The following is a 57,671-nucleotide window of genomic DNA, read 5'->3' on the forward strand; positions in this document are numbered from 1 at the left end:
GGAGAGGGAAAGATTTTAGCGCCGATTCAAGCGAGGGTGAGGTTTTGAACGAGATATGTGTACACCGTAGCCTTGATAAGGGGGACGGCGTTAGCGGGGGGGTAAAATATATTGCAGCTATCGCTATACCACGCAAGCTATCACAAAGAAACGGTGTCAATATTGCTCTCTATTATACCTCAAATATGTGAGCGTAGGCTCATCTGGCTGGGTGAAACAGTTTCACCCACTTGGATCGCCTAAGTGCGTGAGGTTAAATTTTGTTAAAAAAGGGATTCTAGTACTAGAAAGCATTGATTGCACTAATTCACTCTAGTTAAGAGAAACCTATGAAACTTACAAAATTACTCGCTTCTACAATTGCTGTTGCTTCCGTTGTTCTTTCTGCAGGTATTGCTTCAGCTCAAAACGTTCCAACTCAAGAAACTGCAGCACGTGGTATGAACGGTAGCTACGTTGGTGCTGGTGTTTCTGCTGGCGTCACCAATGGCGGAAGACAAAATGATGCAGCTACATTAGGTGGAAACGTTCAAGGACGGTACGCTGTTCCTAATGCGCCTGTTTCTGTTCGCGGTTCTGTTTTGTTTGGTGGTGATTCAACCGCAATTATCCCAACATTAACATACGATGCCCCCATCGCGAAAAACACTAACGTTTACATCGGTGGTGGTTACGCTTTTCAGACTAATGAAGGTTATGCAAGCCAATTGGGAAATAAAAATGCACCTGTATTAACCCTTGGTGCAGAAACACAAGTTGCGAAAAACACCGTCATCTATGGTGATGCTAAGTGGGGTATTGACGCTTATAGGGGCAGTGATTCTGACGCCCTTAGCTTACAAGCCGGGGTTGGTTACCGCTTCTAATCCTTCATAGTCAGTAAAGAAGGATTCTGATGCGAAATCACAAAATGTATAGGAGTAGTGAAGCTTTTCCTCTGATTTCAGGAGCTTCACTGCTCCTTCGCTATTTTTGCAGTCATGAATACAAGTATCGGATTGAGCAACAAAATTGTATAACATGAAAAAGCATTCTATGATTCTGAATGTATTACCATGCTGCAAAATCCTGTCATTCGCGCCGCTGTTGCAATCAGTCTTGGCGCAATTGGTGGAGCGCTTTCGCGCTATTATCTCGGTTTATGGTTCAATCAGCTTCTTGGTACAGGATTTCCCTACAGCACACTGATAATTAACATCAGTGGTTGTTTTGTGATGGGTTTGTTTACCACATTATTAATAGGAGCATTAAGAACGATTTCTCTTGATACCCGACTGTTAGTCACCACCGGCTTTTTAGGGTCTTATACCACGTTTTCAACTTATGAGTTAGATACAGCCAAGCTGCTTCAACAAGGTAGCTTAGAAATTAGTTTGTTCTACTGGTTTTGTAGTGCTGTCTTAGGAATGGTATGTTTTCAGTTAGGAGTCATCTGCGCTAAATTTTTCCAGATTAGAAACGAATGATAATTCATCAGGATATCTGCAAATAGACTTGTGAAAAAATGACATCCAAATCTAAAACGAATCAAAATTTATATTAGTCTTCCTAACAAAATTCCCAGTTCTATACTAATCAACCCTAATAACGGACTACCCAACCAATAAAGTAAAGCAGTTTTATAGCCTCTAGCTTGTAACACATTTGAGGTATCTAGGGCATAAGTAGAAAAAGTAGTGTATGATCCTAAAAATCCTACAGTAACTAATAATTGCACAACCTGAGAAATCCCAAACTTGGATGTAAGGGTAGTAAAAAAACCCATCAAAAAAGCTCCAGTTATATTAATAAAAAAGGTTCCATAAGGAAATGCTGTCCCGAAGCGAGACGTAAAAAATAAAGTAAGATAATAACGACTTAGGGCACCTGGAATTGCTCCTAAGCTAATGGCAAGAATAGTAGAAATAGCAGAATTCATATAAGTCACTAACTGGTTGTTTTATATTTTTTTTAGTGCATTTAAGTCAAGTTATTCGTTTTCACACTTGAAGTTAGTGAGTTATAATATACAACTAATCTGGCAATATGTGAATGCTTTTATAAGATGCCCCTGTTCTAGCTATTTTTATCAGTTATCAGTTACCAGTTATCAGGCAGGAAACGGACTCGTCCACCCCTTGTTCACTGTTTACTGTTCACTGTGCACTGATTTAATGTTTAATATTCAAATTTAGAACATAACTTCCCACTAGGAGATCTCCCACCCACAATTCATATTCGATAGATAAATTCTCTGGCAAAGGGTGTCCGCTCACTGTTAGATGACGCGTAAAATTCCGCAAGCGAATAGGTTTATTTGGTTGTTGTGAATTTTGTTGTTCTAAATCATTTGGTAACCAATAGTAAGTGGTGCCAGAAACGCCCTGTTGCCAAATGTGACGGTAACTCATTTGAGCGTTACCTTGCATAGTCATGACGACTCGTTTTGGAGAAATCTCAAACCACAAGATTCGGCGACTGGTGTTGACATCAGCATTACTTTGCTCTTGGCTACCTATACTCTCTGGACTGAAAAAGTTTGTCATTTCACAATCTGTGACAGGTGGTGCAGTCAGTACTATATGGAATCGATTACGATCCTTCTGATGCAGTGTCACCGGAGTTTCCACAACAGACCAAATTGGTAGGTCTGCGGACATAAGTGATACAGATACTGACTTGCAATGATGAGTTATCATGGGAGTGATCAGGGGTAAAACAATATTAAAAAGATTTTCTTAATACACCTCTACTTATCTCATAGCTGAAAGCAAGAGTGACTTATGCACTAAATTCATTCTGATAAGTAAAGCCACATTGAAAAGCGTAAAATAGAGTCTTTGCGATTACTTAGCTCGACTCGAAACGTGGAGCGAATTAATGACATTTTACGTTTAATTAGGTTAAGCTACTTAACATCTGCTTCATCATGTTTGCAAAATGTCAAATATAGTAATCCGGTTTGGTTTATAAACGAACTCGTTAAGGTAGGGAACAGGGAACGCTTAACAGGGAATAGGGAACAGGGAACGCTTAACATAAACTGTACCTAGCTGAGCAAAAATCAAATAGGGATCTTATATATAGAATGTTAGGATATAACACACTTTTGTAAATGCTATGTCAAATCCATGACTGAGGTGTGACGATTTTGATGACAAGCGATCGCCCCTATATGGCACGGCTGAGGTTGGTACCACTGAGGTTGACATTGGCTTGGGAGATACCAAGGCTTACGATTTTTTGAAGTGCTTGAATTCTTGCCGGACTATTGGGCTTTCCCTCAGCAGCATCGATGGTTGCCCGAAGTTGGTTTATTTCTTCTATTTCTCTTGCAATAACAACTCTCACGAAAAGAGCTAAACTCAACAGAACAATCAAACCCAGTCCAATGAACTTGATTCGATGATTCCGTCTGTGTTTCAAGCTTCCTCCCTTAGCGTCTCGGCTCATAAAATAACTTTTCCTCAATTGTGATACTAAGTTGCCTATGTCCCAAGGGGACACGCTGAGTCGCAAGGCGACACGCTGCGCGAACGCGAACAGGGGGAAAAAAAACCGCAGAGAAACAGACAAAGAGATAGGGAGAGAGAAAATTCTCTGTATAAATGCAACGCGCGTATGACATAGCTATTTTGGCATCGCTTCTGTGTTCTTTGTCCCTACTTCTGCGGTGGCAAACCCAGCTTGGTACGAAACTCATCATCGTATTTCGGCTTTTCCCAATTCTTGGCAAGTTTAACTTGTTCAGGAGTCAGGTTTTTGGCACTGAGGTTGGCATCGTTGAGGTTGGCATCGTTGAGGTCGGCACCCCTGAGGTCGGCACGGATGAGGTTGGCAACGCTGAGGTTGGCATCGTTGAGGTTGGCAACGCTGAGGTTGGCACCCCTGAGGTCGGCACCCCTGAGGTCGGCACCCCTGAGGTCGGCAACGCTGAGGTTGGCACCGATGAGGTTGGCAACGCTGAGATCGGCACCGATGAGGTTGGCAACGATGAGGTTGGCACCCCCGAGATCGGCACCGATGAGGTTGGCACCGATGAGGTTGGCACTGCTGAGGCTGGCACCCCTGAGGTCGGCACGGCTGAGGTTGGCACCAATGAGGTTGGCACCAATGAGGTTGGCATTGATGAGGTTGACATCGCTGAGGTTGGCATTGATGAGGTTGGCATCGCTGAGGTTGGCATTGATGAGGTTGGCACGGCTGAGGTCGGCACGGTTGAGGTTGGCACCGCTGAGGTTGGCACCGCTGAGGTTGATATTGGCTAGGGAGACACCAAGGTTTACCATTTCTTGAAGTGCCTGGATTCTTGCCGGACTATTGGGGCGTCCCTCAGCAGCATCGATGGTTGCCCGAAGTTGGTTTATCTTTATCTCTCTTGCAATCACAACTCCCAGGTAAATAGCTAAACTCAGGGGAATAATCAAACCCAGTCCAACAAACTTGAATCGATTATTCCGTTTATGTCTCAAGCTTCGCTGAATAAAATCTTGAGCTAAATCCGATAACGTCAAGTTTCCAACTTGCTCTTGCTGAAATGCCCTTGCCTCCTTCAATGGTTTTCCCTGCAGTAAATAATCCTTCGCCTTTCCCCTCTCTCGCCACTCAATAGCCGCCGTCTCAATTTTGCGTTTTTGTCTGAGTTTGTCTCGGTTCTCATCGAGCCATGCTCGTAACAGCGACCAATGGCGAATCAGTGCTTCATGGGCAACATCAACCACCGCAACCTTACCGGAGTTCGCCCCTTTCTCAATTAAGGTGCTGGTGACAACTAACTTTGCATCAGCTAACTTTTGAATCACCTCCTCCACTAAAGTCGGCGATCGCTGCGATGTGACTAAATCTCGTTGTAAAACCCGCCTGCGAGTATCTTCTGTTCCTTCTCCTAGCTGTGTCAGTTCCAGAAAAATCTGCTTTGCTGTCACTTGCTCCTCAGTTGATAAAGACTCATAAACCTGATTCGCACGTTTTTGCAGCGTTCCCTTGACTCCACCTAGCCGCGTATATGTGGAGAGCGTTAATTTTTCGTCTTCTCGTTGTTGACAAATTTCTTTGAGTGTGTATTGCAACAACGGCAAGCTTCCTGGTGAACCTTCCACATCAGCAAGAATTTGGTTAACGAGTTCTGGCTCAACTTCCAAACTTACCTGTTTTGCAGGTTCGACAATCGCCTGTCTCAACTCTTCTGAGTTCATGGGCGTAACAGTCACCAAATTTTGCTGAATCTGCTGTGCCAGTCCGCTATACTCTTGCTCTGCGCACTTGCCAAAAAAATCCGCCCGCATCGTCAGCACCAAACAGAATTTATCGCCTGTCTTCTCCAAAGCACCCAACAGGCACTCAAAAAACTGCTGTCGTTCTGTGATGTCTTTGCACAGGGTAAAAACTTCCTCAAATTGATCCGCCACCAGCAGCACTCGCTTGCTGTCCGCAGTGTCAATCAAATATCTTAACCCCTCAGCTTTCTTGGCAATCAATTCCTCTGTTTTTGCTAACTGGGATGCCCGATCAATCCCTGATAACTCCGAATCCACAAACGCAAGTGCTAAACTTTGCAGTGGATGCTCACCGGGTTGAAAAATCTTGATTTGCCAAGTCTCACTACCGGACAACCGCCGCCCCAGCTTCAGCTGATATAGTAATCCTGCCCTAACGACACTCGACTTACCACTCCCAGATGCTCCCAGCACCGCTAGGAAATTCCCTGCTCGCACTTTTTCCAAGAGTTGATCTGTGAATGCTTGTCTACCGTAAAAATACTGAGCATCTTCTGGAGTGCAATCAAAGTATTGCAACCCCCGATAAGGACAAATGCTCGTGACAACTGAATGACTAGACTCAATATTTGGCGCTTTCCAAATGCGTGTTAGGTTAATTGCACCACCGGAATTAGCAAACAAGGGACGCTGGGGGAATGCTTGTAAACGTTGATTGAGAATAGAAATGAGAGTGTAATTTGTCACCCATGTGCCGGAATTGCGTTTGGGATCAAGTGCTTGCAATAAGGCGTCCGTCAGTACACTATGATTGCTACTAATCGTCTCATAAGCAACCTCAAACTCTCTTGATGCAGCGATAAAACACCTATCTCTTCCTTTTCCCCTATCCCCCGGATCGGCTTCGGCAAAATTCAGCAACTCACCACTGTAACAGCAATCCAACCAGATAATCTGCTGTTTGATTGGACTTTCTTGCAGTAGTTCGCGCAGCCATTTCAAGCGAATTCCCCAGTTTCCCAAATCTGGGTTGACATCGCTGGTAGCGAGAAAGCCTTCCTGAATTCCTTTATTTTTACGCAATCCATGACCAGAAAAATATAGCAGCGCAGTATCTGGAATATTTTTGCCTTCTGGCTTAAATAGTTGGACGATCGCTTCTTCGAGTTGAGTTAATGTAACTTGGGTTTTCTGACCAACGCGAATTGTGTTATTCTGCTTATCCTTAACACCAGGTAGGCGTTTGACGTTAAATTCGCCGTAATCTTGTAAGAGAGTGGCAATCGCCTCCGCATCTTGTGCAGGTGCTGTCAAAGCAGTTAAACGCTCATAACTATAAGTATTAATTGCAACTACCAAAGCGTCTCGGCTCATAGAAGACAGCTTCGCTCCAGTTTTATAGAGTTATTAAACAGATACAGCAATCCTAGATAGATCATGAACAAAAAATAGAAAAACGAACCGCAAAGACGCCAAGGACGCCAAGAAAAGAAAGAGAAGAGGAAGAAGGTGTTTACATCCTATTCAGGAAGGCTGTACGATATCGAGTCAATCTTTTCAGTATAAATACAGTAGTATTATGATAATTTATTTTATTCTTTGAAATTAGCAATTCTTGCTATGACTAAACTTACACCCATCCAGTTAGATGACAACACGATTATTTATATTGAAGCCACAGACGACGTGAACGTTCCCTTAGTTATCGCTGAAGAACCCGCAGAGGAAGAGGAAGAAGCACTGATTGACAAGGGAATCAGTCCGGAAGCTGTGCGCAAGCAAATTGTGCAAAATTTTCAGATCATTCATACCACGATTCGTGCTTACACGGTTTGTAGCCTGAATGCATTTAAGCAACTTCCCATCCCAGGAGTCAACAAAGTGACTTTAGAGTTTGGTATCGAATTGGGTGGAGAAGCAGGCATACCTTATGTGACAAAAGGGACTGCTAAAAGTAACTTGAAGGTTACCGTTGAGTGTTCATTTCCAAAGGAAATAACATAATCTTCTAACTCTGAGGTAATTCACCAAAGCGTTCGCGATAACGAGCTAACAACGCCTCCGCTTCTGCTGCAGCTTCCTCTGGCGTGGGGATAAGTTGTCCATCAACTGAGAAAAAACGCAATTGTTGCTGATGAATACGTGACATATGACTTGATACTTTTGACTTGTTTTGCCCTTACACCCTGCCCAGAGGGCATTGAAACTCTTACGAAATATTAAGGAACTTTGCATTTATGTCAAATCTGGAAACCATAGCGCGAAATTAGCCAAAAGAGCGTGATACCATTCTCTCGGTGAATGTCAAGATTGGGAGAAGACCTTTGACACTACGGGTTGCTGTTGTTGGGTCCGGTCCAGCTGGTTCGTCAGCTGCAGAAACGCTAGCCAAAGCCGGAATTGAAACCTACCTCTTTGAGCGCAAGCTAGACAATGCTAAGCCATGTGGAGGTGCAATTCCCCTGTGCATGGTGAGTGAATTTGACCTGCCGCCGAATATTATTGATCGTCAAGTGCGGAAGATGAAAATGATTTCACCCTCAAATCGTGAGGTTGATATCAATCTAGTAAATGAAGATGAATATATAGGAATGTGCCGCCGTGAGGTGCTGGATGGTTACCTGCGCGATCGTGCGGCAAAACTAGGGGCAAATCTCATTAATGCCACTGTTCATAAACTCGATTTTCCCACCAATAGTACAGACGCCTATACCATTCATTACCTAGATCATACAGAAGGTGGTGCTCTGGGTATTTCTAAAACTCTGAAAGTAGATGTGATTATTGGGGCAGATGGGGCGAATTCCCGCATTGCCAAGGAAATGGATGCTGGGGATTATAATTATGCGATCGCCTTCCAAGAACGCATTCGTCTACCCAAAGACAAAATGGTCTACTATGAAGACCTCGCAGAAATGTATGTCGGCGACGATGTGTCTCCTGACTTCTACGCTTGGGTGTTCCCCAAATACGACCACGTAGCAGTGGGTACTGGTACGATGCAGGTTAATAAAGCTCGCATCAAACAATTGCAAGCTGGTATCCGCGCCCGTGCTGCCCGTAAACTGGTTGGTGGTCAAATTATTAAAGTAGAAGCACACCCCATTCCTGAACATCCTCGTCCTCGTCGCGTTGTCGGAAGAATCGCTTTGATAGGTGATGCTGCTGGTTATGTGACCAAATCGTCTGGTGAAGGTATTTATTTTGCTGCTAAGTCCGGACGGATGTGTGCCGAAACTATCGTAGAGACGTCCAACGGTGGTAGCCGCATTCCTACAGAAGCGGATCTGAAGCTGTACTTGAAGCGCTGGGATCGCAAATACGGACTCACCTACAAGGTGCTGGATCTCCTACAAACCGTATTTTATCGTTCTGACGCCACCCGTGAAGCTTTTGTAGAAATGTGTGATGATCGCGATGTCCAACGTCTCACTTTTGACAGCTATCTTTATAAGACAGTTGTCCCGGCTAATCCCATCACTCAGATGAAAATTACTGCCAAGACAATTGGTAGCTTACTTCGCGGTAACGCCCTTGCTCCCTAAAAGGAACACGATAAAGTTGTGACAAAGATGACTGCGTCACTTTCACAATGAACAGTTATTTGTTATCAGCAAGTAGTTATCATGTCATCCTCTAAATGGATACAGGAAAATGCCAATCAGTGCTCACAAATTATTTTTTTATAAAAAAAACGCTGATTGAACTGATAACAGATGACTGTTCACTATTATCTGAGTATGAGTTTTAATTTTCTTTCATAAAAAAGTAATAAAATCGAAGCTGGATGATTTATTCTTAATACTAATTATTTTGTCAAACCCTTATCGATTGGTAATTCTAACCAAGACTCCAACAAAATTGCTTTGATAAGATTTTAAAAAGTTATGCAAAGATTTCACAAAAACTTTATTAATCTATTGGCAAAATTTCCACAAATTTATTAAGGTAGACTGGGTACTTATTTGAGAAAAGCTCCTGCATAGGAGTGAAAGCCTAGCCATGAAACTAAGTTCAGTTTTTGCTGCTGCTTTGTCTACTTTTGCTGTGACTTTGATCACAGCACTTGGTTTCTCCAATCAAGCTCAGGGTCTAACTATTTTAGGCAACTCGAGTGGTATCTGGGGAACACCTGATCCAGGGAGCAATACTGACCCGGTTTTTTCCGGTGTGGGAATGAACTCATTTACTTGGGGACGTCCTCATCCAGATGATTTTGAAAACAACTATGGAACTCCTGCAAATCAGCTAACCTTTACTGGAAATCCTTTTTGGGCAGACGATGTTGGTTCGCTGTTTAAGGTGGGCGATCTAGAGTACTACAATGGCAAGGTTGAGGAAAGCACGAGTGTTGATTCCGTGCCTTTAAATCTCACTCTATCATTCACTAATCCTGGTACTTTCAGGGAAGTTTTCAACTTCGGCTTTCAGCTAGTGAATACACCGAACTTAGGACAGAATCCTGAGGACGATGCAGATATTGTGTATATAAAGGACAACTTTAGTACTCGCAGTTTCAATTTTGAAGGAAACGAATATCAACTGAATTTAATTGGCTTTAGCCAAAACGGTGGAAATACACCTGTTAACAAATTTAGCGTTTTAGAAGGTGATAGAACTACAGCAGGCATTTATGCCAGAATGACTCGGATAACACCAGCAAAACAAACTCCTGAGCCAGCAGGTATTGTTGGATTATCAGTCTTAGGCATCTACCTTGTGACTCATAAGAAATCCTTGGGTGTAAAAAAAAGAATAGGCTAAGGTAAATTCACACGTAATTTACCTCATTTATAGCCAGGGCTTTACATCCCTGGCTATTGATTTTGGGAAAGTTAACAACAGGGCCAGGGCGTAGGTGAGACAGCGCTGCGGGAGGGTTTCCAACGCCAGATACCTCTGTCGGGAGACCCTCCTACAGTACTGGCTCCTCCGCAGGCGACTGCGTAAGCGTAAGCGCACGCCCAGAGGGCGAACGCGTAGCGTCTCCGCAGGAGATACCCGAAGGGGCGCAAGGGAGAGGAATACAGTCGGGGCTTGAACCTACGACTGATTAAAAGCGTCCAACTTTGGCGATATGGACGGGGCCTCAAACCCTTGCTCCACTTCGTTCCGCAGCAGGGGGGAAATAAGAGTTAATAGACGATCATTCTTTTTTCCCCATGCTCCGTTCGGCTGAGCGGAAGCCGAAGCCCTACTCCCTTCCCGCCTGCTTCTTTTGGTGAATAGTCCGTTCTCTGGAGTGCCTACAGCAGCGCCTTGCGGTGATTAAGCGTGCTGTGTGTCCGTTTGGGACTAACAAAGTAGCGTCTGTACAGGAGATACCCGCAGAATCAAACGAATTGGTTACACCACATACTATTGACACTCTCTCATTTTCCGTAGCGTAGAGTGTCAATTTTTTGAGTGAACAACTCAAGTGATAAGTCAATTGAGGCTAACAATCTATCTTGGGAGCGCAAGAATGAGTTTATCCTCTATCTACTGAAACCACGCCCCCTTTGGACTTGCTTCCAAACTGATATCTAAAGACACTTTTGGGCAAGTCAATCTATCAGCTTTGTGCAGAATCAGTATCTCGCTTATTTGGCTATTGTTACTGAACTCCTGATGTTGCAGAAGCACCTTCAGTTGACTGAGGTAAACTGGGCAACTCTAAGCAGTAACCTGCACCATAGACCGTTTTGATATAACGGGGATGGCGGGGATCAGGTTCTAGTTTGGTTCTCAGGTGGCGGATGTGTACGCGAATGGTTTCTATATCATCATCTGGATCATAACCCCAAACTTCCCTAAGAATTTCACTTGGAGAAACTGTCTGACCGTGGCGTTGTAGCAAGCAGTGTAGAAGTTCAAACTCCAAGTGAGTCAATTTTACGGTCTGAGTGAACCATATCGCCTCAAAGCGTTCTGGAACCAAGGTTAGCGGTCCATAGTTCAAAATCTCACTGTGCTTTGCAGCTTGAGGAATTCGATCCGTACGTCGCAAGAGTGCTCGCACCCGCGCCAACATTTCTTCAACCTCAAAGGGTTTTGTCAGATAATCATCTGCACCAGCGTTGAAGCCTTCGACTTTATCCTGAGTTTGGCTCAAAGCCGTTAACATCAACACGGGAATCTCGGCAGTACGCTCATCCCTCCGCAGGCGTTGGCAAACAGTAAATCCATTTACCCTAGGCAGCATTAAGTCGAGCATAATCAAATCTGGCTGTAGCTGGAGAGCAAGCGCCTGACCTTTGATGCCATCTTCAGCTTGGCTGACATCATAACCAGCCATTTCTAAGTTGACGGCAACGAGTTCTGAAATTGCGGCATCATCGTCTATGACAAGAATCCTCGGCATTATTAAAAATTTATTACTACTGATTAAGGATAATTAAGAACCTTTGGTAGATACAAAGATTGCTGTATTGATTATAAAAAATATTTTAAATCTAATATAAACATTAAAATTAAATGATTGTGGTGCTAAACCCAAACTATACTAAAAAACTGTCCTAATGTGTTACTGCTCTTACAGTCCACCGTGGTTTTTGCAAGACGGTACCGTCCAGACTGTCTACACCGCTTTGTGGGCTAGTCGTGATTGGGAACGTACAACACAAAATCCAGATCCGCCTTATGAAGAAAAAATATTTGTGGGTGCCAAAGGGGTTCCCATCTTTGGCTGGGTAGCCATCCCTGACAATGCTCATGGCACTATTGTCGGCACTTACGGCATAACAGGCGATTTGGATAACCAATGGTACCTCAAGCTATTGGGACGTAAAGCATATGATCAAGGGTATGCTGTAGTACTGTTTGATTGGCGTGCTCATGGTAAGACAGCTCTGTTGTCGCCAACGTTAACAAGTGACGGGTTGTACGAGGGAGAAGATTTTGTTCGGATCGCAGCAACTGCCAAAGCAATGGGATGCCCAGGAAAATTTTGGTTTATGGGGTATTCTCTGGGTGGACAATTGGCGCTATGGGCAGTTAAGGCTGCGGTGGAACTCCTCAAAGAAGATGCGGATTTAGGGCTAGAAGATAGCGAGATTGGAGGTGCTGCTGTTATTTGTCCAAGTTTGGATTCAAGGCGATCGCTTTCTTTTCTGGTCAAACATCCTGTGGGAAAATATTTAGAAAAATCGATCGCACGCCAGTTGAATAAACTCGCATGGCAAATTCACGACGCTCATCCTGGAACTATTGAGCCTGAAGCGATTCAAAGAGCTAACAGTATCTGGGGTTTTGACGACGAACTGGTGATTGGGCGGTTGGGTTTTCCCACAGTGGAAGCTTACTACGACGCAAGCAGTGCTTTACCACTTCTGCCACATCTGTCCAAACCGACTTTGATTATATACGCTGAAGACGACCCGTTCTTTGAACCAGCAATCATACCTGAGTTGCAAGCCGCTTGTGTTAGTAACTCCAAGATAGATTTGTTGCTGACTCGTTACGGTGGTCATGTAGGATATATCAGTAGTCAAAAGTGTCAGCGCCAAGCACAAGATCCCGATGCGTGGTGGGCGTGGAATCGGATTTTAGAGTGGATAAATCAGCACACAAAGAGTGTCAATCAGCCGATTTGAGAATGATGTACCCTCTCTAATATATGGTTTCCATCTAGGGTGTATCCAAAACAAGTCGTTTCCAATGAGTGACAACCTGAAAAACCAGGAGCACCGATATTGCAGCGCCCTAATAATATGTCGTCAATGAAAACTCCTATATATCTCAATGAAAACTCCTATAAATAAGACTGAAGTAATCGGTTTAGTTTAGATATGATATTATACTAAACGGTTTAGTTTGACAGGCAATGGAACCATAACTATGCTTGAACACTCGAACCTAGAGGGTTCATCTGAGCTAAAACCTACATTTCGTCTACCTTTTCTTTTAGTTATACTTGCAACTATAACATCAGGTGGTATCAGTGTTTATACAGTACAAAGATTTCAGAATGAGGCGAAAGCAGCAAAACAGCAAGCAGTACCTGTAGTACAAGTAACAACAGTAACAGCCCTAGGACGATTAGAGCCAAACGGAGAAATCATAAAACTTTCTGCACCAGCATCAGCAGAAGGAAGTCGGGTGGAACAGTTGCTTGTGCGGGAAGGAACTAAGGTGAAGCAAGGGCAGCTGGTTGCGATTTTGGATAGTCGCGATCGCCTGAGTGCAGCAGTAGCAGAAGCACAAGAACAAGTACGAGTCGCCCAAGCAAATCTTGCCCAAACCAAAGCGGGTGCCAAAAAGGGTGAAATAGACGCGCAAAAAGCAGCGATCGCTCGCCTGCAAGCACAACAAGACACAGAAGTTCTAGCACAACAAGCAACTATTGCCCGCTTAGAGGCAGAAAAGAACACGCAAATCGAGGCACAAAAAGCAACCATTGCTGAATTGCAGGCACAGCTAAACAATGCCTTGGCAGAATACCGACGCTATCAAACACTTTATCAACAAGGGGCGATTTCTACCTCGTTCCAGGATACCAAGCGCTTGACTCTGACTACAGCGCAGCAAAAAATAGTAGAAGCACAAGCAAACCTCAAGCGCATCGATTCATCCGGAGAACAACAACTGGCAGAAGCACGAGCAAACCTCAAACGGATTCAGACATCTCGCGATCAAGAACTCAACGAAGGTAGAGCAACCTTAGCTAAAATTGCAGAAGTCCGCTCTGTGGATGTTGCAGCAGCACAGGCACAAATAAATCAAGCCATAGCGGCTGTCAAAAAAGCAGAGGCAAATCTAAGACAGGCTTTTGTGCGATCGCCCCAAGAAGGAGAAGTCTTCAAAATTCATAGCCGTCCTGGAGAGTTAGTCTCTAGTGACGGTATTGTCGAGATGGGGCAAAACGCTCAGATGTACGCAGTTGCAGAAGTTTACCAAAGTGACATCAATAAAGTACGTTTGGGGCAACCAGTACGGCTACTCAGTGATTCTGTAGCGGGTGAATTGTCAGGGATTGTAGATCGGATTGATTCGCAAGTTCTACGGCAAAACGTGATCAACAGTGATCCCACAAGCAATATTGACTCCAGAATCGTGGAAGTGCACGTAAGACTTGATCAGCCATCCACCCTCAAAGCTGCTAAATTCTCGAATTTGCAAGTCAAGGCGGTGATTTCACTGTGATTGGACTGATAACCCAGCAAATTCAGCAACTAAGGGCGCGAACACCACTAGGATGGCTGCAACTGAGTCACGAAAAAGGGCGCTTTTTAGTAGCATTAGCAGGAATTGCCTTCGCTGATGTTCTCATGTTCATGCAACTGGGGTTTCAAAGTGCCCTGTTTAACAGTAACACCAGACTGCATACTGCCATGCAGGCAGACATTTTTTTAGTCAGTCCCCAAGGACGTAACCTGGCATATTTGACGACATTTCCTCGACGGCGATTATTCCAGGCGATGGATATACCAGGAGTAAAGTCAGCGGAGGGAATGTATCTTGGCTTTCTTGATTGGAAGAATCCGGAAACGCTTAAGAAAAGTGGAGTGCTTGTAATAGGAATTAATCCTAATAAGCCTACCTTTGATTTACCGGATGTTAACCGTCAATTAAATGTTCTCAAGCTACCAGATACAGTTTTATTTGACCGTGGTTCTCAAGGAGATTACGCCAAGATCATAGCCCAAATCGAGCAAGGGAAATCTGTTACGACCGAAATAGAACGGCGGACACTCAATGTTAGTGGCTTATTTAAAGTCGGGGCTTCCTTTATTGCTGATGGTAGTTTGATAACCAGCGACCAGAACTTTTTGCGACTCTTTCCTAGACAACAAGCAAACAGCGTGAATCTAGGTTTGATTCAGCTACAACCAGGTTCTGACCCACAGAAAGTATCAAATACCTTGAAATCTTATCTGGCGAGTAGTCAGGATGTCAAAGTCTTCACAAAAGAGGAATTTGTTCAATTTGAGAAAGACTACTGGCAAAAAAGTACTCCCATCGGCTTTATCTTTAGCTTGGGTGCAGCAATGGGGTTCACGGTAGGGGTGATTATCGTATATCAAGTCCTTTCTACCGATGTGAATGCACATATGAAAGAATACGCTACTTTCAAAGCAATGGGGTATCGCAACGCTTACTTGCTAGGAGTGGTGTTTGAAGAAGCAATCATTATGGCAGTATTAGGTTTTCTACCTGGCATCAGTGTATCCCTGGGACTATATGCTCTTACTCGCAACGCCACCAACTTACCAGTGTTGATGACAATAGCACGAGCACTTCAGGTACTGATGCTGACGATAATTATGTGTATGATATCTGGGGCGATCGCCACTCGTAAAGTCCAATCTGCGGATCCCGCTGATATGTTCTAAATTCGGCGTTGTACACAACCAGAGGACTCAAAGACGCACTGGACGCGGAGAATAACTAATGACTATGACGAATGAACCTGTTATCTCTATTCAAAATCTCAACCACTACTTTGGTAAAGGTCAACTCCGCAAACAAGTGCTATATGATATCAACTTAGAGATTAACGCTGGTGAAATTATCATTATGACAGGTCCGTCTGGTTCTGGGAAAACCACACTTCTGACCTTAGTAGGTGGGCTGCGTTCTGCCCAGTCCGGTCATTTGCGAGTGTTAGGACGAGAACTTTGTGGTGCGAATGCAGAACAACTCACACTGGCGCGACGCAATAACGGCTATATTTTCCAAGCACACAACCTGCACGGTAGCTTAAGCGCACTGCAAAATGTCAGGATGGGCTTGGAACTTCACAAGAGTATAACTCCAGCAGAAATGAAAAAACGCTCAGCCGAGATGCTAGAGTTGGTAGGATTAGGGGAGCGTCTCAATTACTACCCGGATGATTTGTCAGGAGGACAAAAACAACGGGTTGCGATCGCCCGTGCCCTGGTGAGTCGCCCCAAAATGGTTCTCGCAGACGAACCCACCGCCGCCCTTGATAGTAAGTCGGGTAGAGATGTGGTGAACCTAATGCATAATTTGGCGAAAGAGCAAGCTTGTACGATTTTGTTAGTGACTCATGATAATCGTATTTTGGACATAGCCGATCGCATTGTCTACATGGAAGATGGTAAGTTAGCGAAAGCTCCTGCTACCGTTGGATAGCAAGATATATAGCAGCCAACTTCATTTAAGATCACAATACACCCAACAATGCCTGCTTGAACTCCGCCGCACTCTTAAAATAAATTTCTGGCTTTTCCACCAACGCCAAATCAATAACCTCTGCCAGATGTTGCGGAATTTGTGCGTTTCGCGCTCCGATTGGCACGGGGTCATTTTGTAATACAGCCAGGAACCGATCACCGCCTGTGAAGTTGCGAGGGAAAGTTTCAGTAAGCATATAGTAAAGACAAGCAGCAGTAGCCCATATATCTACGTCTGGTTGGGCATATTTGAAGTTAAGCACCTGCTGTCGGGGCATAAAAACCGGAGTACCTGCTTTAGCGCCAGTGAGAGTTTGACCGCTTAAACCGGCTATGTCAAATGCCTTAGATAAGCCGTAATCGCCAATTTTAGTAACAACTTTTTCATCAGCCCAAGCAAGGAAGATATTACCCGGTTTGAGGTCGCGGTGAACTAAACCCCTGCCTTTGCCAAATCCGCCATCACCCAGTTTGACATAGGGAATTTCAGCATTGTGCGTGTATTCTAAACCGTCGAGAAGTTGTAGAGCAATCGGTACTGCTATATCAATAGATAATCGCCCACCCTGGTGGCGCATTAAATCAGATACACTACCACCCTCACAATACTCCATAGTAAAGAAGAAAATGTTTTCGGAGTATCCATAATCTATTAGCCGCACTACATTGGGATGTCGTAAAGCTTTAGTGTTTTCCGTCTCCCTGAGAAACATCTGTACAGCGCGTTCATTAGCAGCTACTGCTGGTAACATGACCTTCAGTGCTACGAATTTCCCGGATTGATTGTGCTGTGCTAAATAAACTTCCCCACATCCACCTTTTCCCAGCAATTTAACAATTTGATAACCGCGAATTGCAATTAGATTGTTGTCACCATCTTCCGCTAAGCCCAACAAGCGTTTAATAATTTCCAAAAAAATTGGCGGTTGTGTTGGGTTTTTGTTTAGATAAATGGTGCCAGGAGAAAAGTTGGAAATATTTATCTCGTATGGATCAACTTCAATACCAATTGTAAAAACAGTATTACCCAGTTTGATTTCGTCTCCATCCTGCAAGTCATACTCTGGAAATTGGAATTTGGCACCTTCTTCTGGAGTTTGGTTAGTTTGGCGCTGTCCAATTTTTTTTCCATTAACGTAAGTACCATTTCTACTGCCAAAGTCCCGTACCCGGATAGCAGGAGGGTTGATATCTAGCAAACAATGATAGCGGGAGATGGTGCAATGTTCTTCATCATCAGGCAGTTGGAGATTACAATCCATACTTCTACCGATGATACAGCTGGTGCGGGAGTCAAAGATAAATTGTTGTCCCTGAAGTTTGCCTTGGGTGACAGTAAGAGTGATTTTAGCTGACATGGGAAAATAATAGGCTTTGATATTGTTCGTCATTGCGGGTGAATTTTGACTTCTTTCTACTCGCAATGACTTCGTACTGCTTATTTGGCAACTGTGGGTTTTATTAACTGGTTAACGGTTTACCACACTTTGAGCAGAAATTGTTACCCAATGGATTTTTAGTCTCGCAATGAGTACAGATAACATAACCTTGAGGAAGTGCCGTTGACGGAGATGAAGTCTCTAATGTTTGATGCCCTTGGTGTGCTGTTGATAAACCATTATTTGAACCAATGGTACTAGTTCTCAGAGTCCTCAATACCTGAGGCATGACTGCATCGATTAATCCAGAACCACCATCATGAGAATTACTAACCCAGACCTCTGGAAGTTTAAGTTTGACTAACTCCTTCAGTTTTTCGATATCTAGCCAGCCTTCACGACCAATGATATCAATAGTTTCTTTCAAAATTAATAAGTCTATTTCACGTAGTTGTCGAACTCGTCCTACTTCAACCTCAATTCCGTATTTCGCTGCTATGGCATTAAGTTCTGCAATCTTCACATCCTCTTGAGCTTTAACCAAATCTGCTTGCTTTTTCGTCACGGCTTTTTCGTATTCAAGATTTTGGAGTTCTTTTTCTGTTTCTCGTTCAGCTTGTATGGTTATACGCATTTCCTGGGCGATTTTGCGATCAGTTAAAATCTTTTCCAGTTGTTCGGGTAGGTCAATCTCTCCAATCAATGTGTCAACTGCTTCAACTGCAAAATCACTGAGAGCTGATTTAATATAGTCTTTTGCTTGTCTTTGTTGGTCACTACGTTTGTCGAGAAAGTCAAGCGCCTCAGAATTTTGAGCAGAATTGCAGAAGTAATTGCTCACTGCTGGCTGTAGTACCTTTACAATAAGAGCTTTTATAGAGTTACTACCAGAGCCACCAACATTATTACCAACACGATAAATCATTGTGGGAGCATTTTCTTCAGCTACGCGAATAACTTGCGTTACTTCTATATCAAAACAAAATCCATCCTTAGAGCGCAGTTGTATAGCATGAAGGTTTGCATCGTAGTTTGTAGGTGGCTTTTTTTTGTTTGACCAGTCTAGCGCAATGGGAAGAGTTGGAACTATCTCTACATTCATCACTTTTGTGTTGATTACATGCTTACCAGGGGGGAGAGGGGTATTCCAAACTCCCTTGCATCCACGCTCAACTACACCAGCCTTATTCTCGGGAGGCTTGCCAACGTGGGAGATAATAACTCCAACTGTCCCAACAGGAACGTCAGTTAATTCTACTTGCTCAACTTTGGCAAACCAAGGATTTAGATTCCAAGAACCAGGTGGCAGAACCTCTTGTTGCAAACCTTTGCGTCCGCCTCCATCAAGAAATTTTTGCCCGTTTTGGAAGTTGCCATGATCTGCAACAGGCGAACCAGCAATCTCATCTGATTCAATTGAAATACCATCGTAAGTAGTGACAATGCCAATCTTCCCAGCTTCTACTGTATACACCTGTAAATTTTCAGGTTTCAGGCCATATTGGGTGGCATTAGCAGCAGTAATTACAGTAAATAAATCGGTGTTAATCCAATAGGTGCCAGCAGTTAAGATTGCTAGCTGTCTACCTTTTTGACCTCCATTTTCAATAAACTTAGACGCATCTTGAAAGTTATGGCAATCCACAACTTTGCCCAACAGTTGTTCTGGTGGCATGGGCGCACCATCTTCGGCAACGATTAGTCCAATTTCTCCTGGAGGAATATTAATTACTGGTTTCTTATAAATGTGAAACAATTCAGTGTTAATCCGGTAAGTGCCAGTTGTTAGAATGGCCAGCTGTTTACCCTTGTGACCCCCATTTTCAATAAATGCACCGGCATCCTGAAAGTTGTTACATTCAACAACCCTACCAAAAAGTTGCCCAGGTGACATAGACGCACCATCTTTAGCAACGACTAGCCCAATTGCATCAGAGTAAACTTTGATTGGTTTTTCTTTGCGAATGGTATACATCCAAGGAAAATAACCCCAATGTGAACCCGGGGTAAGAATTTTCGCTTGGGGACCAGCTTCTTCTTTAAAAGCTATCAGCTGACCAGCAGGAAGTTTAGGGGAAAAAGGATTAAGGTTAAATTTCTTAATCACAATCCCAACTTCATCGTTAGCAATTACTACAACTCCTCTGGACGAGATAACCGCAAATACAACAACTCCGAACACCAAGAAAATAGCAAAAGTTCCGCCCAAAGATATTCCCGCAGTTCTCATGGGCTGATTGATTGAGTTTCCTGGGCTAGTTTGTAGTGATACCGTAGTTGGAGTCTGAACAAACAGCAGATTTGGGGGTTGTTCTACTGAAGCAGTTGTTAATCGAGGATTCACTGAATCGATATACTGACTCATGATAACAATGCTGCCTAGAGCCATTGCACTCTTCACTAGCAGACCGACAAATAGCTTTGCTTTCATAGTGATGCTATTCTTCCTGACTATAAAGAAGTGTAGTTAACTACGTATTCTTAATCAGCAATTCCCGAAGAATCTTAAAGGAAAATTAAAGATATTTCTCTATAGACAACGAATAATGCGAGGGAAGAAACCACTACACATAGGTAGCCACTCGTGGAAAAGCAGAACACCATATCCAAATGACGGAAGGTGCCCTTCCTGAGCTTCTAAACTAAAGGTAAAGTTATCGTATCTTAACCATTCATTATTCCTTCGCCAGCCTACGTAGTTGCCACACTCATAAAAAGTTGTGCTATCTAACCTATCTAACTTGCCAGGGTAACCGCGAATACCACGCCAGATTCGCTGCTGAACACTTAAGCCAAACTTACTATCACTGTACTCTACCCATAGTTGGTCAATCTTGCGAAGAACAGTACAGGGAAAGTTCGATAATTCCTGCGCCCTCATCCAACCCTCGTTCTGACGATCAACTGCTTGAAGCATCATTTGGTAGGTTTCACGATCCGCTTCTTTCCACTGATTAGCTCTCAGCAAGCCCTCCAGTTTAGCGTAATCGACAATTGGATCTGTTGAAGAAAGTTTATCTACAAAAGGTGGTTGAGTTTCAATAGTTGCAATACCAAGCAATTCTCTAAACTCGCGCACTGTCTGTGGTCTATCTTGCGGTTCCAACGCCATACCTTTGACAATAGCATCATTTACCCTGTCACTAATCCGGAAGTTATGTTGCTTTGGCGGTGGTAAAGGTATGCCAGTTTTCCTAAAATCAGCAGGTAAAGGAACTTCCGCAGTCAGTAATGTATACAGCGTTGCGGCTAAGGCATAAACATCAGTATAAGTATCAAATTTACCTCGTCTTTGATACTGTTCAATGGGTGCATAACCTGCCGTCTTGGCATTAGTCATGCTTCCTGTTATTCCAACGGCAAATTCGCGTGCCAAACCGAAATCAATCAGTACAGCTTCTTGTGTACCACGGCGCAGCATAATATTATGTGGCTTGACATCCCGATGTAAAAGTTCTTGTTGGTGGACAGATTCCAGGGCTTTCCCTACCTGGTCAATGTAGCGTAATGCCTCAGACTCTGGCAATGCCCCACGATCCTCAACATAAACCCATAAATCTTGCCCGTCAATATACTCCATCACCATGCCCCACAGTTCAGCCTCCTTAATCATTTCGTAGATTTTGACGATATGAGGATGGCTACACCCTCGTAACCGCAACCCCTCATTGACAAACTTTACTTGTTGTTTATCAAAGTCTGCTTGACCTTGTTGCTTTTGGTTTAGGGTTTTAATAACAACTAATTTACCGATGGGGGATTGAATGGCACTATAGGTGACACCAAAGCCTCCACCTCCAAGGACTTTTTGAATAATGAATCTTCCGTTTTGAAGTGGTTGACCTGGTGTCCAAAGTTGCATTGGGATTGGCTACTCCCTAGTTTGAGATCACTAGAAGCATTTTACTTGTTTGGCTGCACCTTGTGAGATGATGTGCAGGGCATACAAAGCGATAATCGAAATCTGAATGCACAGATTGGGAAATTTGAACAATTCAGTTGCGATTCACACTCGGTGGACAGTCATATCAAATCCGTTGATATCGGAATTATTCCTCTTTCCTCTCTCTCTGTGTCACGCCAGGTGCATTAAAATCTTCGCCCCTCTTCTATCATGGAGCGGATTGACGTTTTATCCAATGCCACTTCTTGCCGCAATTGTTCCATAAGAGCGATGCTCCTTTGGAGCCGCTTCGCTAACGCATTACTTATCGATTTTTTCGTCGTCGGCTTTCCCCAAGCGTTATATCGCGCTTGGGGTTTCTCTAATGCTGCAACTTCTGCATCGGGTAACGGCTGTACAACTATCACCACCTCAACAGAGATATCTTTAAAATCAGTGGGTGTCTGGATTTGCAACATACCATCAGCCCCAATATGCGCTCGTAATTTCATCGTTTCCATATCAGCCCACCTGACTCATCCTCAACATTGCTCCGCCGTGTCTTAATACTAAGTTAGGAAACGACGCTGTGCAAAATCTATCCACAATCGCTGCTTGCGGCACTGGGCGATCGCGCGATAGCTTCTCTACGAGACGCTGCGCGAACACTGCTGCGCTCCTTTGCAGATCGCGTTAGTTTTGGTCAAAATTGAGAAAGCAGGACAGCAGTTAACGGAGACAAAAACATGAGCGTAACTATTCCCCTACATGCCATAGAACTCGCTCCCGGTAGCCAGATTGCCATTCATAACCTGTCCTGGCAAGACTTTGAGCGACTTCTCGAAGACTTGGGAGAAAAACGCAACACCCGCATTGCTTACTACCGAGGAACCCTAGAAATAATGTCCCCGTTAGCATTACATGAGCGTCCCCACCGCATCATTGCTTACATCATCACCACAATTCTGGAGGAACAAGGACGCAACTGGGAAGACTTCGGCTCGACTACTTTTAAACGTCCAGACATTGCTGGGGTTGAACCAGATACCTGCTTTTATATTCAAAATGCCAGCCAGGTAAAAGGATGTACCCAAATGGATTTAACCGTATATCCTCCCTGTGACCTTGCCGTTGAATCTGATGTTACCTCAAAAACAACCCTCAACGCCTACATATCCCTGAGAGTTCCGGAGGTGTGGATTTACAGCAACCATCAACTAACCGTTTATATTCTCCAAGCTGACGGCTACGTAGAATCTCTCCTCAGTCCCACCTTTCCTAATTTACCCGTAACTGAACTTATTCCCCGACTGGTGCAAAAAGCAATTGATGACGGAACCAGTCAAATGCTGCGAGAACTGAGAGCTTTGCTACGGGAATAAAAGCTTTTTGAATGCGTGAATGCGTGAATGTTAGCGTAGCTGAGATCTTGCACCATTCTCAATAACCGTAGGGTGGGCACTGCTGTCAACGTAAAAATAAGGTTTTGAGCAACTCTAGGCAGTGCCCACCTTACAAAAATTGCAATAACGCAACTGGTGCAAGATGTGAGGTAGCGTGCCGTAGGCAGCGAATTCCAAGGCAGCGGTACTAGACAGATACTGTCGTCTCAAAGTTCTTTTTAGCATCTTGGCGTGAGATAATCATCCTATTTTCATTTCATGCGGCGAAATAAAACGCACGACTTCCACCAGCCAATGAAAAGATCCAAGAAACTTTGGTTTCATAAAGCATTCAAGATTACCGTGATTGTACTACTAGTGCTGGGGCTATCGCTAGTGGGGCTTGTCACCTATGCTGTGAGGCAATCATTTCCAGTAGAAACTGGCACGGTTCAAATACCAGGGTTGAAGGCTGAGGTAAAAGTCGAGCGTAATGACTGGGGAATTCCCCACATTTACGCTGCCAACTCCCATGATTTATTTATGGCGCAAGGTTATGTCCACGCGCAAGACCGTTTCTGGCAAATGGACTTTCACATGGGGCAAGGTGATGGCTTATGATCTTGGCAAAAACCTTGATAGTGAAATTGAACGTAGTATCTTGCTCAAAACCCTGACTCCTGCTCAGGTAGAAGAACTATTTCCACCTTACCCTGAAAACCTACCAGTGATTTTGCCACAGTTCCAAGTGGGTAAAGCAGTGAGTACAGCAGATGTTTTCTCCCCAGTGAGTGGTGTAAATAATATCATCTCTGCCTTAGAGTCAATAACCAAACCGATGACTGCTTTAGAACAATTGCTAGGTTCTACTACTGGAGTCGGTATTGGTTCAAATAGCTGGGTAATATCAGGTCAGCAGACGACGACAGGTAAACCCATTTTGGCAAATGATCCTCACTTGGCTGTACAAATGCCTTCTATCTGGTATGAAGTTGGTCTGCATTGTACACCAAAAAGTGCAGATTGTCCATACAATGTGACTGGGTTTTCGTTTGCTGGAATGCTGGGTGTGATTGTCGGTCATAGCGAGCGCATTGCCTGGGGTGTCACCAATGTCCTCTCAGAATAATTTCAAAAGTGAGTATGAATAGCCTCAGTTGTTCTAACCCTTACGGGTTCGCCAGTCGCTTCAAGTCGGGGAACCCGCCCAACGCGCTGGCGAACCATAAAACGTTCAATCCCACACACCTGTTTAATGGCTCTGTGGTAACATTCAATTCCCCAATGGATTGAATGTAATGCCTTAAATTCCACTCGATTAATTGCAATTAGTGCATCTTCATCCGGTAAAAATATGATGTAGTATCTTTTTTCTTCGTTTTTGTTCGCGTAAGCGCAAGCGCACGCCCAGAGGGCGAACGCGCAGCGTGTCGCTTTGCGACTCAGCGTCTCCCCTTGGGAGAAGTTTTTCCGAAATACTTTCACTTTGCCGAAACTTTTTAGATGAACTATTAAACCAACACCTGTGTATTTCTAGATTTTGGATTTGGGTATAATCTCGACCATTGATTGAACAGGAACGATTCTTGGCTACCCCCACCAAAAACCCTAATTCTTTGTTTTTCAGGAATTTTAGGTTTTCTTTACTGGCATACCAAGCATCTGTAGTCACGGTCTTCGGTTTTAATCCCCAATCCAGTACTTCAGCAATCATTTCTCTTAAATAATCGTTTTTTGTCTTACCTTCCTGTTTTTTATATATGCGATAATTGATGGGTACAGATTTACCCGACAAATCAGTGTAATACAAGGTAATTAACTGAATCCCTTTAACTACACGATGATGTTTACCCGACCAAAAATAAGCAAAAAATTGCTGTTAATAGCGGGTCACTATAAGGTTTATCAATAACTGTATCGTCGTAACTTATGTACCACCCGTTAAATTGATGTGTGGACTTACCTCCAGAAATAAATCTTTTGGTTCATAACGTTCTCTCAACAAAAATCTATTGACGCTATCGTGAGATGTTTCTCCTAAAATCTCAGCAAGATCGTGTACAACCTGGATACTTTGATTCTGCAAGCAAGAACAGAGTGTAAGTGTCCAAGTCGCATATGTAAGTTGATACTTTAGTAGTCGCTCTAATAGCCCTAACCCTACATCATCAAGACAATATAGGTATTATCCGTCTTTCAATGTCCCTGTTAATTAGCGTTCGCGCAGCGTGCGCCTTCGCGCACTCGCCTTGTTACTTTCCTCATTCACGCATCTGCACTTCTTGCCTATTTTGTCAATGCGTAAGTCCTAATTTAATTAAGTTGAACTACTTACCAGCATTGACCAATTTGCGGTCACTTTAATATAGCTGACATCTTTTTTCTTTTCAGTAACGTTTCACTTAGACTCGCGTGTTACTTATTATTAATAATTCTCTAAGTGCTATTTCCTGATTACTGGTTTTTTAGTGTAAACTCCAGTTAGTAAAAAAGTAATCTTTCTAGCTTTTGATAATGACACTTCCATCACCAAATAAAGTCGATGAATTATTTTCCGAATGGGATAAACCAGACTCTCCTGGTTTTGCTTTAGCCATCATTAAAGATGGTGAGACTATTTATAAGCGCGGCTATGGTATGGCTGACTTAGAACACAACGTAACGATTTCTCCAAATTCGGTCTTTGATATTGCCTCAACCTCCAAGCAGTTTACAGCGATGTGCATTGCTTTACTTGCAAGAAAGGGGGAACTTTCTTTAGATGACGAGATCCAAATCTACATTTCAGAGATACCCAGATATGAGTATCCCATTACTGTGCGGCATCTTATTCACCACACAAGCGGCATTCGTGATTTCCTAAACCTCATGGAATTGGCAGGAATGCGACTTGAGAATGACTATCCTGAGAACGAAATCATTGCTTTAATAGCTCGTCAACAAGAATTGAACTTCAAGCCAGGAGAGGAGCATTTGTACAGCAACTCAGGATATTTTCTTTTGGCAGAAATCGTCAAACGTGTCTCTGGAAAATCTCTGGCGGTTTTTGCTGATCAGCATATTTTCAGTCCCCTGGGAATGAAAGCAACTCACTTTCACGATGATTTCACAAGGATTGTCCAGAATAGAGCGATTGGCTACTCTGTGAGGGAAGAGGGTAGTTTTCAGATTGATACGACTATTTTTGATGTCGTGGGTGACGGTGGTATCTATACTACGGTTGAAGACCTATGTATCTGGGATGAGAATTTTTACCAAAACAAATTAGGAGGATATGGGCAAGACTTGATCGAAGAAATCATTACACCTGGAATATTGAATAGCGGCGAAGTGATAGATTATGCCTTTGGTTTAGACAGAGGGCATTACCGAGGATTAGAAACCATCAGTCACGGTGGCGCATGGATGGGTTACAGATCGCAAATGCTGCGATTCCCCAAACAGAGATTCTCTGTAATTTGCTTGTCAAATTTGGGCAGCGCTAAACCGGCAGAACTTGCCAAAAAAGTTGCAGATATCTACTTAGTTGATGACTTTACTGAAGAATCTGTCAGCCGTCAAACCCAAATAATAGAAATTCCATCGATTGATTTAGAGAGGAAGACTGGCTTTTATCAAAACCCAAAAACAGGAACCGTTTGGGAGTTATTGGTAAAGGATGGAAAATTAATCGTGCAAGCTGCTGGAATGGGCTTGATCCTTGCTCCTGTAAGTTCAAGTCATTTTGTAATAATGGATATTCCTTTTATATCTGTTGAATTTGAAGAATCAGGTTTACATAAACCCTCTTATTTTTACTATGTAAAGGTCAAAACACGGGACGTTTTCCAACGGCTAGAATTTGCTCCTCCTAATTCTGAACAGTTGGTGGATTTTACAGGAGAGTATTATTCCCAAGAGTTAGATGCAACATACAGAATCAGTATCGAAGACGGAGAGTTGCTGCTAAATCGAAGAAATTCTCTTCGAGAAACCCTCAAGCCAATTAACAAAGATTTGCTGAAAGGTACAGACCTCACTTTGCAGTTTGTTCGTGATGACTTTCATCAAGTTACTAAATTCAGTTTGCGGGTAGAAGGTGGACGTGTCAGAAACATTCAATTTGTGAAATAAAGTCAAGTTTAAATAACTAATACCACTCTTTATCTACTGTTTCAAAATAATATTCCTAGAACGTTTCAATTGTTCCAGTAACGCTGCAATGACTGTTAGTACGTTGGAACAGTAGTTGTTAAAGACATATCAGGAACACTGGAACAGTTGGAACAGACTGTAACCGTTCACGGGGGGTAGAACATTCGTCTAATTTCTAAAACCCTTGCTAAGCAAGGGTTTCGGGATATTTATCGTAGGCGCTAATAGTGCCGAAAATGTCTAAACGACAATTTACCGACCAATGTAGGACTTTTGACTACTCAAAATTAGCCGTAAAAAATCAATTCAAGACTGGTTTTCGTACTGATTCCGTGTGATTTCATATGGGACATTTTTTTGCCCCCCCGTGAACGGTTACGAACAGACAATTAATTTTTATTAAATAAAAAATACCCTTCTGCCTCATTACCACCCAATTTTTCACTTAAAACTAATTGTGTTAAACCCTGTCTTAGTGCTGCTGATGCTGGCGATTTAGTGTTCCATTCTCTTTGCCAAGAACGGTGTTTTCTAATTGCATCGAACGAAACTGGAGGATTTTCAAATTTAGCAATTATTTCAACAATTTGACTCAAAAAAGTCTCGTCAATTTCTTCAACTATTTCTACACCAAATACTTCTAATTTCAGCAATGCTTCTCACTTATTAATATAGGACTTACGCATTGACAGAAAAGCCAAAATAACAGGTATAGTTTTCAAGGCTTGTAGCTAGATTTTTCAATCATATTTTGGCGCGACATCCAAAAGCCTGAAACAACGTATTTACGTTAATACACAAGATAGTTCTTTTGTACAGTGCGTAAGTCCTAAAAGGGTACTAACGAACTCTGCTGCTACACTGAAGCTGATTCCAGCTAATTCCTAATTAATCCTGGTCCGATTGAATTAACTTCTGCTTCCTTGAAGTCGCTTTTAGACATTTTACCTATTCGGAGCAGCTGGGACTTGCGGTATCTATCTCTATGATAGAAAACCGTTGAGCAATTTTACTCCAAAACACAAAGACGCAAAGTCTTTGTGAGTCCCTTTGCGTCTGATGCGCCGAATTTATTTTATCTACCCATACCTCAAACCATCTCTGAAGGTGTTTCCATCATTGGCTGAGGCTGGGGTTGGAACATGAACAAGGAGTATACCACATCTCGGCGAATATTGGTCATCATATCCAAGAATAATTCGTACCCTTCGCTCTTGTACTCAATCAGCGGATCTTTTTGACCATAACCCCGCAGTCCTACGGATTCCCGCAGAGCATCCATTTGTTGCAGGTGTTCCCGCCACAGGGTGTCAATCCGCTGTAAAATAAAGAATCGTTCGGCTTGCCGCATTAATCCTGGTCGAATTTGGTCAACTTCTGCTTCCTTGAGATCGTAAGTTTTTCGCACCTCTTCGTGCAGGAAGGCTTTGATTTCGCCCATTGCCATATCTTCTAATTGATTGGGTTGCAAGTCCGCTAGCAGATAGACAAATTCTTTGACTTTTTCAACCAACTTGTCCAATTCCCATTCTTCTGAGGGTAAGTCTGGGTTGATGTAGAAATCCACGATGTCATCCATCGTTTTTTCGGCGTACTTGACGACCTGTTCTTTGAGGTCTTGCCCTTCTAGCACCCGACGGCGTTCGGCGTAGATGGCACGGCGCTGGTTGTTCATCACCTCGTCGTACTCAAAAACCTGCTTACGGATATCGTAGTAGTAGGTTTCGACTTTTTTCTGAGCGCCTTCCAAACTGCGGGTGAGCATTCCAGATTCGATGGGCATATCCTCTTCGACTTGGAAAGCATTCATCAGGCGTGCGACGCGATCGCCACCAAAAATCCGCAGCAGATTATCCTCCAAGCTGAGGAAAAATCTTGTTGAACCGGGGTCACCTTGTCGTCCTGCACGTCCTCGCAACTGGTTGTCGATCCGTCGCGACTCGTGACGTTCAGTCCCGATCACGTGCAACCCACCCAGTTCTACCACTTCATCGTGTTCACGGTTGGTGAACTCTTCGTATTGGCGCCTAATGCGGTTGTATGCTTCCCGCATCTTCTGAATCACAGGGTCATCCGTGGGAGCTTTTTCTGCTGCCACAGCGACTTTCTCTTCTGCTTCCAGTTCCGGTAAGCTGCGATCGCCATACTCCCGTACAGCTGCTTCCACTGATTCTTTGAGGAGTTTCTCTATTTCTTTAGAAAGCAGAGTGGGGAAAACCTGTGGTGAAGCCTTCCAAGTTTTGACTTTCTTACCTGGGACAAAACCTTGCCCTCCGCCACTTGCTGAGGACGGTAAACCAACGGCTTTGTGAATGTTAAACATATCTTCATCTTCCGGTTTGACTATCCGGGGCATGAAGTATTCCCGCATCTTCAGACGCGCCATATACTCGGCATTACCACCTAAGATAATGTCAGTACCTCTTCCAGCCATGTTTGTCGCAATTGTCACCCCTCCTCTTCGTCCTGCTTGTGCGACAATTTCTGCTTCGCGTTCAACGTTCTCTGGTCTAGCGTTCAGCAGTTCGTGGGGAATTGACATTTGTCTTAACAACTGGCTGAGATATTCCGATTTTTCGACGCTAGTTGTTCCCACCAGGACTGGTCTGCCGAGTGTGTGCATTTCGGCACATTCTTTGGCGATCGCCCCCCACTTGCCTGCTTCGGTCTTAAAGACCATATCAGAAAGGTCTTGGCGTCTTCTCGGTCTGTTGGTGGGAATAATCGTGACTTCCAGTTTGTAAATTTTTTCAAACTCGGCTTCTTCTGTCTTCGCTGTTCCGGTCATACCACCGAGTTTTGGATAAAGCAAGAACAGGTTTTGGTAGGTAATTGTTGCGAGAGTTTGAGTTTCAGGTTGAATTTCTACCCGTTCTTTTGCTTCAATTGCCTGGTGCAGTCCATCACTCCAACGTCGTCCTGGTAAGACTCTACCCGTAAATTCGTCTACGATGACAACTTCTTCGTTGCGGACAATATAGTTGACGTCCTTAAGAAACAGTTCTTTCGCCTTAATCGCGTTGAAAGCGAAGTGTGCCCAAGGATCTTCAGGGTCGAATAAATCTTTTACTCCTAAAAGTTCTTCTGCTTGAGCAAAACCTTCATCGGTGAGCAGAACGTTACGAGCTTTTTCATCTACTTCATAATGTTCTTCTTTTTGCAGCGCTATTGCAATTTCAGCTGCTTTTAAGTATTTTTCTGTAGGTCTTTCTACCTGCCCAGAAATAATTAGTGGAGTCCGCGCCTCATCAACTAAGATAGAATCTACCTCGTCAATCACACAGTAATTGAATGGGCGCTGCACAACATCTTTGATGTCTGTCGCCATGTTATCGCGCAGGTAATCAAACCCTATCTCACTGTTAGTAACATAAGTTATATCACACTCGTAATTTTTCTTGCGCTCAGATGGCGTCATGCTTTGCTGAATCAGCCCCACGCTTAATCCCAAGAAACGATGCAGCTGTCCCATCCATTCTGCGTCCCGACGAGCCAGGTAATCGTTTACAGTGATGACGTGTACACCTTTTCCACTCAGGGCATTCAAATAACTTGGCAAGGTAGCAACCAAAGTTTTGCCCTCACCAGTTTTCATTTCGGCAATTTGCCCTTTATGCAGGATAGCACCGCCTAAAAGTTGAACATCAAAGTGCCGCAACCCTAAAACTCGTTGTCCTGCTTCCCGCACAACTGCAAAAGCTTCTGGCAAAATATCATCCAGAGTTTCGCCTTTCTTCAGACGCTGTTTCAACTCTGCCGTTTTGCCCTTTAGCTCTTCGTCTGAAAGCGCTTTTATGTCTTCCTCTAGAAGATTAGTTTCTGTAATGAAAGGTTGATATTTCTTAAGTTTACGAGCGTTGGGGTCGCCCAACAAAGTCTTTAGCATGGCAGATTATACAAAATCAAGGGGATGGGGATAAATAATGATTGGGACTGATTATAAACTCCTAACCCAACGGATCCGGGTGTGGTTTTGGATGGGTTGTACATGAGAATTTGGTAAAAAACACGCGCTTATAAACACCCAATCAGTTTGCTATTAGGTTTGGTTTTATTTTTCAGCTTAAATTTAAACTGTTTTTATAGTATCATTTCACCTCCAGATGAGGCAGATAAGCCCGACCAAGCAGAGGTCGTGATTGCCCCAAGGGAGGGATGGGGAGCAGGGAGCGCTTAGCAGGGAGCGCTTAGCAGGGAGCAGGGAATAAAATAGAAGGGGGATAGTGTTTCTTAAGGGGGGTTGCTAGCGCTCTTAACCACGAGTTTAAAGTTCACTGGGAGTTATCCCACTCCGGAGTCAAACGACGAAAGTTAAAGTCCTTAGCGCTGGGATGACAGGTGACACAGCTGCCAATTTGCACGGGGTTAGGTAGCTTGACTCTAGGATGCAAAGCTTTGAAATACCGGGAGCTATTGATGCGATATGGTGTTTGCTCATCTTGGAGTTGAACACGGGAAAAAGTTGCAAGATACTTCCATACTAAAGCACGTGGCGGATCGACCAAAAGCTTTAACTGTGCGCCGTAATGTTGTGTATCTTCCAAAAGATTTTTCCAAGTTTGGGTAGGCAAAACAGCTGGTGGTATGGCTATGTGACAAGTGGAGCAGTTTTCTATGTATAATTGTTGTCCTAGTTGATATTGTGCTGGTACGATATCAACAGTACCTACCTCTGAGGTAGGAGTAGCACCATTGGCATGAGTTGCCAAAGCTAACAACCATCCCATAGCTAGACTCCAAGCCAAAATGACCAAAAGCAAACCGATGGGCTTTTGCTTTTGTTTTCGCTTACGTGATTGGCGCTTAACAATATTTGACATTCGTCACACTCACAAACTTTGGATATCGGCGCTTGTTGCACATCTTATGACATAGATAGCCAAGTATGTGTTTCAAAATGTTTGTCCACAAGCTTTAGCTTACTTGCGTTTGGTGGTCAGAATCGTAGTAAACATCATCAGGAAGCCACCTAAGATAATAGCGATCGCCAATCCTGCTGTAATTAAGTCCAGTGTATTGTTATCCATATTTACAAAACAGACAGTGAACAGTTATCAGTTATCAGTTATCAGTTATCAAGATTTCAAGCACTGATCACTGATAACTGATGACTCATTTAAAAATCTACCCCTTGTTTAAGTTCTACACCATGATTGGCATAGTGCTTGTGGCAGTATACTTCAGAGTGAACGCTAGCTAAGTCGAAGTATGCTGGTTGATTTTGGCAGCGACCTGTGATAATGATTTCGGTATCGCGGGGTTTACGAAGTAGAGCTTGAACAATCGGTTCAATCGGTAGGAGTTCCAAATCGACTGTCGGATTAAGCTCATCGAGAATAATCGTTTTGTACAATCCGGAGGCGATCGCAGTTTTAGCAATTTCCCAACCGCGTTCTGCTTCCACGTAGTCCAGTTCTTGACGGGAGTTGCGCCAGACAATCGCATCTCGTCCACAGCGTTGATGATCCACTACCTCTGGATAGGACTGCTGTAAAGCAGCTATGGCGGCATCTTCAGTATAACCCGTCCCACCTTTTAGCCATTGCATAATTAATACCCGAGTAGAACCTGGATGATTAATTCCTCTACCTATTGCTTTTAAGGCTTTGCCCAAGGCACTTGTTGATTTACCTTTGCCTGATCCAGTATAAATTTCAACACCCTGTATTCCATGTATTTTTGCGGTTGGGTGGACATGGGGTTTCATTTCTGAGTGTAAATCCGCAATATCGAGTAATTTTTGCGGTGCTGCACGCCCAGTAGCAATGATTTCTAATTCCTGTGTTTTAGATTTTAGTGTCCGTACCACTTCATCTACTCCAAGCAAACCTAAATCTAGGACGGGGTTAATTTCATCCAATACGACAACTGAATATAAACCGCTTGCGATCGCACCTTTAGCCACATCCCAACCCCTCGCCGCTTCGGCCCTGTCATAAGGCGTAATTTCTTCTGGTCCAAAGTATTCTGCTCTACCAGTACGAACTTGGTCAATCAGATGGGGAAAACCTCGTTGCAAGGCTGCTATAGCGCCATCCTCATCGTAATCCCGTTCTGGTCCTTTTAAAAACTGCAATAGCAAAACACGGTTACAATTATTGGGAGTATTTATCCCCAACCCTATAGAGCGCAACACGACTCCTAAAGCTGCTTGTGACTTGCCTTTACCTGCACCATCATAAACGTGAATTTGACCAGTAAGCCGTGAGGGGCGCAATTGCGCCGTACGAATACCAATGCTGTTCCTTGTCATCTTTTGAAAGCTTTAACGTCCGAGTCTTTGATCTTACCCAGGTTTGATCAGATTTCGTGCATCCAAGCCAATGCAGGGAGTTCGATTGAAGCAAACATGGCGTTGTGGGGTGTAAGGACTCTTCACACCTCACGCTCTATAAGGTATTGAAATATATGAAGAAATACAACAAGAGGATATGTAAACAAAAAGATGCTAAAAAACTGGAAGAATAAGATAAACTGTCAATGCCTAAAGGGCAGGGTGTAAAAATATAAGGTTGTAACGGCAACGCCTAGAGCGCTCGCGCCCTTACACCCCCACTCCCCTATCCCGCTAGTTCTGGTCACACTGAAAAACTGCATACAGCTAGGGGCTATACTACTTGCGCTTCCCTGGTTTTCTTCCAGGTTTAGGAAGTGAATTTTGTCCCTCCTGTACACTCATCGGCAAATTGCGCTTAGCCTGCGTAGAGGGCATCTTCTGAATAACTTAGTTGCCCCCCCATCATGCTCAGTGTTGCGGCTATACTTTCTTAAGTTACACTTTAGCGATTACTTGTTTATGTTTGACATTCCTGAAGTTCCCCAAATTTTTCCTCTTGCTGCAATTTTGTTTAATTTTTTATTTTTACTAGTAGCAATCCCTATCGAAGCATATGTCTTAAATACAAGGCTAAAATTCGACAAAAGAACGAGCGCTTTTTATGGTATCTCTATCAATGTCTTTTCTAATGTGATTGGTTGGATCATCTTTTTCTTTGTAGAGCCAGCATTATTACCAAAGATGAAATCCGAATTAATAACTTTTGTTTTCTTCAATCGCTTACAAACACCTGGCATACAAACCTTGCTCATTTTAACGGCTTTTATCATTTTCTTTGGCACTTTTATAGTTAAGTATGCTCTTTTAAGAGTCTTGTTAATATCATTAAGTGAATTCAAAAAAGCTCCTCCAGAACCTCAAATAATACAACGACGTAATTCTCGTTTTGCTTCTAAGGGTAAATGGCAAAATACAAATATAGTGACTACTATACTTATAGCCAATGCACTCAGCTATAGTTTAGTCGCAATTATCTTATTTGTTAGATCTGTGAATACATAATTGTGTTTCAGTTGAATTATCAACTACAATCACTTTTATTGAATTGGAATTAAATAAAGGAGAAAATATGCAATTAATAAGGGATGCATTTGGTCTATTTGGAATTGTTGAAAGCGTTTATGAGCGTATAAAAAATTTCCTGATTCCGCCAAAAGCCTACTCTTGGCAAACATTAATTTATTTGAGTCTTTTTTCTTGGTTAATGTCATCTCTTGCACTGGGATTAGTCAAAGACTTAATAGCATTTTGCGGTTGGTTATTTCTGATTTTTGGTACTGCTTGGTATACGACGGATAACCCATTATATGTTCCAGGGACTAATCTGCCTATAGGAGCACTGATTACTGGATTTTTAGTCAGTGTTTTTGCCTTCGGTTATGGAGAAAGCGTTTTAACAACAAGAACGATTGTTCTTTGGCCAACGATTTCAGCAATCATTACTGCAATTCCAGAATTTTTTGAAGGATCTGGTGTAGATGCAAAAACTCTAATACCTAAGATAGAAGATCGCCAAAAAATGATTATTTTAGTTGGCAGTTGTATGGTAATTAGTTGTTGGCTGCAATTCTTTTTTTTGACACAGAATTGGTTAAAGCAATATCCCAGTCTTACAGTAGACAATTATCAGAAGAGTGCCTTTGTTACTAAAACGGTATCAACAGAAAAAATTCCACAAAACGGCGTTTTAATTCTAGATAAAATTAGTCCAAAAGTGGAAGACCAATTACGTGGCAAACCTTGGTCAGAAGCAGAACAATGGTTATTCAATGCACGACGAAATGTGGGTGACTTAGGCAAGGAGGTTATAAACAAAGAGTTGGTAGAATATGAAGAAAGGTTTTTATGGCATGTTGAACCCCGTGTATCTAACGTTAAGGGGGGGGGATACAAACTGGATCTGCTAAGTATCTGGGATGGTCCTAGTTCTAATGCTCGTGGATATTACTTAGAAAAATCTTGTCGAGTTGATCCAGTGTTAACATCTGGAAGCACCTCCAGCCAAATTGTTAGGAAAACGGAAAACAAAGATGCGATCGCCGAAACAGAATGCGGCTCAAAAATTTCATTTTTTGCTGGTTCACCACCACCGCAGCAGTGAGGAGTTCGGACAATAAGATTCGGATAAGCACTCTTGAAAAAACTCGGTTTTTTGAAGAAACAGAGTTTCTGTGATCAACAATTACTTAAAAAAAGAAGATTTGAGGTTGGTGAATAGTTCCGTCAGGCATGATAGCACCTTGTAGTTTTGCCCCCGATAAATTTGCCTCCCAAAGGTTTGCTTCATTCAAATTTGCCTCTATGAGATTTGCCCATGTCAAGTCAGCAGCAGTTAAGTTAGCTTGATTCAAATTGGCTTCTAGTAACCTTGAACCACAAAGCTTTGCAGCGGTAAGATTGGCTCTTACTAAATTAGCTTGAATGAGTGATGCTTCAATTAAGTTAGCTTCAGTTAAGTCGGCTTCGCTTAAGTCAGCATCACACAAAGAAGCTGCCCATAGTTTACTTCCACATAACTTTACTCGCCATAAAAAAGCTCCACACAAATTTGCATAACTTAAATCAGCATGACTCAAATTAGCTTCACATAAAGAAACTTCATATAAATAAGCTTCCCGCAGATTGGCTTGCATTAAATTTGCCCCACTTAGATTGGCACCAGTGAGGATTGCATGACTCAGATTAGCCCCGCGCAAATCTGCTCCGATCAAGTTCATTCCACTTAAATCAACTGCTCTCAAGTCGATACCACTTAAGTCGCATCCACTCAAGTCCCTTTGTTGAAAACATTGATCTGTAATTTGATTGAGAATGAATTCGTGTTTTTCAGCAAAGTTTCTCATGGTATTGACCTCTGGGTGTAACATATCCAAACTGCGGATACCGAAAATCACTGCATTTTTGAGATTACACCTCAGAAGTATATAAGCTGAGTTAAGAATTTAGGAAAAATTCCCAAAAATTCCAGTAAAATCAGCAAAAGCCTTATTATGCAAGCTTTGAGTTCTTATTCATGTCAAAAGACTCTGATAAAGGTCACAAAAACTTGATATTTTAGCAAAGCAGTCCCAATTGTTTATTTATGGGAATGTATTCTGTAGAGTACAAGGGCGCAGCCCGTTCTGCGTTCTGACAACTGAGCTTGTCCTAAGTAGCAAATAATCTAGACAAACATAGTCATTCATTTACAAATATCTCCCGTATTTTTAATCAATTCATCAATGAGACCTCTTAGCTGTTCTTGCCAGTCAGGAATGGCTTTTAACTTTTCTTTAACGCCTTCGCGCACTTTAAGACAGACAGGAGACTTGTCAAACGGCTCTTCATTGAAAGGAAGCGCACCAAGTTTGTTTTTTCTTTGAAAAGTCATTGAAAAACTATTGGATGTTGGTATACTAACAAATTTAGCACAAACATTGAGGTTGCTCAATGCTTTTATCCATCAAGACTAAGTTGAAGCTAACAGCAGTTATTCTTAATCCTGACTCCTGAGTTCCTTCTGGTAAAATTTTTGGCATCTACTGATTTGTCCTCTCTCCCGTGATGAGCTTTAGCCCTGATTTTACACAGCAGTCGCCTGACGCCACATTCTACCCTGCCCGGAGGCGTTCCGCCGAAAACGTGCCTTGGGAACCCCTGCAAGGCGATGCTCTCCGCACAGAAGTGGCTCCGGAGGAAGACTCTCCCGCAGAGTTGACTCACCCTGACACTTCCTTCCCTAGCCTTATTTCTCCCACTGTAAGTGCTGACATACTTCGTACACAAACTCCCATAAAATTGGGAATTTTGGCTTCTGGAAGTGGCAGTAATTTTGAGGCTGTTGCTCAAGCAATCAAAGACGGGCAGTTGTCCGCCCAAATTCAAGTTTTAATCTACAATAATCCGGACGCCTATGCCGCAGTACGGGCAGCAAAGTGGGGTGTCCCTGCTGTGCTTCTCAATCACCGCGACTACAAAAGCCGTGAAGATTTGGATAGACAAATTGTCCAAACTTTGCGGGAGTATGATGTGGAATTGGTAGTTATGGCAGGTTGGATGCGACTGGTAACCTCAGTTTTAATTGATGCGTATCCTGACAAGATTATTAATATTCATCCCAGTTTGTTACCTAGTTTTAAAGGTTCACGTGCAATAGAACAAGCCCTTGCCGAGGGGGTGAAAATTGCTGGTTGTACTGTGCATCTTGTTTGTTTAGAAATGGATAGCGGTTCTATTTTGATGCAAGCAGCGGTACCTGTCTTGCCTGATGATACACCAGAAACACTCCACGCGAGGATTCAAGTTCAGGAACATCGGATTTTGCCAGCGGCGATCGCCCTTGTTGCCTCAGGAGATTTCTAGAACAAGCCTGCCTCCTCTTCCTCACCCAACAGCGGAACTGCACAGAGTGCGCTTGGAGGCAAGTGCATTTTTGTGATTCGCCCTTGCTGCACAATCGCAAATTGGAAAGTTGTCTATTTTTGCCACACGATCAGTTTAAAAGACAAAATTCCTTGAATTATGTCTTCAAGCAATCTTTCTCTACAATCTTGCGATGTCGGCTAAATAATCATCAAACCAAAATGAACTTTTTTTATCCTGAAAAACTAGAAGACAAAATTCCTTTATTTAAGACAAGTTGACTAATTGAAACCCATTGAATTTATCTTTCATCTCGCTAACAATAGATGCAAGGGTGAAGCAAGAGCTTAATCCTACTAACTACAAATTCAGGAAAAATTTATGTCTAAAATCACAGTTTCCGACCTGGCATTCGACTCCAAATCCTTTATCAATGAAGTAGCTGAAACAGAGTCTTCCTCTGTTAACGGTGGTAGTGAGGCGCTAACTTTTGCGACCAACTTCGGTCCCTACACACTAAAAATATTTGAAATTTTGCAAAATTCATTCTTGAAGGGTACAGGAATTTTCGCGATTGCTGAACTAGCGAAATAATGTAAAGAACTAGTTCATTAGTATTATTTATAGAGATAGGTTTTACCTATCTCTATAACATTCATTATTCCCAAAAAGTATTATCAGTAATTAATTTTGATAAATCAAAAAATCACAATGGCTAAAATTACAATTTTTGATCTCAATCCGACTACTTGCCAAATTTTATCAGAATCTGAAACTTTTTTAAACGAACTATCTGAAGCTGAATCTGCATCTGTCATGGGTGGTAATCCTTTTAGTATATTCGCAAACACGTTATTAAAAGCATTTGCAGCTTATCTAATTTACCTCATAGTGACAGATAGTAAGTTGAAAAGATGATAAGAAAATATCAATAACTCAGAACTGATACACCATATACTAGAAACTCGGTTTCGCAGAAGTTACCGAGTTTTTCTGTTCATAATTCATTGAGAATTGGTGTGAATGAAATCATTAACCAAACACAATTAGCATCTGGTTAATAAAGAATACAAAATTCCAATTGTCTTAAGCTAGCTTCAGTAATTCCTGGACTGTTGGAGAATAGGAATCTGATTCAAAATGTGGAATAACTTCTATTTGCGCGATTTCTTCCTTTAACCAAGTGGAAAAAAAATCGCTCATAATCTTCAAGCGTAACTGCTGATCTAATTCCGGACGGATGATTTCCTCAACCCTCAGGAGATGGACTCCTTGTGTGGTGACAATGGGTTTGAGTAACTCAGGAGGATTGGCGACAAAGACCGCAGCGGCAATATCCGGTTTAAAATCTTTACGAGGTCTTATTCCACGATATCCGCCAGTACGGCGAAGTTCTGGATTTTGGATGTGTTGACGAGTCATATCTTGGAAACTCATTTCACCTTCAGTGAGTGCATAAAAAAGTTCCCAAGCTAAGTCTTCATCATCTAATATAACTTCGTAGGTGACTGCTGCTAAATAATCCAGTTGGTGTTCATAAAAGAATGATTCCACTTTATCTGCAAATAAATGATTCGCTAACTTGGCAGATAGCAGGTTAATTTCGGCTAATTGTTCAAACTCTTCTAAGGAAAGATGATGTTTTTGTAGCCACGTCCAAGTATCTTCCGCTTTCAGTAGGTTATTCGCTGTCCGCAGGCTATTGGCTGACTGTTGGAGTTCTTGTACTTCTACTTTAATACCTGCAGTTCTTGCTGCATCAAAAATAATTTGGCGTGTGGCGATCGCATCTAATAAACCAGGAATCTGGCAAGAAAGTTTCAGTTGTTCTAGCATTTCTTTACCAGACACGTTCAACACTTTTAACATTATCTAATTCCTCTAATTATTAACATTATTCCTTCGGAACCTCACCCTGCCCTGTCGGGCATCCCTCTCCTACCCTGCGGGAAGCCGCAAAGCCTCTATAGCAAGGAGAGGGAAAGATAAAAGCGAGGGTGAGGTTTTGAGCGTGTGTACACCGTAGCCTTATCATTGGTAACTGATAACTGTTAACTGGTTAACTGTTGGCTAAAGCTCTAAACCACCTTTTTGCAGCTTTTTAAACGGATCTAAAATGAAATCAATTACGCGCCGCTGACGAACAATCACTTCTGCTGTTGCTGTTTGACCAGGGGTTAAGGGAATATGTTTGTTACCAGATTGGATATCAGGCTGATTCAAGGATATTTCCAACTCAAAAGTTTCTATTTTGCCTTGGGGAGTTTCCTGAATTTTGGAGTCTGGTGAAATCCGAATCACACGCCCTGGAACAACTCCATAATCTTGGAAGGGATAGGCGTCAAATTTGATTTTGACTGGCATTCCTAATTTCAAGAAACCACTTTGTTGACTAGGCATATTGGCTTTAAGTACAAAGGGAGTTTGTTTAGGGGCAATTTGGGCAATGATCTGACCGGGTTGTACGACGACACCAGGCTTTTTGATCGGTAAATCAAAAATGACACCATCAACGGGCGATCGCATAACTCGTTGTTCTAATTGCAGCTTTAAGGAAGCGATTTGGTTTCTGGTTTGAGCAATTTCTGATTTCAGAGTAACAATTTGTGTTTGCAAGTCTTTCAATTGTTCCTGATTTTTAAAAACAGCTAATTTCCCAGCTTGAATAACACTTTGATAACTGCTTTGACTCTCTTGTAGCCTCAGTTTTGCTAGCTGAATATCTGTCTGGGCTTGGCGCATAGTTGCCTGATAGCGGTTTTGTTCTTCTTGGAAGCGTAGCTGGGCTTGTTTGATATCCGATTGCGTTTTTTGGTTGAGTCGTTTGCTTTCTTCTTCTTCTTTTCTGAGTTGGTCGATTTGATTTGCGGAAACCGCACCATCCTTCACGAGTTTGCTAAAGCGTTGGACTTGTTTTGAATCTATACTCAAACGAGTTTGGGCTGACTTTTGGTCATTCTGAGTGCTGTTAATCTGCTGCTTAGCCTGATCTACTAAAGCCAGTTTTTCCAATTTTTGTAAGTTATAGGTACTCTGTTTTGCATCCAGATTTTGCTTTGCCTGATTAACTTGGGCAATTTTTTCTGATTCTTGGGATTGGTTTTGTTGTTCTTGGACGCGAATTGCCAGTAGCAATTGGTTTTTGATGAGTTCGAGTTGTGAGTGCCGATTTATGAGTCCTTCTAGCTTTGCCTGCACCTGTTTGAAGTCGGTTTGCAGTACATCTGACTGTAGTTCTACCAGTAACTGTCCAGCTCGAACTTGCTGTCCTTCTTTCACCCTGACAGCAGTGATACTGGCGGTGACTTGAGAATCTAATCTTTGTGTTGCGCCTAGTGGTTCGATACGTCCTCTAGCAGTTCCTGTCTCATCGACTTGAGACAGCATTGCCCAGGGTAAGGCGATCGCACTAAAACCTATCAGCAAATACAGCAAAGAACGTGTCCAAAGACGAGGTAAAGCATCTAGTAATTCCTCAGTACCGTAAAACCAATCTTTGGCATTAACTCCTACATTATTATTTTCCTTTACTACATTAGGTGAAGTGCTCAGTTGCTCATCATCGGTTGAAGTGAATGCCGATGATGAATTATTAGATGGATTAGCCATAGCTTAATTTCAGTTATCAGTTATTAATTAGCAGTTATCAGTTATTAATTAGCAGTTACCACTATTTATGATTGATTACTGGTAACTGTTCACTGATAACTGATTTAGCCTACTTGAGCAAGTTGTTGTTGATTGAGGTAGTAGTAATGACCTTTTTTGGCGATTAATTCTTTGTGAGTCCCGCTTTCCACCAACACACCTTGATCTAATACCAGAATCAAGTCAGCATTGCGAATGGTAGAAAGTCGATGGGCAATAATCAAGCTGGTACGTCCTTGGAGAATTGTTTTCAAATTGTTTTGAATAATCCGTTCTGATTCCGCATCGAGGTGACTGGTTGCCTCATCGAAAATTAACAACCGGGGATTACCTAGTAAAGCGCGAGCAATTGCTAGACGTTGGCGTTGTCCACCAGAAAGCATTCCGCCGCCTTCACCGATTTGGGTTTCGTAACCCATTGGTAATTGCTGAATAAATTCGGAAGCACCTGCAAGATTCGCTGCTTCTGTAATCTCTTCTAAAGTGGCTTCTGGGTGAGCGATGCTAATGTTTTCCCGAATGGTACCACCAAACAAAAAGGTTTCTTGATCGACAACACCAATTTGTTGTCGTAGCGATCGCATCTGAAGAGTCGTCACATCATGTCCGTCAATCAATACTTTGCCATTTGTCGGGGTATATAAACCCAAAATCAGCTTGGAAAGAGTTGTTTTCCCAGAACCGCTACGCCCTACAACCGCTACAGTTTGCTCAGGCTGAATTTCAAAACTGAGATTTTCCAGTACGTTAATATCACTTTCTGGGTGATAGCGGAAAGTCACATCACGAAAGCGAATGTAACCCCGCAGTCTTGGCAAAGATTGGCGTGGTTGATGTTGTAAGTCTTCTTCTGGTTCGGCGTCTAGAACATCATTAATCCGTTCGGTGGAAACCATCACCTCTTGTAATTGATTCCACAGTACTGTCAGGCGTTGGAAAGGATGAATGATGTTACCCAACAACATATTGAAGGCTACAAGTTGCCCAATTGTCAGTTGGTTGTGAATCACCAGCCATGCTCCAAACCATAGTAATGCTGTATTTGCCACTGATTCGATGGTAGAACTGAGAACTTGCAGTTGGTTAGCAATGACTTGTCCGCCAAACATTTTTTTAATCAAATTATTTAGCAGTTCTTCCCAATGCCAGCGCACCGTCTGCTCAATTGCCATTGAGCGAATCGAGCGAATTCCTGTCAGGGCTTGAATTAAATAACTGTTCTCGTTGGCTAAAGCATTAAAAACTTCACGGTTGATGCGGCGAAAAAAAGGTGTAGCAACCAGCGCCAGAATAAAAAATGGCGGCACAATCAACAGCACTAACAATGCCATCTGCCAGCTATACCAAAACATCAAACCCACATAGATAAACACCGTCAGTAAATCAAGAATGATTGACAGTGCTTCGCCAGTCAGGAAACGCTGAATTTTTTGGTTTTCTTGAACGCGAGAAACAATATCGCCGACGTAACGCGACTCAAAGAAGGCTAGGGGAAGGCGGAAGGTATGTTTGATAAAACCTACCATCAGGGCTGTTCCAATCCGGTTCGCTGTATGATCTAGCAGGTATTGTCGCAGTCCGTTCATGGCGACGCGGAACAAACCAAAAATCAGCAACCCTAACCCAATGGCAGTTAAGGTGAGGGTACTTCCCTGGACAATCACTCTGTCTAACAGTAACTGGGTGAACAGAGGCGTGACTAGTCCAAACACCTGGATAAATACGGAAGTGATGAAGACTTCCAGCAGGACTTGCCAATGTGGTTTGACTAACTCCCAAAACTGCCAGAATGGTGTACTCGCTTCTTGGCTTTGTTTGAGTTCTGCTGTCGGTTGCACTAATAAGGCATAACCAGTCCACCCTGCTTTAAACTCAGCATAAGTCAGGGTGCGTTGACCGATAGCAGGATCGCCGACAATCACCTGTTTAGCAGTGATTTCGTAGACGACGATGTAATGCTTGCCTTCCCAGTGGGCGATCGCTGGTAAGGGTTGTTGTGCCAATTTGTCCAGGCTGGCTTTGACTGGACGAGTCGCAAAACCGATACTTTCTGCTGCTACTGCTAAACCTTGTAGAGATGCCCCAGTGCGCCTGACGTTAGCTAAATCCCGCAATATATTGATGCTAAAGCGCTTACCCCAATAGCGACTCATCATCACAAGGCACGCTGCACCACAGTCTGAGGCACTTTGTTGTTCAAAAAAGGGATAGCGTTTCGTCAGGTGTGCCCATAAATGTCCTGCTTTTACCTGAGGGCTAGGGAAGTAGACACGTCGCTGTCGCTTTTGTTTTGGGGGGGCGGCTTGCGAGGGAAATGGAATGACTTTCCTGCTATTGGTACGTCTTTGTGGAAATGAGGTGTGAGGCGACGCTTCGTTTTCCTCAGTTGTGATTTGTCTAGAATCAGAGGCAATCAATTCTGTTAATTGGGGCAAGTGTTGCACTGCTGCAAGCCAATCAGAATTGGGCAGACTGTACAGAATTGTTGGTTGAGTCGCCTGCCAACTACCCTGTTGTGGAACAGCATAGATTTTGCCTGGAGTCAAACAACTACCGTCAGAACGCTGTAGTTTGCCTCGATGTAGCAGCCATAACTTAGTATCTTGAGCTACATCAATTTCTTGAAATTTCTTTAATGAAAGCCTTTCAAACAGGGATAAGGCTTGAAATATATTATTGACAGGTATCTTTGGCTGTTGGTTTTGATACAACAACTGCAAATCCCAAAGTTCTGCGTTTCTCAACAGGCGATCGCGGATTTTGGGGTATTTGTCCATCAAAATCTGCAATGCATCTGCGCTGATATAACAGAGTTTTAAGTTATGTGAAGCTCTAGCAGCGTAAGGAATAAAGTCTTCTTCTGGAAACAGAGTCACCTCACCAAATGATGATCCTGCTGCAAGAGTGGAGATTAAGTTAAGAGAACTATCCAGCAGTCTCACTTTACCCGCAAGAACTATATAAACACCCGGCTTAGAGTCTGTTGATTGCCAAAACAACTTTGCTACGGGTGGTTCGACAACTTCCACTTCTTTTAGACAATTCATCACTTCCTTTGGTGAAAGCTTCTCTCCTAAGAAAGTCATGAGTTGTTGACTCAGTTGTTCTTGGGAAAACCCTGATGACATAATTTTTCTTCCATCCCAAGAGTTAGTTATTAATTTGCATGATGATTGAATAACCAATGGAAATTAGGCTCATTGTGAGATTGCAAGTCACAGATTTTAATGCTGCCAGTTTCCTTGGTATCTTTAGTTGCTTGCTTTTTAGAGGAGCGTTTTTGTGTAGAAAGCCCCATTTGTTTTAGCAGGCGATTGATATGGCGATCGCTAATTTCAATTCCAAATTCAGTTGCTAAATGTTTGTTTAACCATTGAGATGTCCAAGAACTAAATGCATAGCCATATTTACGCGGACTATGACTAAACAATTCTTTTAACCTTTGGATATATTGATCGTTGACAATCTTCGGTCTACCTATCGGTCGTTCTTGCCATTTCTCCGCCAAACCTAGCTGTGCGACGGTGATCCAATACCGCGCCATCTCCTGAGAACAACCTAAAATCTTACAGATTTGGGTTTGCGATTTACCCACATCTGCCAGCAACATAATTTCTATCCTCCGACGGTATTCTGGTTGCAAATTAGCTTGCAAATTCTTCAACAAAACCTGACGCTGAGAAGGTGTTAAAAACTTGCTTTCATAAAAGTCAGAAATCTCAAAAATCATTACATTACCTGAATGTTTTAACAGAATTCTGGAGCAGTGATTGTCAAATTTAAGCAGGTGGAAAAATGCTTCCACATCTGTTCTGAAATCTCTTACGCTCAGTTATTACAGACGTAGAATCAATTTGTCTGAAAAGTACATCAGACAGGTAGCTGTTATTTATCTAATTAACTATAGTGGTTAGCAAAAAGATGATTACGTTCCTTGAAAAGAACATCCCAAACCAGGTTTAACTACCCCTGTTATGAAAGCTGCAAATGACATTTGCCAGGGGAAAAAGTAGCTATCGTAGGGGAGCCAGTGCGTTGGAGAGCCAGCGCTGCAGGAGGGGAGCCAGTGCGTTGCGGAGCCAGTCCTGCAGGAGGGTTTCCCTCCGTAGGGATCTGGCGTTGGGGTTCCCCCCGTTGTGGCGACTGCGGGAGGTTTCCTCCGTAGACGCTTTGCAGCTTGCCGCAGGCATCAGAACTTCGGAGGGTTCCCCCAAAGTCTGTCGGGGGAAGCAACCCAAGCGACGTTAGCGCAGCGGGACGTAGTCCGCTTTGACCGTTGAGGCGTCTGGCGTGGCGCAGAGAAAGAGAAGAGAGAATTTTATGAATGATTTAGGATTGCTATATTTTCTGTAACTGTCAAACAAGCTTTAAAACGAATGTTTCGCAAGCTTGAAGTTTCTTCTCGTGCTGAGTTCGTAGGACGGCTTTTTTCCAACACAAGGCTTTTCGCGTCCAGGGATGTGGTTTAACGCCTACGTTCCATATACCGGTATTCTGTAAGGTGGGCATTGCTCACCAAGATCTCAAATTTCTATCACATGGACTTTTCCGAGCAATCCCCACCCTACGATTTGTAGTCTTGATATTATCAACTGATACTTTTCTAGTAACTTTGGTAAAATACATAACTTTATTAAAAATATAAAAGCAGTTAATCTATTAATACTTTAGAGGGATGCGGATTTTATATCTGCTTTACCACGGGAAGCTGAAGTATGAAAAACTGGATAACAAGATTATTAATATATATTGCGTTATTCTACAACCTGTTGCTAGGAGCGAATGACGCGGCAGCTAACCAACTTTCAGATGTTTATGTACAGCAATTAAATACAATACCAGGAATGGAAAAGTTAGCAATTGCTGACAATATCTTTAAAGAGAATAGAAGAGACGATTTCCGAAGATTTCGCGAGATAATTAAAGGTGCAGAGAAGTTAGAGGGACTTTTTACGCTTTATCGGGCTAAAGATTCTGGCGAAATCTATTGGGAAATTAAGCCAGAACAACTCAACAAAAATTACTTGGGTATTGTAACTTTGGAGTCAGGCGTTGGGGAAAGCGGACTATATAGTGGACTGCCGTTGCAAGATTTTCTGTTCTACTTCCAGCGAGTTAACAATAATTTGCACTTTGTCATTCGTAATGTGAAGTTCCGTACAGAACCTGGTCAACCAGAAGAGCGATCGCTTGCTCGTTCATTCAGCGACTCTGTTCTTTATGCAGTTGAAATAGTTTGTATCGACCCATACAGTAAAAATCTTCTTATTGATATAAATGACCTGCTGATGCAGGACTTTCCGGGATTAACTCCTCTATTAAAATATTTTTTGCAAACTGAATATCAGTTAGAAGAAAGTAAGTCATATTTGGGTGATGTCAACAGCTTTCCTTTCAACCTAGAGGTTGATTCGATTTATGGTTTCTCATCACCAGAAGGAGCAAATTTAATTACTTTACCTGACAGCAGGGCACTCACCCTGAAAGTACATTATAGTTTTTCTCAACTCCCAGAAAACAACGGTTATATTCCCAGACTTGCTGACGACAGAGTTGGATATTTTATTACTGCTTTCCAAGACTTTTCTGGCAATCATAGCAAAGAACCATTTGTACGTTACATCAATCGTTGGCATCTGGAATTATCTGATCCAAATGCTGCTTTGTCTCCACCTAAAAAACCGATTGTGTTTTGGATTGAAAATGCCGTACCCTTGGAATATCGCGACGCAGTTCGTGAAGGCGTTTTGATGTGGAACAAAGCATTTGAAAAAGCCGGATTTCAAAACGCCATTGAAGTCCGCCAAATGCCAGATGATGCTGATTGGCATCCCGCAGATGTGCGTTACAATACGATTCGCTGGTTCAATTCTCTAGATGCAGGTTTTGCCAGAGGACCAATGCGCGTTAACCCATTCACTGGGGAAATATTGGATGCAGACATCATTGTCGATGCCAATATGGTGCGTTCACTTCAGCAAAATTATCACACATTAATAGAAGCAAATTCAGACGATCTCTACTCCACGAGTATCTATGCAAAGTCTAGGGTTGAAATGAACCAGCCTTACGCGACTGGAATTGATAAATCAAGAGTTGAAAACAGAGAATCTTGGTCTAATGATTCTGACTTTTACTACAGTATGGAGTCATCTTTTCAAGCCGCAATGGGAGCGTTAACGCTCTCACTCGTGCAAGATGCTACACCAAGTAGTGACCAAATGAAAAAGTACGTACATCAATATTTACGTTCTCTGATCGCTCATGAAGTTGGACACACCCTTGGTTTACGCCACAATTTTCACGGCAGCACAATGTTAGCACCTGGGGAATTAAACGACACACAAATCACTCACACCAAAGGTTTGGTAGGTTCAGTGATGGATTATCTACCTGTGAACATAGCACCACAAGGAGTACACCAAGGCGATTATTTTCCAGCGGTTATCGGTCCCTACGATGAATGGGCTATTGAGTACGGTTACAAAAGATACTCAAATCTCATGGTTGAAGCAATGACTCCTGTTACTGAAAAGCCCTTTTTAGAGCAAATTGCTTTAGCGTCGCCTCAACCAGAATTATCCTACGCAACTGATGAAGATATCTCGGATATCAATCCTCTAGCAAATATCTGGGACATGAGTAGTGATGTGTTAGTTTATTCTCAATGGCAAATGGATAATGCCCGCATGATGTGGCAGCGTTTGGATAAGGGTTCTCCATTAAGAGCAGAAGGTTATGGTGATCTACGTCTGTTATTTAACAGAATACTCAACTACTATTTCCGTAACGCCACCTTGCTGACTCAATACATTGGTGGGCAGTCTTTTAGGCGTCACCATGCTTTAGATCAGACTCATGCTCACTTTGTACCAGTTCCTCTAGAAAAACAACGTCAAGTTTTGACAAATTTACATGAGTATGTGTTTGATAAGAATGCGTTCAGTTTCTCTCCACATTTACTAAATCAATTAGCACCATCACGTTTTTCACACTGGGGTAACCCCATACCTATTTACCGTCTCGATTATCCAATTCATGAGCGGATTTTGTACATCCAAAGCGTGATATTGCGAAGCTTATTAAGTGGCGATCGCCTAAATCGTTTACGGGATATAGAACTAAAAACTTTGCCTGGGGAATCCCTGACAATACCAGAACTGTTTGACACATTGCAAAAAGACATTTGGACAGAAGTTTTCACTTCTGAATCACATATGTCAATTTCTAGCATCCGCCGTTCCCTGCAACGTGAACATCTGAATATCTTACTAAGCATGGTGTTGCGTAAGACTTATGTGCCTGAAGATGGTCGTACAATAGCTTGGTATGAATTGCGTCAATTGCACAAAGCAATCGATGCTGGTGTTAAACAATATAGTGGTAAGTTGGATATTTACACGCTGGCTCACTTGGAAGAAAGTGGCGATCGCATTACCAAAGCTTTAAATGCACAATTGCTTTCATACTAACAAACGACTCATCACTCATGAGCTACTTTCCATTCATCAATGTTCCAGAAAACTGACCCTAAACTAGAATATTTGATTGGCTCGATGCGATCGCGCACTGCCTGAAATGACATAGGATTCACTAGGCAAAACACTGGCAACTGTTCGGCAACAATTTGCTGGAATTTGTGATAAATCGCTTTGCGCTTGTTCTCATCTAGTTCTTTGGCTCCAGCGCTGAAAAGATTGTCTATTTCCTTCTCCCAATCAGAAACAACCCACCCTTTGAGCGGTGGTTCTCCTGGTTGAGTACCTTGGTTGAATTGATGAAACGAGCCTTGGCTTGTCCAAAACAACGATAGAAAGTTAGGTTCCACATCTGCACCAGGAACGCCAAATGCACCGACATAACAATCCCAATCTCGACTGGAGAGCAACTTTTTCAGCACGACGTTAAATTTGACGACCTGCATATCAGCTTTAATACCAATCTGGCTTAAATCTTGTTGGATTTGCACAGCCGCATCTATTCGAGACTGATCTTCTGATTTCACCAGGAGGTTGAATTGTACTCGGTTCCCATCCTTATCTATCAATTCTTTTTGAGAATTGTACTTGAAACCAGCCTCTAGCAACATTTGCTTTGCTTTGTGTGGATTGTAATCGTAAACCTTTAACCCTGCTGCTGGTGACAGGTAATAAGGACTTTGCACCGCTATAGGTGAATGTTGTACTTCACCTAGCCCTTGATAGATATTAGTTTTCATCCGTTTGCGGTTGATAGCATAGGCGATTGCTTGCCTAAAAGCCAAGTTATTAAACCACCGAGACTTAATTGGGTTTACAAAAGGTTGTCCTTTGGCATTGCGAGCTTCATTAAGATTGAAACCAAAAAACGAAAAATTACCATCGAGTCCACCGTTATGTATAGTGTATTTTCCTCGCTTTTCTTCCTTCTTCAGTAACCTGAATACTGATGGTGTTACATTCAAGCTATCCAGTTCCCCTGAGCGAAATTTTAGCAACTGATTGTCAGTTGATGAAATAATTTGCCAAACAATGCGTTCAATATAAGGCTGAGGATTTCCGTGAGCATCTTGTCGCCAGTAGTGGGGGTTGCGTCGTAAGATGACTCGCTCGGCTGGAGTATAACTTTCTATCAGGTAGGGACCATTGCTAATAATTTTTTTAGGAGGAGTGTTGGTTCCCCAAGTTGATAAAAATTGAGGATTGCCATTTGCATCACTGGTTAGCACAGAGGAGCGCAATGCATGAGCTGGAAGAATTGCCAGTCTTTCTATGTTTCTCAAAAAAGGAGCAAAAGGTTCTGGTAAGGTAAACTCAATTCTCCGGTCGTCGAGTTTCTGCACCGTTGGAAAAGCTTCTTTGTTGCCAATACGCAGAAAATCTCTATATATAGTGGGAATTTTTTTGTTGAGGTAAATATCTCGATAAGTAAAAATAATATCATCTGCTGTCAGAGGTTTGCCATCTGACCACTTTAACCCTGGTTTGAGTGTAAAAGTAATTCGCTGGCGATCAAGAGAAATTGACCAAGACTCTGCCAATCCTGGCTCCAATTTATTAGTTAAAGCGTTTTCATCAATCAATCCCTTGTAGATAAAAGGAAAAATACTATAGGGAGAGTCATTAATGGCATAGTTAAAGGTAGCTGGGTCACTCGGAGAAACTAAAACGACTTGAGATACTTGAGCCGAAGAGGTTTTAAATTTGCTAGGGTAACAACCTGCTAGCAGCAAACAACAAGACAGTGCCAAAGCAACCACCAACTTTAGAGGTCGAAAAACAGCAGCAACCATCTCTAATACCAAATTGAGAAAGGATGTCTTGTTTCACCTACAGCAATGAAGTATTGGAAACCCTATGGGAGCGCCAGTTGTCTGCTACGCGAAACCGGGACGCAGCTATTATACCTCGTAAAAAAGCCGGAAATCAGCGCTCGCGTTCCCATACTGTTTCGTCTCATTTCATATCATGTCCGGTTGAATAGTTGTCCGCAGCGTTCGCGTCAGGTATTTGGCAGCCTCTATTGAAGAAGTTCAATCAAATGACCCAGATAAACAGTTGGCAGCTGGAAATCTCAAACGCATGGCTGAAACATTAAAAACTATCAGCGAATCTTCGGCATCTATTAAAAGCTTATGGGAGAATGTAAAAGCAATACTCATGCAACTATCCACTTGGTTAGGTATCGCTCAGAATTTCTTCGGAGAGTAGGACTAACCTATGAACCAGCCTTTGGATCACAAAAGCAATCTACCATCTGCGCAACAGCCAGGAATTTCACAGCAAGTTGATGGTTCCACATTAGGTGGTGGAATGCTGGCTGCAATCGGCGATGATAATGTCCAAATTGAGGGTGACAGCAACATTGTTACTTTTAACAAGACGGAGATTTTACAAATAGCTTAAGTCCTTATCCCCAGCTTGTAAAAGCTACAGATAAACATCGTCCATTCATAGCTGAGATGCAACAAGATGAGTTGCGGTTAGCAATCGAACAGCCTGCGGCTCAACATGGAGTCGTGTTTGAGGTGGGATTGGTGGAGGAAATCATCAAAAATGTACAAGGACAGGCACGATATTTGCCGTTGTTGCAATACACACTAAATCTACTGTGGGAAACAGAGGTTAAAAATCACGATATTGGCGATCTGCTGAAAGCAGCAGCGCTAGCCCCGAAGGGGGCGCTACGCAAACGCTATCGCACACTCAATATCAATACCTATCGGCAGTTGGGTGGCGTGTGGGGCGCACTCCACCAACGGGTTGAGAAAATTTACAACGACTTGACAACAGAAGAGCAAACGTGCGTACAACGCATCTTTTTGAGGCTCGTTGAGATTAGTGGGGATGAAGAATCGGCAACTGAGTGCAAAGCCGTTCTTAGACGGGCGATGCGATTTGAGTTTAACGATCCACTCGAACAAAAAGTGTTGACTCAATTGATTGATCAAAACTTGTTAGTCAGCGATCGTCAACCTCATTCTGAAGTCTCCACCGTGGAGATTGCCCAAGCACAAGACAAGCCACTATTATATAAGATGGATGGAATTTTGCTATAAAAACTCCGCAACTCTTCTGGGACTGCGGATATGTTAGGTTTTCTATCATAGCAAAGAAAACACTAAGGGTGTAGCGAATGAAAGACTCCACTAACCGCAATGGGTTGGAAATAACAGAAACTGTCTCTGTAGCGGGTTCTGTCGCTGGGTCGGTATTTGCAGTTTTTTCCCAGCAGCTGATCTATGCGGCTGCGCCCCTGAGTTTAGCCCTCTCGCTGAGCCTGATCAACCGACGCCGATTTGAGCAGGCGTTACAGGAGAATATAACTGCTGTCTCCTCTGAAATGGGCACTCGCGTCACACACGTAGGTCAGCAACTGTCAGCACAGATGCAATCGGTACGCACCTCAGTTGAAACTCTGTCTGCTGTCCCAATACCAGCACCCTTTGACCCCACTAACCTGGAGCAACAGATTGAGGAACTGAAAACAGCACTTATCCACACAAAACAGATTACCAGCCAGAGTGCCACCAACCAGGAAATCGAAGATTTTAACCAGAAAATTCAGCAGTTGCAAGCTTATGTGAGCTCATTGACAGAGGCATTTAACCAGCGCTCAGAGCTACAGCAAATAGAAGACTTAAGCCAAAGCACCGCCCAACTGCAACAGCAGGTTTCAGCACTGCCGCTAATACCAGCACCGTTTGACCCCACCGGGCTAGAGCAACAAATTCAGCAGTTGCGCCAAACCACCGCCCAACTGCAAGAGCAGGTTTCAGCACTGCCGCCAATACCAGCACCGTTTGACCCTACCGGGCTAGAGCAACAAATACAGCAGTTGCAAGCTTGTATGAGCTCATTGACAGAGGCATTTAACCAGCGCTCAGAGCTACAGCAAATAGAACGTTTAAGCCAAAGCACCGCCCAAGTGCAAGAGCATGTGTCAGCACTGCCGCCAATACCAGCACCGTTTGACCCCACCGGGCTAGAGCAACAAATTCAGCAGTTGCAAGCTTGTATGAGCTCATTGACAGAGGCATTTAACCAGCGCTCGGAGCTACAGCAAATAGAACAGTTAAGCCAAAGCACCGCCCAACTGCAACAGCAGGTTTCAGCACTTCCTCCCTACTTTGACACCAGCGATCTCAAGCAAGAAATTCAACAGATCAGAGCAGAACTCCAATCCCTACGCCAACAGGTAGAATCCTCAACCCCTCCTGCCGAAACAGTCAACGGTGGTCAAACCGGGTTAGCGCACCCAGAGCTTAATGGCAAACTCGCCAGACTCCCGCAACTGTTCAAGAGTTTCGCTCAGATGCAGCACCAGTTGGTAAAGCTACAGCGCTTAACTGCTAAAAGCGATAAGCGGAGCTTACTGCCAAAGGCAGATCGCACAACTGTGCCCCCGCAAGAGCAGTTGTCTGAACTATCCCCAATAACGCATCGGGTTGCTTCCTCAAACGGAACGCAATTGACAACCAGTCTGAAAAATCAACGCTTGAGTGTAGAACCACTCATGGCGATGGCTGAGGCTCGTGGCATTGGCAAAGAATTTCAGATGGTGATACAAGCAGCCAAGAAACACCATCTTACACTGAATCCGTGGCCTACTAACCTGATGATTAGTCCTGCGGCTCACTTGCTATGTACTGCGCGAAGAAATTCCTCTCAATGCCTGTTTATCATTTCGGGACAGCCTGCGATGGATGGAAAAGTCCGACTCTGGGTATCAACGCATGCGATCGCTAAATTTTATCCGGTTAGGCAACAAACTGTCACATCCCTCCTGGGATTTGATGGGTGGCGCGAGATGGATAAGGCACAGATAGAGGAGTTCGTCGCTAGTCTGAATCGGTTATTTGAAGAAGCCAGCGTTTTAATCAAACCAGGCAAAGTTGAGAAGCCTGGACTTTAATTAGCGCTATGAACCACATAGCAATAGTTTCAGCCTTCCGAAATTCCCCCGCCAAGGGGAGTTCGGCTTAAAGTTTCCGTTACCCATAATGATGAAGTGTTGCTGCTTTGATGCTGGGGCTTGGGGCTGTTGCAAATAGGGTCTAACCCGCTAAGGCGGGAGCACCCCGGTATACGCACCGCAGTAATAGATACTCATAACTGCGATGAGCGCCCAGTGGTTCGGCGGCACATCCTTAAAGGGGTTTGGCAACGAATCTGCTCGGTCTTGAGAACAGGCTTGCAGAACTTGATCTCCACAAGGCTTGGCTTGTGCAGAGGGCGTTACCGGCTGCACGGTTTCGGTATTTTGAGCTTTGACGCATAAAAACCCAATAATATCAAGTCCGGTAATACAACGTTCATAAGTTCGTAGTGAGGACTTTAGTCCTCTTTGGCTGATATAGCAAGGACTTCAGTCCTTACTACAAACTATAATTAGTTCGATAAAGTGTAGTTAATAGATGCAATTCATTCACTGACAACTTGAATTTCATCAAGTCGATTTATCACCACATCCGCACCTCGGACATTCTCCGCCTTCCCCACCCAAGTGATACCAATGCAACCAGCAGCTTTGGCATTACGTGCCATTTGCATATCACCCACAGAATCTCCTACCATCAGCGTGGTACTTGGTTCGACTCCTAAAGCAAGGCACGCTTGCAAAAATAAAACTGGATCTGGTTTACTTGGTCCTTTATCGACTCCCATTTCTAGTTGAATGTAATCACCTAATTGATGATGCTTGACAAAAGCACGCACTTCATCAGTTGTCGCCGCCGAAAGAATTCCTAATTTCAATCCAGTTTCCGACAAAGACTTTAGCACTTCCAAACTACCCACAAACAAAGGTGAAGGTGTATTGCCAAGGTATTTTTCAGCGTCGTTCAAAGCTTGACGGGCGATCGTTAACGACTCAAACCAACTCCGTCCAGTTTCTGCAATATATGCTGCTGCAGCAATTTCTGTTTCGCGACGACTCGCCACTGCTATTAAACCCGCCGGATCGAGAGTATCACCATTAACGCCAAACGCCATTAACAATGGTTCCCCAGTTCCAGGAATTTGGGCATCTATCATCCGTGCTCCTCTTTGTGCGAAAGCACGTAAATCAGCTTCTGAGTCTTCTAACGTACCGTTTTTGTCAAACAGAATCGCTTGGATATTGGAAAACGTCACATTTCCACACTGAATAGTTGCCAAAACATACCTCTTAAAGTGAGTAAATAAAGCAGCAAAGCATATAATATCGCGACAAAGGGTAATACTCCAGAACCCTTTTGTGAGTGATACTAAAAAATGCTTGCTGTTTTGCCACAAATGCTATGGATGAGGAACTGTTATCCCGCTTAGTTGACGAAGCTTGTCAACACCTACCCGGAAGCCCAGAACGTCAAAAACTGCTGACGCGAGTTATTCGCTTAACCTCAAACAGACTCTGGAGGGAAACGACTCCTTACTATCAGGATGCATTGCAACAAACTTGGTTATATTTTTGTCGCAACATTTGTGAAGGAACAACAGGTCAGAGGTACGATTCTTCTTTAGGTAGTGTTATAACTTGGCTGAATGTTTATCTCAAACGCAGACTGCAAGACTTTTACCGTGATCATCAGCGACAACAAACCAGAATAGTTTCTGCTAGTATCAATCAGTCTCGCTCGGGTGAAGCAAGTGAAATTGTTAATCCTGTAGATAACCTTGCTGCTGAACCTGATATTCCTCCTATTTTAGAAAACGTTAGATCGTGGGCAGAGAAAGACGCTGATGGAGAACTGCGCCAGACACACATTCAAGGACATCCGCAAGTAAATTGTCAAATGTTAATTTTGAAACGTATGCCACCAGAAGTGAGTTGGAAGGAACTATCAGCGGAGTTTAAGTTGCCTGTTTCCACTTTGAGTAGTTTTTATCAACGGCAGTGTCTGACTCGTTTACGAAGATTTGCTGAGAATGAAGGTTTATTTTAGCAAATCTTTACACATCCAGATTACTAACGTAGCTATGCAGTTCTTTAGAAAGCCGCTGTAGCAGGAGTGACTGGGATGAGTACACAAAAAAATGATCTCCAGGAAACATCTGTAGTGAAAAAGCACCATTAGTTTGTTGTTGCCAAGCTGCTAAATCTTCATGAGTAACTTTCCAATCTTGTAAACCCCCGAAGGCAGTAATAGAACAATCTAATGGCGCAGAGGGAGTGTAGAGGTAATTTTCCAGAACAGCAAAATCTGCCCGCAGGATTGGAAGAAGTAGTTCCATGAGTTCGGAGTTATCTAGTACTTCTTTGGGCGTGCCGTTATAGCGGCGTAGTTCATTTAAGAATGCTGGTTCTGGCAAATTGTGAATAGGTGGTTCTGGATCGGGAATTTGTGGAGCGCGGTGACCAGATACATATAAATGTAATGGAGTCAAGCGATAATTTTGATAAAGTCGTCGCGCAAGTTCAAAGCTAAGCGCTGCGCCCATGCTATGACCGAAGAAGACGAAAGGTTTATTAAGGCTTGGCAAGAGGGCTTTTTCTAGCGCCTGAATTAAGGGTTCAAACTGAGTAAACAAAGCCTCCTTCATCCGCGTTCCACGTCCAGGTAGTTCAATCAGACAAACTTCCACAGAAGATGGTAAATAATTTAACCAAGGGCGAAAGCTTAAAGCCCCACCCCCAGCATGATGGAAGCAAAATAGCCGTAGTTTGGCTTGAGGATTTGGCTTGGGACAGGTGAACATCAGTTAGCAATTAAGAATGATAAGCAAGCTGCTAAGTGTTATTACAGAGATTGGATTGAACAACAAAACTCAACTTAGTTTGGTGAGTTCTGATATATTCAACCCAATCTACAAATACAGTTATCAGTTATCAGTTGTTCACTGTTCACTGTTAAGCGTTCACTGTTTACTGTTTACTGTTCACTGATTTCATGACGAATGAGTAATCATTCCATTACCTGTGCTGTTTTCTCCTTATCTAACTTGAGGATTAATACTCCCAAGGGTGGCAAACATAAATCCAGCGAATAGGGATGATTGTGCAATGACCAATTGTCTGTCCACTTACCGCCTAAGTTACCCATATTGCTACCACCATACTGACGAGCATCACTGTTGAATAACTCAGTATAAAATCCTAGTTCTGGAACACCGATGCGATAGTGGGAATGGGGTTGAGGTGTGAAGTTGCAAATCACAACAACGAAATCATCAGAATCCTTGTCGTGACGGATAAAAGAAACCACGCTGTGGCGGTTATCGCTACAGTCAATCCACTCAAACCCTTCGCGGGCAAAATCTTGGGTGTACAAAGCTGGTTCGGAGCGGTAAAGATGGTTTAGCTCTTTGAAAAACTGTTTTAGCTGTTGGTGTGGCTCATGCTGGAATAGCTCCCATTCCAAGTCACCCCAGACATTCCACTCACTCCACTGTCCAAATTCCATGCTCATAAACATGGTTTTCTTACCTGGGTGAGTAAACATATAAGTAAACAAACAACGCACGTTAGCGAACTTCTGCCATCTATCTCCAGGCATTTTGCCGATAATATTGCTCTTACCATGCACCACTTCATCGTGGGACAGTGCCAGCATGTAGTTCTCGCTGTGGTGATACCACATACTAAAGGTGAGGTTGTTTTGGTGGAATTGGCGGAACCAGGGGTCCATGCTGAAGTAGTCCAGCATATCGTGCATCCAACCCATATTCCACTTCAAGTTAAAACCCAAGCCTCCGGTGTAGGTAGGCCAAGATACCATTGGCCATGAGGTGGATTCTTCGGCAATTGAGACAATACCAGGGAAATAGCTGAAAAGAGTGTGATTGACCTGACGCAG

At 43.0% G+C, this 57,671-nt stretch carries 50 protein-coding genes and 2 pseudogenes (1 of these 52 running past the window's edge); 25 read left to right on the forward strand and 27 right to left on the reverse strand.

The features are described 5' to 3' along the window. The 3 genes from AC5590_RS11815 to crcB (AC5590_RS11825) all read left to right on the forward strand — a co-directional run. Positions 1-191: hypothetical protein (locus AC5590_RS11815; RefSeq protein WP_211178338.1), on the forward strand; the 191-nt coding region annotated here is incomplete at its 5' end. 138 nt (positions 192-329) lie between these two features. Beyond that, entirely contained in the window at positions 330-866 is a 537-nt protein-coding gene (locus AC5590_RS11820) for an outer membrane beta-barrel protein (RefSeq protein WP_169263980.1), read from the forward strand. Between the two features lie 189 nt (positions 867-1,055). Then, the gene (gene crcB / locus AC5590_RS11825) at positions 1,056-1,466 is read left to right on the forward strand and encodes a fluoride efflux transporter CrcB (RefSeq protein ID WP_169263981.1); all 411 of its coding nucleotides are present in this window, start codon (positions 1,056-1,058) and stop codon (positions 1,464-1,466) included. Between the two features lie 68 nt (positions 1,467-1,534). Here crcB (AC5590_RS11825) and crcB (AC5590_RS11830) read toward each other — a convergent pair whose 3' ends face one another. The 4 genes from crcB (AC5590_RS11830) to AC5590_RS11845 all read right to left on the reverse strand — a co-directional run bounded on the left by crcB (AC5590_RS11830) (position 1,535) and on the right by AC5590_RS11845 (position 6,569). Further along, complete coding sequence (crcB, locus tag AC5590_RS11830; protein WP_169263982.1) at positions 1,535-1,918, reverse strand: fluoride efflux transporter CrcB; 384 nt, start codon at positions 1,916-1,918, stop codon at positions 1,535-1,537. A 232-nt stretch (positions 1,919-2,150) separates the two neighbouring features. Continuing rightward, the gene (locus tag AC5590_RS11835) at positions 2,151-2,678 is read right to left on the reverse strand and encodes a hypothetical protein (RefSeq protein ID WP_169263983.1); all 528 of its coding nucleotides are present in this window, start codon (positions 2,676-2,678) and stop codon (positions 2,151-2,153) included. Between the two features lie 472 nt (positions 2,679-3,150). Then, a complete protein-coding gene (locus AC5590_RS11840; protein WP_169263984.1) occupies positions 3,151-3,432 on the reverse strand; it encodes a hypothetical protein in 282 nt (93 codons plus the stop codon). 209 nt (positions 3,433-3,641) lie between these two features. After that, on the reverse strand, positions 3,642-6,569 hold the full coding sequence (locus tag AC5590_RS11845) for an nSTAND1 domain-containing NTPase (RefSeq protein ID WP_169263985.1): 2,928 nt from the start codon (positions 6,567-6,569) through the stop codon (positions 3,642-3,644). A gap of 246 nt (positions 6,570-6,815) precedes the next feature. Between AC5590_RS11845 and AC5590_RS11850 the strand changes: the two genes are divergently transcribed. After that, positions 6,816-7,199, forward strand: coding sequence for a CU044_2847 family protein (locus AC5590_RS11850; protein WP_169263986.1), 384 nt, complete (start codon positions 6,816-6,818; stop codon positions 7,197-7,199). Between the two features lie 4 nt (positions 7,200-7,203). Here AC5590_RS11850 and AC5590_RS11855 read toward each other — a convergent pair whose 3' ends face one another. Next, the gene (locus tag AC5590_RS11855; protein WP_246162577.1) at positions 7,204-7,344 is read right to left on the reverse strand and encodes a hypothetical protein; all 141 of its coding nucleotides are present in this window, start codon (positions 7,342-7,344) and stop codon (positions 7,204-7,206) included. A 175-nt stretch (positions 7,345-7,519) separates the two neighbouring features. On the opposite strand from AC5590_RS11855, the gene chlP reads away from it, so the two are divergent. Both chlP and AC5590_RS11865 read left to right on the forward strand, forming a co-directional pair. After that, the gene (gene chlP, locus AC5590_RS11860) at positions 7,520-8,740 is read left to right on the forward strand and encodes a geranylgeranyl reductase (RefSeq protein WP_169263987.1); all 1,221 of its coding nucleotides are present in this window, start codon (positions 7,520-7,522) and stop codon (positions 8,738-8,740) included. A 457-nt stretch (positions 8,741-9,197) separates the two neighbouring features. Next, entirely contained in the window at positions 9,198-9,959 is a 762-nt protein-coding gene (locus tag AC5590_RS11865; RefSeq protein ID WP_169263988.1) for a choice-of-anchor K domain-containing protein, read from the forward strand. Between the two features lie 832 nt (positions 9,960-10,791). On the opposite strand, the gene rpaA is transcribed toward AC5590_RS11865, so the two are convergent. After that, the gene (gene rpaA / locus AC5590_RS11870; protein ID WP_169263989.1) at positions 10,792-11,538 is read right to left on the reverse strand and encodes a two component system response regulator RpaA; all 747 of its coding nucleotides are present in this window, start codon (positions 11,536-11,538) and stop codon (positions 10,792-10,794) included. Between the two features lie 157 nt (positions 11,539-11,695). Here rpaA and AC5590_RS11875 point away from each other — a divergent pair, with 157 nt between their 5' ends. The 4 genes from AC5590_RS11875 (at position 11,696) to AC5590_RS11890 (ending at position 16,271) form a co-directional block, all read left to right on the forward strand. After that, positions 11,696-12,769, forward strand: coding sequence for a YheT family hydrolase (locus tag AC5590_RS11875; protein ID WP_169263990.1), 1,074 nt, complete (start codon positions 11,696-11,698; stop codon positions 12,767-12,769). Positions 12,770-13,013: 244 nt separating this feature from the next. Beyond that, positions 13,014-14,318, forward strand: coding sequence for a biotin/lipoyl-binding protein (locus AC5590_RS11880; protein WP_169263991.1), 1,305 nt, complete (start codon positions 13,014-13,016; stop codon positions 14,316-14,318). After that, on the forward strand, positions 14,315-15,508 hold the full coding sequence (gene devC, locus AC5590_RS11885) for an ABC transporter permease DevC (RefSeq protein WP_169263992.1): 1,194 nt from the start codon (positions 14,315-14,317) through the stop codon (positions 15,506-15,508). The genes AC5590_RS11880 and devC overlap by 4 nt, the downstream gene beginning before the upstream one ends. 64 nt (positions 15,509-15,572) lie before the next feature. Continuing rightward, entirely contained in the window at positions 15,573-16,271 is a 699-nt protein-coding gene (locus AC5590_RS11890) for a DevA family ABC transporter ATP-binding protein (protein ID WP_169264034.1), read from the forward strand. 31 nt (positions 16,272-16,302) lie between these two features. Here the strand turns inward: AC5590_RS11890 and AC5590_RS11895 are convergent, their stop codons facing one another. The 5 genes from AC5590_RS11895 to AC5590_RS11915 form a co-directional block, all read right to left on the reverse strand. After that, positions 16,303-17,670, reverse strand: a complete 1,368-nt coding sequence (locus tag AC5590_RS11895) for a protein kinase domain-containing protein (protein ID WP_169264035.1) — start codon at positions 17,668-17,670, stop codon at positions 16,303-16,305. Between the two features lie 103 nt (positions 17,671-17,773). Beyond that, positions 17,774-20,122, reverse strand: coding sequence for an SPFH domain-containing protein (locus AC5590_RS11900; RefSeq protein WP_169263993.1), 2,349 nt, complete (start codon positions 20,120-20,122; stop codon positions 17,774-17,776). A gap of 99 nt (positions 20,123-20,221) precedes the next feature. Continuing rightward, positions 20,222-21,553: a serine/threonine-protein kinase gene (locus AC5590_RS11905; protein ID WP_169263994.1), complete on the reverse strand. Its 1,332-nt coding sequence runs from the start codon at positions 21,551-21,553 to the stop codon at positions 20,222-20,224. 227 nt (positions 21,554-21,780) lie between these two features. Next, the gene (locus AC5590_RS11910; protein WP_169263995.1) at positions 21,781-22,095 is read right to left on the reverse strand and encodes a hypothetical protein; all 315 of its coding nucleotides are present in this window, start codon (positions 22,093-22,095) and stop codon (positions 21,781-21,783) included. 1 nt (position 22,096) lies between these two features. Beyond that, positions 22,097-22,243, reverse strand: coding sequence for a hypothetical protein (locus AC5590_RS11915; RefSeq protein WP_169263996.1), 147 nt, complete (start codon positions 22,241-22,243; stop codon positions 22,097-22,099). 77 nt (positions 22,244-22,320) lie between these two features. Here AC5590_RS11915 and AC5590_RS11920 point away from each other — a divergent pair, with 77 nt between their 5' ends. The 3 genes from AC5590_RS11920 (at position 22,321) to AC5590_RS11930 (ending at position 24,085) form a co-directional block, all read left to right on the forward strand. Continuing rightward, on the forward strand, positions 22,321-22,956 hold the full coding sequence (locus AC5590_RS11920) for a Uma2 family endonuclease (RefSeq protein WP_169263997.1): 636 nt from the start codon (positions 22,321-22,323) through the stop codon (positions 22,954-22,956). Positions 22,957-23,271: 315 nt separating this feature from the next. Then, positions 23,272-23,577 (forward strand): penicillin acylase family protein, encoded by a 306-nt coding sequence (locus AC5590_RS11925; protein ID WP_246162579.1) that lies wholly within the window; start codon positions 23,272-23,274, stop codon positions 23,575-23,577. After that, positions 23,567-24,085 carry a penicillin acylase family protein gene (locus AC5590_RS11930; RefSeq protein ID WP_248277180.1) on the forward strand — a complete coding sequence of 173 codons (519 nt, stop codon included), beginning with the start codon at positions 23,567-23,569 and terminating at the stop codon, positions 24,083-24,085. The genes AC5590_RS11925 and AC5590_RS11930 overlap by 11 nt, the downstream gene beginning before the upstream one ends. Before the next feature lie 5 nt (positions 24,086-24,090). Here AC5590_RS11930 and AC5590_RS11935 read toward each other — a convergent pair. After that, a pseudogene (locus AC5590_RS11935) lies at positions 24,091-25,106 on the reverse strand (IS701 family transposase); the annotation flags it as partial. Between the two features lie 364 nt (positions 25,107-25,470). On the opposite strand from AC5590_RS11935, the gene AC5590_RS11940 reads away from it, so the two are divergent. Then, entirely contained in the window at positions 25,471-27,069 is a 1,599-nt protein-coding gene (locus AC5590_RS11940; protein WP_169263998.1) for a serine hydrolase domain-containing protein, read from the forward strand. A gap of 410 nt (positions 27,070-27,479) precedes the next feature. Here AC5590_RS11940 and AC5590_RS11945 read toward each other — a convergent pair whose 3' ends face one another. From AC5590_RS11945 to AC5590_RS11960, 4 genes are all read right to left on the reverse strand, one after another. Continuing rightward, positions 27,480-27,743 (reverse strand): hypothetical protein, encoded by a 264-nt coding sequence (locus tag AC5590_RS11945; RefSeq protein ID WP_169263999.1) that lies wholly within the window; start codon positions 27,741-27,743, stop codon positions 27,480-27,482. 437 nt (positions 27,744-28,180) lie between these two features. Next, a complete protein-coding gene (gene secA, locus AC5590_RS11950; protein ID WP_169264000.1) occupies positions 28,181-30,976 on the reverse strand; it encodes a preprotein translocase subunit SecA in 2,796 nt (931 codons plus the stop codon). A gap of 385 nt (positions 30,977-31,361) precedes the next feature. Continuing rightward, positions 31,362-31,910 (reverse strand): cytochrome C, encoded by a 549-nt coding sequence (locus AC5590_RS11955; RefSeq protein ID WP_169264001.1) that lies wholly within the window; start codon positions 31,908-31,910, stop codon positions 31,362-31,364. 296 nt (positions 31,911-32,206) lie between these two features. Next, positions 32,207-33,343, reverse strand: coding sequence for a cob(I)yrinic acid a,c-diamide adenosyltransferase (locus tag AC5590_RS11960; protein ID WP_169264002.1), 1,137 nt, complete (start codon positions 33,341-33,343; stop codon positions 32,207-32,209). A gap of 543 nt (positions 33,344-33,886) precedes the next feature. On the opposite strand from AC5590_RS11960, the gene fraC reads away from it, so the two are divergent. Both fraC and fraD read left to right on the forward strand, forming a co-directional pair. Then, positions 33,887-34,429, forward strand: a complete 543-nt coding sequence (gene fraC, locus AC5590_RS11965) for a filament integrity protein FraC (protein WP_169264003.1) — start codon at positions 33,887-33,889, stop codon at positions 34,427-34,429. A gap of 67 nt (positions 34,430-34,496) precedes the next feature. Continuing rightward, positions 34,497-35,528, forward strand: coding sequence for a septal junction protein FraD (gene fraD, locus AC5590_RS11970; RefSeq protein WP_169264004.1), 1,032 nt, complete (start codon positions 34,497-34,499; stop codon positions 35,526-35,528). Between the two features lie 85 nt (positions 35,529-35,613). Here fraD and AC5590_RS11975 read toward each other — a convergent pair whose 3' ends face one another. Both AC5590_RS11975 and AC5590_RS11980 read right to left on the reverse strand, forming a co-directional pair. Then, positions 35,614-36,270: a pentapeptide repeat-containing protein gene (locus AC5590_RS11975; RefSeq protein ID WP_169264005.1), complete on the reverse strand. Its 657-nt coding sequence runs from the start codon at positions 36,268-36,270 to the stop codon at positions 35,614-35,616. A 338-nt stretch (positions 36,271-36,608) separates the two neighbouring features. After that, positions 36,609-36,797 carry a hypothetical protein gene (locus AC5590_RS11980; protein WP_169264036.1) on the reverse strand — a complete coding sequence of 63 codons (189 nt, stop codon included), beginning with the start codon at positions 36,795-36,797 and terminating at the stop codon, positions 36,609-36,611. A gap of 323 nt (positions 36,798-37,120) precedes the next feature. On the opposite strand from AC5590_RS11980, the gene purN reads away from it, so the two are divergent. The 3 genes from purN (at position 37,121) to AC5590_RS11995 (ending at position 38,686) form a co-directional block, all read left to right on the forward strand. Beyond that, positions 37,121-37,768 (forward strand): phosphoribosylglycinamide formyltransferase, encoded by a 648-nt coding sequence (purN, locus tag AC5590_RS11985; RefSeq protein ID WP_246163371.1) that lies wholly within the window; start codon positions 37,121-37,123, stop codon positions 37,766-37,768. A gap of 381 nt (positions 37,769-38,149) precedes the next feature. Beyond that, positions 38,150-38,362 (forward strand): hypothetical protein, encoded by a 213-nt coding sequence (locus AC5590_RS11990; protein ID WP_169264006.1) that lies wholly within the window; start codon positions 38,150-38,152, stop codon positions 38,360-38,362. Between the two features lie 117 nt (positions 38,363-38,479). After that, positions 38,480-38,686 carry a hypothetical protein gene (locus AC5590_RS11995; RefSeq protein ID WP_169264007.1) on the forward strand — a complete coding sequence of 69 codons (207 nt, stop codon included), beginning with the start codon at positions 38,480-38,482 and terminating at the stop codon, positions 38,684-38,686. A 168-nt stretch (positions 38,687-38,854) separates the two neighbouring features. On the opposite strand, the gene AC5590_RS12000 is transcribed toward AC5590_RS11995, so the two are convergent. The 4 genes from AC5590_RS12000 to AC5590_RS12015 all read right to left on the reverse strand — a co-directional run bounded on the left by AC5590_RS12000 (position 38,855) and on the right by AC5590_RS12015 (position 45,146). Further along, positions 38,855-39,637: a peptidylprolyl isomerase gene (locus AC5590_RS12000; protein WP_169264008.1), complete on the reverse strand. Its 783-nt coding sequence runs from the start codon at positions 39,635-39,637 to the stop codon at positions 38,855-38,857. A gap of 201 nt (positions 39,638-39,838) precedes the next feature. Beyond that, positions 39,839-41,377 carry a beta-barrel domain-containing protein gene (locus AC5590_RS12005; RefSeq protein WP_169264009.1) on the reverse strand — a complete coding sequence of 513 codons (1,539 nt, stop codon included), beginning with the start codon at positions 41,375-41,377 and terminating at the stop codon, positions 39,839-39,841. A gap of 104 nt (positions 41,378-41,481) precedes the next feature. Further along, on the reverse strand, positions 41,482-44,544 hold the full coding sequence (locus tag AC5590_RS12010) for a peptidase domain-containing ABC transporter (RefSeq protein WP_169264010.1): 3,063 nt from the start codon (positions 44,542-44,544) through the stop codon (positions 41,482-41,484). A gap of 29 nt (positions 44,545-44,573) precedes the next feature. Continuing rightward, positions 44,574-45,146: a helix-turn-helix domain-containing protein gene (locus AC5590_RS12015; protein WP_169264011.1), complete on the reverse strand. Its 573-nt coding sequence runs from the start codon at positions 45,144-45,146 to the stop codon at positions 44,574-44,576. 985 nt (positions 45,147-46,131) lie between these two features. Between AC5590_RS12015 and AC5590_RS12020 the strand changes: the two genes are divergently transcribed. Beyond that, positions 46,132-48,888, forward strand: coding sequence for a zinc-dependent metalloprotease (locus AC5590_RS12020; protein ID WP_169264012.1), 2,757 nt, complete (start codon positions 46,132-46,134; stop codon positions 48,886-48,888). Positions 48,889-48,899: 11 nt separating this feature from the next. On the opposite strand, the gene AC5590_RS12025 is transcribed toward AC5590_RS12020, so the two are convergent. Beyond that, complete coding sequence (locus AC5590_RS12025; RefSeq protein WP_169264013.1) at positions 48,900-50,687, reverse strand: ABC transporter substrate-binding protein; 1,788 nt, start codon at positions 50,685-50,687, stop codon at positions 48,900-48,902. Between the two features lie 217 nt (positions 50,688-50,904). On the opposite strand from AC5590_RS12025, the gene AC5590_RS12030 reads away from it, so the two are divergent. From AC5590_RS12030 to AC5590_RS12045, 4 genes and pseudogenes are all read left to right on the forward strand, one after another. After that, positions 50,905-51,105 (forward strand): hypothetical protein, encoded by a 201-nt coding sequence (locus AC5590_RS12030; protein ID WP_169264014.1) that lies wholly within the window; start codon positions 50,905-50,907, stop codon positions 51,103-51,105. Positions 51,106-51,114: 9 nt separating this feature from the next. Next, positions 51,115-51,300: a hypothetical protein gene (locus AC5590_RS12035; protein WP_169264015.1), complete on the forward strand. Its 186-nt coding sequence runs from the start codon at positions 51,115-51,117 to the stop codon at positions 51,298-51,300. 41 nt (positions 51,301-51,341) lie between these two features. Continuing rightward, a pseudogene (locus AC5590_RS12040) lies at positions 51,342-51,953 on the forward strand (nSTAND1 domain-containing NTPase); the annotation flags it as partial. Positions 51,954-52,030: 77 nt separating this feature from the next. Beyond that, positions 52,031-53,809 carry a hypothetical protein gene (locus AC5590_RS12045; protein ID WP_169264017.1) on the forward strand — a complete coding sequence of 593 codons (1,779 nt, stop codon included), beginning with the start codon at positions 52,031-52,033 and terminating at the stop codon, positions 53,807-53,809. A 150-nt stretch (positions 53,810-53,959) separates the two neighbouring features. Here AC5590_RS12045 and AC5590_RS12050 read toward each other — a convergent pair whose 3' ends face one another. Together AC5590_RS12050 and AC5590_RS12055 are read right to left on the reverse strand one after the other, a co-directional pair. Then, positions 53,960-54,145 carry a hypothetical protein gene (locus tag AC5590_RS12050; protein ID WP_169264018.1) on the reverse strand — a complete coding sequence of 62 codons (186 nt, stop codon included), beginning with the start codon at positions 54,143-54,145 and terminating at the stop codon, positions 53,960-53,962. A 173-nt stretch (positions 54,146-54,318) separates the two neighbouring features. After that, positions 54,319-55,053, reverse strand: a complete 735-nt coding sequence (locus AC5590_RS12055) for an HAD family hydrolase (RefSeq protein ID WP_169264019.1) — start codon at positions 55,051-55,053, stop codon at positions 54,319-54,321. A gap of 122 nt (positions 55,054-55,175) precedes the next feature. Between AC5590_RS12055 and AC5590_RS12060 the strand changes: the two genes are divergently transcribed. Next, entirely contained in the window at positions 55,176-55,820 is a 645-nt protein-coding gene (locus AC5590_RS12060) for a sigma-70 family RNA polymerase sigma factor (RefSeq protein ID WP_169264020.1), read from the forward strand. A gap of 7 nt (positions 55,821-55,827) precedes the next feature. Here AC5590_RS12060 and AC5590_RS12065 read toward each other — a convergent pair whose 3' ends face one another. Further along, positions 55,828-56,574: a thioesterase II family protein gene (locus AC5590_RS12065; protein ID WP_169264021.1), complete on the reverse strand. Its 747-nt coding sequence runs from the start codon at positions 56,572-56,574 to the stop codon at positions 55,828-55,830. Between the two features lie 206 nt (positions 56,575-56,780). Further along, positions 56,781-57,671: the 3' portion of a 1,4-alpha-glucan branching enzyme gene (gene glgB, locus AC5590_RS12070; protein ID WP_169264022.1), read on the reverse strand. 1,395 nt of this gene lie beyond the right edge of the window; only the last 891 of its 2,286 coding nucleotides appear in the window; the start codon falls outside the window, past its right edge; the stop codon is at positions 56,781-56,783.

The organism is Brasilonema octagenarum UFV-OR1 (assembly GCF_963888615.1).
Lineage (GTDB): Bacteria > Cyanobacteriota > Cyanobacteriia > Cyanobacteriales > Nostocaceae > Brasilonema > Brasilonema sennae.

Coding starts and splice junctions, on each gene's coding strand:
- secA (WP_169264000.1), bottom strand. CDS start 30,976: ATGCTAAAGACTTTGTTGGGCGACCCCAACGCTCGTAAACTTAAGAAA.
- AC5590_RS11925 (WP_246162579.1), top strand. CDS start 23,272: ATGAAAAGATCCAAGAAACTTTGGTTTCATAAAGCATTCAAGATTACC.
- AC5590_RS12025 (WP_169264013.1), bottom strand. CDS start 50,687: ATGGTTGCTGCTGTTTTTCGACCTCTAAAGTTGGTGGTTGCTTTGGCA.
- AC5590_RS11905 (WP_169263994.1), bottom strand. CDS start 21,553: ATGCAACTTTGGACACCAGGTCAACCACTTCAAAACGGAAGATTCATT.
- AC5590_RS11900 (WP_169263993.1), bottom strand. CDS start 20,122: ATGAAAGCAAAGCTATTTGTCGGTCTGCTAGTGAAGAGTGCAATGGCT.
- rpaA (WP_169263989.1), bottom strand. CDS start 11,538: ATGCCGAGGATTCTTGTCATAGACGATGATGCCGCAATTTCAGAACTC.
- AC5590_RS11930 (WP_248277180.1), top strand. CDS start 23,567: ATGGCTTATGATCTTGGCAAAAACCTTGATAGTGAAATTGAACGTAGT.
- AC5590_RS11875 (WP_169263990.1), top strand. CDS start 11,696: ATGTGTTACTGCTCTTACAGTCCACCGTGGTTTTTGCAAGACGGTACC.
- AC5590_RS11845 (WP_169263985.1), bottom strand. CDS start 6,569: ATGAGCCGAGACGCTTTGGTAGTTGCAATTAATACTTATAGTTATGAG.
- AC5590_RS11835 (WP_169263983.1), bottom strand. CDS start 2,678: ATGATAACTCATCATTGCAAGTCAGTATCTGTATCACTTATGTCCGCA.
- AC5590_RS12005 (WP_169264009.1), bottom strand. CDS start 41,377: ATGGCTAATCCATCTAATAATTCATCATCGGCATTCACTTCAACCGAT.
- AC5590_RS11975 (WP_169264005.1), bottom strand. CDS start 36,270: ATGAGAAACTTTGCTGAAAAACACGAATTCATTCTCAATCAAATTACA.
- fraC (WP_169264003.1), top strand. CDS start 33,887: ATGTTTGACATTCCTGAAGTTCCCCAAATTTTTCCTCTTGCTGCAATT.
- AC5590_RS12065 (WP_169264021.1), bottom strand. CDS start 56,574: ATGTTCACCTGTCCCAAGCCAAATCCTCAAGCCAAACTACGGCTATTT.
- AC5590_RS11940 (WP_169263998.1), top strand. CDS start 25,471: ATGACACTTCCATCACCAAATAAAGTCGATGAATTATTTTCCGAATGG.
- crcB (WP_169263982.1), bottom strand. CDS start 1,918: ATGAATTCTGCTATTTCTACTATTCTTGCCATTAGCTTAGGAGCAATT.
- AC5590_RS12010 (WP_169264010.1), bottom strand. CDS start 44,544: ATGTCATCAGGGTTTTCCCAAGAACAACTGAGTCAACAACTCATGACT.
- AC5590_RS11820 (WP_169263980.1), top strand. CDS start 330: ATGAAACTTACAAAATTACTCGCTTCTACAATTGCTGTTGCTTCCGTT.
- AC5590_RS11920 (WP_169263997.1), top strand. CDS start 22,321: ATGAGCGTAACTATTCCCCTACATGCCATAGAACTCGCTCCCGGTAGC.
- AC5590_RS12045 (WP_169264017.1), top strand. CDS start 52,031: ATGAAAGACTCCACTAACCGCAATGGGTTGGAAATAACAGAAACTGTC.
- AC5590_RS11890 (WP_169264034.1), top strand. CDS start 15,573: ATGACGAATGAACCTGTTATCTCTATTCAAAATCTCAACCACTACTTT.
- AC5590_RS11960 (WP_169264002.1), bottom strand. CDS start 33,343: ATGACAAGGAACAGCATTGGTATTCGTACGGCGCAATTGCGCCCCTCA.
- AC5590_RS11855 (WP_246162577.1), bottom strand. CDS start 7,344: ATGTCACGTATTCATCAGCAACAATTGCGTTTTTTCTCAGTTGATGGA.
- AC5590_RS12000 (WP_169264008.1), bottom strand. CDS start 39,637: ATGTTAAAAGTGTTGAACGTGTCTGGTAAAGAAATGCTAGAACAACTG.
- AC5590_RS11990 (WP_169264006.1), top strand. CDS start 38,150: ATGTCTAAAATCACAGTTTCCGACCTGGCATTCGACTCCAAATCCTTT.
- AC5590_RS11840 (WP_169263984.1), bottom strand. CDS start 3,432: ATGAGCCGAGACGCTAAGGGAGGAAGCTTGAAACACAGACGGAATCAT.
- AC5590_RS12035 (WP_169264015.1), top strand. CDS start 51,115: ATGAACCAGCCTTTGGATCACAAAAGCAATCTACCATCTGCGCAACAG.
- fraD (WP_169264004.1), top strand. CDS start 34,497: ATGCAATTAATAAGGGATGCATTTGGTCTATTTGGAATTGTTGAAAGC.
- AC5590_RS11955 (WP_169264001.1), bottom strand. CDS start 31,910: ATGTCAAATATTGTTAAGCGCCAATCACGTAAGCGAAAACAAAAGCAA.
- AC5590_RS11995 (WP_169264007.1), top strand. CDS start 38,480: ATGGCTAAAATTACAATTTTTGATCTCAATCCGACTACTTGCCAAATT.
- AC5590_RS11880 (WP_169263991.1), top strand. CDS start 13,014: ATGCTTGAACACTCGAACCTAGAGGGTTCATCTGAGCTAAAACCTACA.
- AC5590_RS12020 (WP_169264012.1), top strand. CDS start 46,132: ATGAAAAACTGGATAACAAGATTATTAATATATATTGCGTTATTCTAC.
- crcB (WP_169263981.1), top strand. CDS start 1,056: ATGCTGCAAAATCCTGTCATTCGCGCCGCTGTTGCAATCAGTCTTGGC.
- AC5590_RS11895 (WP_169264035.1), bottom strand. CDS start 17,670: ATGTCAGCTAAAATCACTCTTACTGTCACCCAAGGCAAACTTCAGGGA.
- AC5590_RS11910 (WP_169263995.1), bottom strand. CDS start 22,095: ATGGAAACGATGAAATTACGAGCGCATATTGGGGCTGATGGTATGTTG.
- AC5590_RS12060 (WP_169264020.1), top strand. CDS start 55,176: ATGGATGAGGAACTGTTATCCCGCTTAGTTGACGAAGCTTGTCAACAC.
- AC5590_RS11980 (WP_169264036.1), bottom strand. CDS start 36,797: ATGACTTTTCAAAGAAAAAACAAACTTGGTGCGCTTCCTTTCAATGAA.
- AC5590_RS11865 (WP_169263988.1), top strand. CDS start 9,198: ATGAAACTAAGTTCAGTTTTTGCTGCTGCTTTGTCTACTTTTGCTGTG.
- AC5590_RS12015 (WP_169264011.1), bottom strand. CDS start 45,146: ATGATTTTTGAGATTTCTGACTTTTATGAAAGCAAGTTTTTAACACCT.
- AC5590_RS11850 (WP_169263986.1), top strand. CDS start 6,816: ATGACTAAACTTACACCCATCCAGTTAGATGACAACACGATTATTTAT.